We start from the raw sequence: 55226 nt of genomic DNA on the forward strand, positions 1-55226 counted from the left end.
CTGCGGCTGCAGGAAGTGGCGCTGGAAAACCGGCTGCCGCTGGTCAGCCTGAGCCAGTCGGGCGGCGCCAATCTGCAATATGCGCATGAAGTCTTCATCCCCGGCGGGCGCGGCTTTGCCAATCAGGCGCGGCTGTCGGCGCGTGGCATCCCGCAGGTGACGGTGGTGCATGGCTCGGCCACGGCGGGGGGCGCCTATCAGCCGGGCCTGTCGGATCACGTGATCATGGTGCGGGGTCAGGCGACGATGTATCTGGCCGGCCCGCCGCTGCTGAAGGCCGCGACCGGCGAGGTGGCAACCGATGAAGAGCTGGGCGGGGCTTTGATGCATACGCAGGTTTCGGGCGTCGGAGATTATCTGGCCGAGGACGATGCCGACGGCATCCGGTTGGCGCGCGACGTGATCGCGGCGCTTCCCTGGCCCGAAGACGCGCCAACCGTGGCTTTCGCGCCGCCGCTCTATCCCGCGGCGGATCTGGCCGCGCTGGTGCCCGCCGATGCCAAGCAGTCCTATGATTGCCGCGAGATCATCGCGCGGCTGGTGGATGGCTCGGACTTTCTCGACTTCAAGCCGGGTTACGATGCCGCGACAGTTTGCGGGCAGGCGCGGATCGAAGGGCACGCGGTGGGCATCATCGGCAACAATGGCCCGATCACCGCCGAGGGCGCAGCGAAGGCGGGGCAATTCATCCAGCTTTGCGATCAGGCGGGGATGCCCCTGCTGTTTTTGCACAACACGACCGGCTTTCTGGTCGGCACCGAGCCCGAGCGCGCGGGGATCATCAAGCATGGCTCGAAAATGATCCAGGCGGTGGCGAATGCGCGGGTGGCGAAGCTCTCGGTCGTGGTCGGGGGCAGCTATGGCGCGGGCAATTACGCGATGTGCGGGCGCGGCTTCGATCCGCGCTTCCTGTTCGCCTGGCCGAATGCGCGGACCTCGGTCATGGGACCGGCGCAGGCGGGCCAGGTGATGCGCATCGTGTCGGAAGCCAAGATGCGCCGCGCCGGTGCGGTTGATGACGCCAAGCTGGACGCGCTGGAACAGGGGACCACGGCGATGCTGGCCGAGGCGACGACGGCACTGGCCTCGTCCGCGCGGCTGGAAGACGACGGGATCATCGCGCCCGAGGCCACGCGCAACGTCCTGGCGCTGGTTCTGGGCGTGATCGCGGGCGAAGACGCGCGGGTAACGCGCGAGACCACGTTCGGGGTGGCGCGGCTATGAAGATCCTGATTGCCAACCGGGGCGAGATTGCCCTGCGGGTCATGCGCACCGCCCGCGCCCTGGGCTATGGCTGCGTGGCGATCCACACGCCGGACGAGCCCTCGGCGCCGCATGCGCGCGCGGCGGATCTGGCGCGGGTCGTGCCCTCGTATCTGGACGGGGCGGCGATCGTTGAGGCCGCGCGCGCAAGCGGCGCGGCGATGGTCCATCCGGGCTATGGCTACCTGTCCGAAAATGCAGACTTCGCGCGGGCCTGCGCAAAGGCCGGGCTGGTCTTCATCGGCCCCTCGCCCGAGGCGATCGCGCTGATGGGCGACAAGGGTCGCGCCAAGGAGGCCGCGCAGGCGGCTGGCGTCCCCTGCCTGCCCGGCGGCGACGCCAGCGATGCGGGTGCCATCGGCCTGCCGCTGATGGTCAAGGCGGCGATGGGCGGTGGCGGCAAAGGGATGCGGCTGGTCACGCGCGACGCCGATCTGTCTGAGGCGCTGGAACGCGCGGCGTCCGAAGCCGCCAAGAGCTTCGGCGACGGACGGCTGATCGTCGAGAAAGCGCTGCTCGACCCGCGCCATGTCGAGGTGCAGATCTTCGGCGATAGCCATGGCAACGTGGTGCATCTGGGCGAGCGCGACTGCTCGATCCAGCGCCGCCATCAGAAGGTGGTCGAGGAAGCGCCTTCGCCCGCCGTCGATGCCGATCTGCGCACACGGATGGGCGCGGCGGCCATCGCGCTCGCCCGCGCCTGCGATTATGTCGGTGCGGGGACGGTGGAATTCCTGCTGGAAGACGGCGAGTTTTGGTTTCTGGAAATGAACACCCGTCTGCAGGTCGAACATCCGGTGACCGAGGCGGTGACCGGGATCGACCTTGTCGACTGGCAGATCCGCGTCGCGCGGGGCGAGGCGCTGCCGCTTACGCAAGACGAGATCGCGCTAAACGGCCATGCCATCGAGGTCCGGCTCTATGCCGAGGACCCGGCGCAGGACTTTCTGCCGCAGACCGGGCGCGTGCTGCGCTGGCAACCCGGGCCGGGCCTGCGCTCGGACGATGCGCTGGCCGAGGGGATCGAGATCGGCGCGGGCTATGACCCGATGCTGGCCAAGCTCATCGCCCATGGCCCGGATCGTGAAACCGCGCGGATGCGGCTGGCCGAAGGGTTGGATCACACGGCGCTTCTGGGTCTTGGCAGCAACCTGTCCTTCCTGCGCGGCGTCGTCGGGCATCCGGTTTTTGTCGCAGGCGCCGCCACGACCGCCTTCCTGATCCGCGATGCCGCACCCGACGCCGTGTCGCTGCCCGATCCCGCGCTTCTGGCACTCGCCGTATTGGTGCTGGCGGGCGCCCCCGCGCCGCGTTTCGGCTTCACCACCGGCCCCGCCCCTGTCCTGACCCGGCGCTTCGAGATGGGGGGCAGCACTCATTCCGTTACCCTGACGCTCGACGGCGCGACAGCGCGTCTGCCCGATGGACGCGCCGTGACGCTCGAAACCCGCGAGCCGGGCCAGATCCGCGCGCGCATCGACGGCGTGGCGCGCGCCCTGCCCTGCGTCACCGCGGGCGCGACGGTTTATTTGGGCGACCTGATCCTGCGCGATGTCACTCTGGCCCCCGCCGAGACGCGCGAGACGGGCGGCGACGGACGCGTGCTGGCACCGATGGCGGGCAGCGTCACGGCCCTGTCGGTGGCCGAGGGCGACAGCGTGGCCCAAGGACAGACGCTTGCCGTGCTTGAAGCGATGAAGATGGAACATCCGCTGCGCGCCCCGGTTTCGGGCCGGATCGCGCGGCTGTCGCTGGCCCACGGGGCGCAGGTTCGCGCGCGCCAGCTTCTGATCGAAATCGACCCGCAGGAGGACCCATGATCGAACTGTGGCACAGCAAGGATTCGCGCTCGCTGCGCGTTCTCTGGACGCTGGAAGAGCTGGGGCTGGACTATCGGCTGCACACTCTGCCCTTCCCGCCGCGCCTGCACGACCCGGATTTCACGCAGATCAACCCGCTGGGCACCGTGCCCTATCTCACCGATGGCGAGACACGGATGACCGAATCCAGCGCCATCGTTCATTACCTGACGCGCGTTTACGGCGCGGGCATGCTGGATGTGGCGCCCGGTGATCCGGCCTATGGCGACTGGCTGAACTGGATGTACCACGCCGATGCCACGCTGACCTTCCCGCAGACGCTGGTGCTGCGCTACGGTCGGTTCGAGCCGGCCGAGCGGCGCCAGAAACAGGTGGTCGAGGATTACACGCAATGGTTCTTCTCGCGCCTGAAACTGGTGAACGCGCGGCTCGACGGGGCCGAGTATCTGTGCGCCGGGCGCTTCACCGCCGCCGATATCACGGTGGGCTACGCGCTCTATCTGGCGGATGTCATCGGGCTTGGCGCGCATCTGAAACCGCAGACGCGCGGCTGGCTTGAGCGGATCACCGCGCGCCCGGCTTTCGCGCGCGCCAATGCCCATGGCACAAGCTTCGCGGAGTAGCCCATGCAATTCGACCTGACCGACGAGCAGCGCACGATCTATGACGCCGCTTTCCGCTACGGCGAGGCCGAGCTGCATCCGCTTTTCGCGCGTATGGACGATGACGACTGGTACCCGCCGCAGCTGATGCGCAAGCTGGGCTCGGACGGCTATCTGGGCTTGACGGCGCCGGTTGAGCAGGGTGGCGCGGGGATGGACCTGCTGTCGGCGGGGCTGGTGGGCGAGGCCTTCGGTTACTGGAACACCAATGCCGCCTTCATCTGGGGGCCGCATGAAAATCTTTGTCTCAACAACCTGTTGCGCAACGGCACGCCCGAACAGATTGCCCGTTTCGCGCCCGGCCTGATCTCGGGCGAGACGATTGGCGCACTGGGCCTGACCGAACCGGGCGCGGGCTCGGACGCGCTGGGGTCGATGGCACTGAAGGCGGTGCGCGACGGCGACGATTACGTGCTCAACGGGCGCAAGATGTTCATCTCGAATGGGCCGGTTGCCGATGTCGTGCTGACCTATGCCAAGACCGACCCGGCCAAAGGTGCGCGCGGGATTTCGGCCTTCATGGTCGAAACGGACACGCCCGGATTCTCGGTTGCGCAGACGCTGACCAAGATGGGCTGGCGCGGCTGCCCCACGGGCGAATTGGTGTTCGACGACGTGCGCGTCCCGGCCGCGAACCTGCTGGGGGCCGAGAATGGCGGCGTCGGCATCGTCATGTCGGGCCTCGATATCGAGCGGGCGTTTCTCGGCCTGCCCTATATCGGCGCAGCGCAACGCTGTCTGGACCTGTCGCTGGATTACGCCGCGACGCGGCGGCAATTCGGCCGGGCGATCGGGACTTTCCAGATGATCCAGTCGCATCTGGCCGAGATGGCCGTCGCCATCGAGAGCGCTCGAAGCTACAACTATCAGGCCCTCGCCGCCTGTGATGCCATGAACCGCGGTGACGGTGGCCGCGGATCGATCCACCGGCTCTGCGCGGGGGCGGTGCTGCACGGGGCGGCGATGATCGCCAGGGTCACCGATCTCGCGGTGCAGATCCATGGCGGCTCGGGCTTCGTGTGGGAAACCGAGGTCAACCGCCACTACCGCAATGCTCGCATCGCGTCGCTTGGCGGTGGCACCACCGAGGTCCGCAAGATCATCATTGCCGAGGAACTGTTCCGCGCCCGCGGGCTGAAGCTGTCCTAAAGGCGAAACCCCACGGCAAAAATCACGGGCGACCAGAAGCGCCGGCGCCCTCTCCCGGTTATTCTGCCGCCGTGACGGCGCTATGATCCTCGGGCCGCAAGACCCGTGAATGACGGCACCAGAATGCCCCCGCTGCACGTGAAGGGTTGCCTTGCTTCCGGGGCCCGTCATCCATCGCAATGACCGACCCGTGACCGCGCGCGGCATTCTGCTTCACGCAGGAGCCGCAGCCAAAGCGATGAACCAGAGCCAATGGCATTGAAGGATGCGGGCCGCCTGCGCCTTGTCCGGTTCAACAAACCTCGGGTGCCCGGACGATGCCGCGTGCGACCCGCGGCGGGATCGCGCCGCCCTGGTCGACCGTGGTCCCCGGCGCGCCAACGCCACTGACCACGCTCGCTTGCGCGCGCTCTGTTCGCCCCGCTTCCTGGGTACCGGCAGGCCCGGCGCCCGTCTCTTCCTCCGCGCGCCGGATCGCGACGTCGTTCTGCTTGACCCAGTGCAGCGCGTCATCGGCGTCGCGCAGGCTGCTTTCCAACGCCATCGTCGCCGGAACATAGAGCACACAACCTATCAGCAGCGCGGGCTGATAGACCTGATCATCGGCGGTGACCGGCGGCATCGTCGCGACCGCGCGGTGGATCCGTTCGGCCAGCGCGCTCAGTGCGGGCTCGGTCAGGTTGGGCACCGCGATCATGAATTCATCCCCGCCCAACCGCGCCACATGCGCGCCGCGTGCCTGCTCGCCCGCCTTGCCAATCTCGCCTTCGATAACCGCTGCAACATCGCGCAGCAGGGCGTCACGTTCGCGGTGACCGAAACGGTAATCGGCGGTCTTGAACCGGTCGAGATCGCACAGCATCAGCCCCGCCACATCGGCCTTCAGCCCAGCCATCGCCACCTCGAACCCCTTGCGGTTGAGCAGCCCCGTCAACGCATCCTGCCGGCTCATCGTCTGGACGCGCCGCAACTCGCGCGCGATGAAGATGCCCAGAATGAAGGTGATCTGGAACATCCCCCAACCCAGCCCGCCGAACAGTAGGCCGATCAGCGCGGCCTCGTCGGCATCGGGCGCGAGCAGCGTGGCATAGATCCACCCCGCGCCCATCGGCAGAACCAGCGCGCCCCCGGCCATCAGCCGCAACGCCCGACCAGCGGGTCCCGGCAGGAACAGCGGTGAGAACAGGCTGCGGTCGCGCAGCCGCAGCGCCGCCGAAAGCGTCAGAATGAAACCACACAAGGTAGACCAGAGCGACAGATCGCCGTCCCACAACGCGCCCGCCATCGCCAGATCCACAACCGCAACATTGGTCATTGCCAGCAGCGCGGTGACGAACAGCGCCGAGACCAGCCGGTTCTGGCGCGCACTCAGCACCGCCAGCGCACAGGTGGCGATGAAGATCAGCGACTTGGTCGAGACATGGCCGTTCAAGCCCAGTTGCGACAGCTCGGCCGCCTGCAGGGCCGCATCGGCGGAACCGCCCAACAGCCCGGTGAAACGGTCTGCCAGCACCAGCCCGCTGCCCAACGTAATGGCCGCGGCGAGCGTGGTGCGCAGTACACGCGACGGCACGCGACCGGGATACGACAGGAAGGCCAGCGCGAGATAGGCCAGCGCGGTGGGCAGGGCCAGAGCCGGCCGGTCCGAGCCAGACCCCGCCATCAGGTTGGCCCCGAAGCCCAGCGTCACCAGCAGCATCACCACGATCGGTGCGCTGCGGGACAGACGGTCGCTGACACGTTGCGGCATGGCGATGCCCCCTTTTGACTGTGTCTCAGGGATAAAGACCACGGCTTAACAACCGATGAAGCTGTGGTAGCGAGCACCCGACCATTGTTCTTGATATTGAAACAATCCGGCCTGCGGCCCGCTCCCACGCTTTAGTAGCCGAACAAACATCCTCCTTGCGCCCCAATAGCCGGGCGGAACGCGCCGATCCGCCGCATTCGCGAAAAAAAGACGGGTGTGGGCGCTAACGTCTTCGTGCCGCCATTGTCGTGACCCATTCGCCCGCGTATCCCTTTGACCAACAGTCAATTCAGAGGGGACCCGCCATGCGCGCCACCAGAACCGTCCAGAAGATCCTCGCCAATTACGAAGGCGAAACCCCCGGCGTGAAGGCCAATCTGTGCCGCATGCTGATGCAGGGCAAACTGGGCGGCACGGGCAAGATGATCATCCTTCCCGTGGACCAGGGATTCGAGCACGGCCCGGCCCGCTCGTTCGCGCCCAACCCGGCGGGTTACGACCCGCATTATCACTACCAGCTGGCGATCGATGCCGGCCTCAACGCCTACGCCGCCCCGCTGGGCGCGCTGGAAGCGGGCGCCGACACGTTCGCGGGCCAGATCCCGACGATCCTGAAGGTCAACTCGTCCAACTCGGTGATGTCGGACACGGCGGGCAAGAACCAGGCCGTGACCGCTTCGGTCGATGACGCGCTGCGCATCGGCGCCTCGGCCATCGGCTTCACCATCTACCCCGGCTCGGACATGGCGCTCGACATGTTCGAAGAGATCGTCGAGATGCGCCGCGAGGCTGCGGCCAAGGGCGTGGCGACGGTGATCTGGTCCTATCCGCGCGGCGAAGGCATCACCAAAGAGGGCGAAACCGCGATCGACGTCGCCGCTTATGCCGCGCATATGGCAGCACTTCTGGGGGCGCATATCATCAAGATCAAGCTGTCGACCGACCACATCATGCAGCCCGAGGCCAAGAAGGTCTACGAGAAGGAAGGGATCGACATCTCGACCCTGCCCGCGCGCGTGAAGCATTGCGTGCAATCCTCGTTCAACGGGCGCCGGATCATCGTCTTCTCGGGCGGCGCCGCGAAGGGCACGGATGCGGTCTATGACGACGCCCGCGCGATCCGCGACGGCGGCGGCAACGGCTCGATCATCGGCCGCAACTCGTTCCAGCGCTCGCGTGAAGATGCGCTGGCGATGCTGGGCAAGCTGGTCGATATCTATCGCGGCAAAGCCTGAACGCGCGCCGGATTTCTGCAGATCGAGAGGGGGGCTTTCTGCCCCCCTTTTTGCCTGTCGGCAAATTCACCCCCCGAGGATATTTGGGGATTAAAGATGGGGCCTTAATGCCCCGTTAACCCTGCATCTTTGTTCTCTAAATATTCTCGGGGGAGTCCAGAGGGGGCAGACAGCCCCCTCTGGCCGAGTTCAATCAGAGGGCGCGCCAGCCGGGGGATCGAGCAGCGCGTCGATGAGGCGGGCGCTTTCGGCGGTGGCGCTTTGCAGCCGGCTGAGAAGCCTCTCGAGATCCTCGCTTCCGGTCTCGCGCAGAACGAGAGCGCAGGCGCCCTCGCCCAGCGCCTCGGGGTCGAGCACGCGGTCGGCCAGCAACCGTGTCGCGCCATGCAGGTGCCACAACAGCCGGTAGGCCGCGAGGATCGCGCTTTCCGCCGCGCCATCGATCAGGCCCGCGCGTTTCCCGGCGCTGAGCTGGGCTTCGATCCGGCGGGCGGGCGAGGCCGATTGCAGGGCCAGCGTCTGGGCCAGCAGCTCGATATCCTGCAGCCGCCCTGCCCCGTTCTTCGCGTCGAGCGCGCCCTCCGATGGCTTGGCCGATCTCAGCCGCGCGCGCATGGCGGAGACATCGGCGCGCAGCGTCTCGCCCTTTGCCTTCTCGGCCAGCAGGTCGCGGCGGAAGGCTTCGACCTCGTCGCCCAGCGGCACCGAGCCCGCAACACGCCGCGCGCGGGTCAGCGCCAGATGTTCCCAAGTCCAGGCCTCGCCCGACTGGTAGCTCTTGAAAGCGCTGAGCGCGGTCGCCACCGGACCCTGCCGCCCCGAGGGACGCAGGCGCATATCGACCTCGTAGAGCCGTCCCTGCGCCATCGGCGCCGACAGCGCCGTCACCATCGCCTGCGTCAGCCGCGCGAAATAGGCGCGCGCGCCCAAGGGCCGGGGCCCTTCCGAACTTTCCTGACCATCCGCGTCGTAGATCACGATCAGGTCGAGATCCGAAGTCGCGTTGAGCCGCCCGCTGCCCAGCGATCCCATCCCCAGCACGACCGCACCGCGTCCGGGTGCGGGGCCGTGCTTGCGGGCGAATTCGGCGCCGACCACCGGCCAGATCGCGGCCAAAACGGCATCGGCCAGATCGGCATATTGCTTGGCCGCTTCGAAGCTATCGATCAGGCCGCGCAAATGGTGAACACCGATGCGGAAATGCCAGTCCTTCATCCAGGCACGGGCGGAGTCGAGCCGGGCCTCGTAATCGGGTTCGCTATCGAGCCGCGCGATCAATCCCTGTGTCAGCTCGTCGCGTCCCGGCCATTCCGAGAAGAAGCGCCCGGCGATCACCGCCTCGAAGACCTCGGCATTGCGCGACAGGTACTGGCCCAGAGCAGGCGCGGTCGACAGGATATCGCCCAGAAGGTCGATAAGCGTCGGATTGGCTTCGAACAGCGAGAATAGCTGCACGCCCGCGGGCAGACCGGCAAGGAAGCGGTCGAAATTGACGATGGCATCGTCGGGCACGGGGGCCTTGAGCAGCCGGTTCAGGATCTCGGGTTCGAGCCGGGCGAAGATGTCCTGCGCGCGGTTCGACCGCAGCGCCGGATAGGCGCGCCAGCCCTGCACGATTCCGCGCTGCTGGTCGCTCAGCACCGGGCGCGGGGTGGATGCCTGCGGCGCGGCGCCGGTTTCGCCGGGTTGGAAGAAATCCTCGGTCAGATCGGTGACGGCTTCGAGCCGCGCGCGCAGATCCTTGCGGAAAGCGTCGGTATCGCCCTGCCCCGAGAACCGCGCGAGGCGGTCCCATTCCTCGGGTGTGCGCGGCAGGATCTGGGTCTGCGCGTCATGCACCATCTGCAGCCGGTGTTCGAGCTCGCGATGCGCGCGGTAGGCGTCGGTCAGTTGCGTGGTGACGGCTTCGGGCACCCAGCCCTTGTCCGCGAGCGCGGCCAGCGCGCCCACCGTGTCGCGGTGGCGCAACGCCGGGTCGCGACCGCCTGCAATCAACTGGCGGGTCTGGGTGAAGAACTCGATCTCGCGGATCCCGCCGCGTCCCAGCTTGAGGTTATGCGATTCCAGCGCGAGCGGCCCTGACAGGCCCTTATGCTCGCGGATCCGGCGGATCATATCATAGGCGTCCTCGATCGCCCAGAAATCCAGATGCCGGCGCCAGACGAACGGGCGCAGCACCTCCTGAAACTTCGCGCCGGCCTCCAGATCGCCCGCGCAGGGCCGCGCCTTGATCCAGGCCGCGCGCTCCCACGTCCGGCCAAGGCTTTCGTAATACCGCTCGGCCGCGTCCATCGAGATACAGACCGGGGTGACCGAGGCGTCGGGCCTGAGCCGCAAATCGGTGCGGAAGACATAGCCCTCGCCCGTGGGGTCGTTCAGCATCGCCGAGGCCTTGCGCGTGGCGCGGATGAAGGCCTGCCGCGCCTCGTGCCAGTCGTCGGGATCGAAGCGGCTTTCGTCAAACAGGCAGATCAGGTCGATATCGGACGAATAATTCAGCTCACCTGCGCCCATCTTGCCCATCGCGAAAGCCACCATGCCCGCGCCGTGTTCCTCGTCCCCCGGCTGCGCGCCGGGGATTTTCTTGCGGCGGATTTCCTCGGCCAGATGGGTGGCGAAAGCGCGGTGGACGGCGGCGTCCGCAAAGCGGGTGAGCGCGCCGGTCACCTCTTCCAGCGACCACAGGCCGCCCAGATCGGCAAGCGCCACCAGCAGCGCGACGCGCCGCTTGCCCAGCCTCAGCGCCGATCCTGTCTCGGCAGGTCCCTGCGGCTTGAGGGCGGCCATGATGCCCGCCATCGCCGCTTCGGGGCCCTGCGCGAGCGCGGCGCGCAGCCAGTCGGCGTCACGCTCGATCAGGCCCTTCAGGAACGGGCTGCAGCCCGCCGTGCCGCCCAAGAGATCGCGCAGTTCGGGGGCAAGGTCGGCAAAGGTCTGCGCAATATCCGCTGCCGCGTCGGGGTCGAAGGGCAGAGGCATGCGTGCGAGTCGGTTCGAAAAATCTCCCATCCGGTGATTTGCGCCGGGCCGGGCGGGAAGGTCAATGATCAGACCAGCGCCGCGCCTTCGCCATCGCCCTGCAGATCGCGCAGCGCCATGGGGGCCGAGGCGGTGACGATGAAGCCCTCGATCGCCGCGCCCCGGTCGTGGCGCAGCACCGCGCGCTCAAGCCGGATGGCGGTGAAACCCGCCGCCGCCAGCACGCCCTGCAGGTAATCCTGCGAATGGGCGAAGCGGCGGCTTTCGCGCAGCGTGAGCGGCGCCTCGCCCGCCTCGGCGCTGAAGGCCAGCACGCCGCCCGGCGCCAGCGAGCCCGCGCACCACGCGACGATGCGTTCCAGCGCACCCAGATAGACGAAGACATCGGCGGCAAGGATCAGGTCGTAGGGCGCGCCGATTTCCAGTGCGGACAGGTCGGCCTTTTGCAGCCGGTCGTAGAGCCCCTTGGCCTGCGCCTGCGCCAGCATCGCGCCCGACAGATCGCAGCCTTCCAGCCAGTCGACCGAGCCGCGCAGCACCTCGCCCGCAAGCCCGGTGCCGCAGCCCAGATCCATCGCCCGCCCGAAACGCCGCCCGGGATGCGCGCGTGTCAGCGCGTCGCGCAGAAGCCACGGCGCGCGGTAGCCCAGCTTGTCGACCAACGCGGTGTCGAAACGCTCGGCATACTGGTCGAACAGAGCCTCGACGAAGGCCTGCGGAATCGTCTCGACCATCGGCACCTTGCGCGCGAGGTCGCGTTTCAGCCCGGCGCCCAGCCGGTCGGCGGGATCGGCGGCGGTGGCGCGGTCCCATGCGGCGCAGGCCTCGTCCAAGCGGCCCTCGGCTTCCAGCCATTCGCCCAGCCGGAACCAACCCGCCGCCCAGAGCGGCGCGAGGTCCAGCGCCTGTGCCAGAAGCTCGGCCGCGCCGGCCCGGTCGCCGCCCGCTGCCAGTGCTTCGGCGAATTCGTACCGCCGATCCACGATCAGATCGCCCGAGGTTGACGCCCAAGCCGCCATGGTCTGCCATGTCCAAAAGGGGGAGCCGGGGGCATTGCCTGCCCCGCGCGGGACCCGGAAACACCGCCTGTCAGGCGCGGTGCAGCGCGCAGATAGGGCCGCGCCGCGCGCCGGTCAAGACGGGATGAAGCGGGGCCTTGCGATTACCGCCCAGCCTGCCACATTGACCGCAGCGAAGGAGCGGAACATGCGCAAATTTTTCAAGCGGCTGGGCTGGATTCTGGTGGCGATCGTCGTTGTGCTGGCTGCGGTGGGGCTATGGAAACGCGAAGAGGTCGCGCGTCTCTGGGCGGTAAATTCGCTGTTTGACGCCGACCGCATCGTCGAGAACTTCTCGCATATGGACACGCTGTTTCTGTCCGCTACGCTCGATGGCGGCACGCCCTCGGTATTGCCGCAGGGCCCCGAAGCGACGATGCCCGAGGGGCTCGAGGCGTGGATGACGCAACGCGCGGTGACCGGCATGGTGGTGCTGCATGACGGCGCCGTGGTGTTCGAGGACTACCGCCTTGGCACCGGGCGCGAGGATCTGCGCGTCTCGTGGTCGGTGGCGAAAAGCGCGCTGTCGCTGCTTCTGGGGACGTTGGTCGCCGATGGCACGATCCCCGATCTGGACGTCCCCGTCACCGATTACGCGCCCGAATTGCGCGGCTCGGCCTATGCGCGCGCGACGATCCGGCAGGTGCTGCAGATGCAGTCGGGCGTGGCCTTCGACGAGGATTATCTGGACTTCTGGTCCGACATCAACCGCATGGGCCGGGTGCTGGCCATGGGCGGCTCGATGGACGGCTTTACCATCGGCCAGACCGGGCGACGCGGACCGCCGGGCAGCGACTGGGCCTATGTTTCGCTCGACACGCATGTGATCGGCATGGTCATTCGCGGCGCCACCGGACGCTCGATCCCCGAATTGATGGATGAGCGCCTGCTGCGCCCGCTGGGGCTGGAGCGCGACGGCTATTACGTCACCGATGGCGACGGCGTGGCGTTCGTTCTGGGCGGGCTGAACCTGACCACCCGCGACTATGCGCGGCTGGGCCTTTTGGTCGCGCAGAACGGCGCGTGGCAGGGGCGTCAGCTGGTGCCCGCCGACTGGATCGCGGAAAGCACCGCGCCGGGCGCCTTCGAAGCCGAGCTGGGCACGGGCTACGGCTATCAATGGTGGTTGCCGCCCGAGGCCGAGCCGGGCGAGATCTGGGCGCGCGGCGTCTACGGACAGGAAATCTGGATCGACCGCCCGCGCGGCGTGGTGATCGCCGTCAATGCCGCCGACCGGGGTTTCTCCACGCGCGAGGTCACGCTTGAGAAGATCGCGCTGTTTCGTGCCATCGCCCGCGCGCTGTCGCCCGATCCGACCTGACAGGCCTCGCAAACCGGCCCGCTGACGACAACAAGGCCGCGTGAACAGCCGACACATCGGGGCTAATCCGTGTTAGGATTGCCTTACGCTCGAGAGACGCGATGCTCCGGATTATTCCGGTCAGACCGACACCCCATGAGCACGCTTGCTCTGTGCCCCTGCCACGAGCAAACGGACCCGCGAGACACCATACTCCATTCCTTGCCCCGAGGGCCAAAGCCTTGATGCCGACACCCAGACCTGCACGCCCCTTCCCAACCGCTGAAACCGGCCCCGACGGCAAGGTGACACCATGATCAAGGAAGCCTCTCTCAACGTCCTTGGCGGTGCGCTCGAAGAATGTTCGCGTGACCCGCTCACCGGTTTCTTTCGCTCGGGCTGCTGCGATACGGGGCCGCAGGATCATGGCCTGCACACCGTCTGCGCCGAGATGACCGCCGAATTCCTCGCGCTGTCGAAATATCTCGGCAACGACCTGTCGACGCCGCGCCCGGAATACGGTTTCGCCGGCCTCAAACCCGGCGACAGCTGGTGCCTGTGCGCCGGGCGGTTCCTGCAGGCGCATGAAGAAGGCGCCGCCCCGCGCCTCCGGCTGCGCGCGACGCATCTGCGCACGCTCGACATCGTGCCGCTTTCGGTGCTGCGTCTCTACGCCACCGACGAACCGCTGAGCTGAACGCCTGATGCGAAAACCGCGCGCAACCCTGAGGCTGCGCGCGGTCTCGCTTGCGGACAGGAAAGACTTGGGCGGATCAGTAACGCTCCATCCCCAATGCAACGGGCACGAGGCAATCGGACGAGCCGGTCTCGCCGGCGTGCTGGATCGCGACATAGGTATCACCCGAATCCACGAGGTCGCTGACATCGTGGACCACATGATCCCACAGCTGCGCATACGAGCCGCCAGCATCACCGTTCCAGTCGCCATCGGTACGCCGCGTTGACAGCGGGCCCGAGATATAGGTCCCGTTCACCTGCACGCTTTCATCTGCCACCGCAGAACTCAGTGTCAGGCCGGGATTGCCGTACTGACCGTCGGACTGAGCAAAATGCAGGATCGTCGAATAGCTGTTGCGCGCGGCCCAGGGCGAAGCGGCGTTCACGCTCAGCCCGTCGTAGCTGTAGAACATCTGCCCCGCCATCGGCCGGTCGTAGAGCGAGACATAGCGGTCGCCCGTGGTGATCACGAAGAGCGAGGCTCCGTTGATCGACGGATGGACGACGTTGCCCCAGGGCAGACTGCCATCCGTACGCCCAAAGGCCCATGCAGGTACCGTCAGACCATAGGTTCCGTTGCCGGTGATGATGTTCCGGCCGACCCAAGCGCGGTAAACGGTATTATAGGTACCGCCCCAGCACGGGGTCGAACCCTGCCCGACCTGCGTGCCGGTCACGCGGTAAAAGCCCGAGCGGTTGGGATAGAGCCGCTGAATATACAAGATCCGCTGGCCCGGTCCGGGAGTGCCCGAGGTGATGATGTTCCAGTACAGATAACCGTTGCGTACCGTGGCCCCGGACGGAATGCCCGAAATCTCGATTGCGCCATAGCCGCGATTGCGCAGCCCGACCCCGCCACTGTAGAGCGCCGAATCTGTCCAATACTGGATCCAGCGCATCCAGCCGACCTCGTAAACCGCGTTGGTCGACGTGTCGGGTATTGTTGTCGTGCCGTCCTGCGCCGCAGCCGGGGTGGCGGTCAGCCCGGCGGCAAGAAGTCCGGCCCCCAACACGCTGGCGCCGATCAATCTGACCCGCCTGAAATTCGCGGCGGCAAGGTGAAGGCTTTTGCGGAAAATGCTCATACCGATCTCCTTCTTTCAAAATGACATTGACCTAGCGTCACCCAAGCCACCGATTCGCAAAAGCCGTTACGAAAATGCCGAAGGAAATTATACTGAATGTTCGCGGTTTGATCTCAAATTGTGAACAATTATCGACGCATTTATTGCACAAGCGTAGCGTAATTCACGCCATCTGCCGGACAATGCGCATTCTAAAAGTGGTGGAGGAGGAACGAAAATCTCGTATAACGTGTGCGTGCGCGCTCTGTAGATCTTCGCGCCCTGTCGCGACAAGACGGCGCGCCGCGCCTTCGGGACCTTGCCAAGACGGTGGACGAAGCGCATGTCAGGCCCATGATAGAACCGCGCTTTCCGATTACGCCCGAACAGATCGACCTTGTCGTGACCGAGTTCTACGCGCTGGTGCGTCAACACCCAGGACTGGGTCCGGTCTTCGCGCGCCATGTCACCGATTGGCCCGCGCACGAGGCCAAGATCGCCGGGTTCTGGCGCAACGCGATCCTGTTCGAGCGCAGCTATGACGGCAACCCGATGCAGGTGCATGCCAAGGCGGGCGATGTGCGTCCCGGCATGTTCGATCCGTGGCTGGGGCTTTTCGACATGGTCCTGCACAAGCACCTGCCGCCCGAAACCGCGACCGCGTGGTCGGCGCTGGCCCACCGGATCGGGCGCAGCCTGCGGGCGGGGCTGGTCCCCAGCGCAACCAAGGGCGTGCCCAACCTGCGCGACGATACGGGCTTCGGCCCGCCGAGCCTGCGCTGAGGCGCGCTGCGTCTGAGACATGCCTCCCGTACCGTTGGTGGCGGCCAAAGCGCGCAGATGCGTTGCCAAGGCCGCCCGCCGATCCGGGAATGTGAAGCTTTAGGGCTTATGCCGCCGGGCTCAGTGTGACGCCCGGGATCATCACCGGGCGGCCATCGGAATTCTCGATCTCGAGATCTCGCACCATGCCCGAGGCGCGATCATAGGTCACGTCCAGCTCCATCCCGCCGCGGCGTGCTTCGACCTCGATATGCGTTTCGCTGGATTCCACCTGAACCGAATCCCAGCCGCCTGACTGGAACTGGTCACGCAGGTGATCGGGATCCAGCGCAGCGGCGGTCTGCGCCAGAACCGGGGCGGCACTCATGGCCGCGAAGGCCAGCGCGGCGGCGGGCAGAAAAGCGGCGATACGGGTCGTCATGTCGGTCTCCAATCTTGGGTCTTTGGCATTGTGTTCGCATCTGCGAATTCAACGCGAACGTGCCCCGACCGTTCCCCCGTCGCCACGCAAAAGGCGGCCCGATGGGCCGCCCTGCGCGTCGTTTCGCCGATCAGATTTTCGCTCAGACCTTCATCTCGACATCGAGATGCTTGGCCACCGTGAAGATGTCCTTGTCGCCCCGGCCCGAAAGGTTGATGACGATGATGTGGTCCTTGGGCAGGTCCGGCGCGATCTTCATCACATGCGCCAGCGCGTGCGAGCTTTCCAGCGCGGGAATGATCCCCTCGGTCCGGCAGCAGAACTGGAACGCATCCAGCGCCTCGTCATCGGTGATCGAGACGTATTTCGCCCGGCCGATATCGTGCAGCCAGCTATGCTCGGGCCCGATGCCGGGATAGTCGAGCCCGGCCGAGATCGAATGCCCCTCAAGGATCTGCCCGTCATCGTCCTGAAGCAAATAGGTGCGGTTGCCGTGCAGCACGCCGGGGCGCCCGCCGGTCAGCGAGGCGCAATGCTCCATCCGGTCGTCGACGCCATGGCCGCCAGCCTCGACGCCGATGATATCGACGGACTTGTCGTCGAGGAACGGATAGAAAAGCCCCATCGCGTTCGACCCGCCACCAACGGCGGCGATGATCGTGTCGGGCAGACGGCCCGCGCCTTCGTGCTCTTCAAGCTGCCAGCGGGTTTCGCGCCCGATGATCGACTGGAAATCGCGCACCATGGCCGGATAGGGATGCGGCCCCGCCACCGTGCCGATGCAATAAAACGTGTCGCGCACATTGGTCACCCAGTCGCGCAGCGCGTCGTTCATCGCGTCTTTCAGCGTGCCACGACCCGAGGTCACCGGCACCACTTCGGCGCCCAGAAGCTTCATGCGGAACACGTTGGGCGCCTGACGCTCGACATCGGTCGCGCCCATATAGACGATGCATTCCAGCCCGAACTTGGCACAGACGGTGGCCGTCGCCACGCCGTGCTGGCCCGCGCCGGTTTCGGCGATGATGCGCTTCTTGCCCATCCGCCGCGCCAGCAGGATCTGCCCCAGCACGTTGTTGATCTTGTGCGCGCCCGTGTGATTGAGCTCTTCGCGCTTGAGATACACTTTCGCGCCGCCCAGCTCTTCGGTCATGCGCTCGGCGTAATAAAGCGGCGAGGGGCGCCCGACATAGTGCTTCCACAGATCGTCCATCTCGGCCCAGAAATCCGAGTCGGTCTTGGCCCGCTCGTATTCCGCCTCGAGTTCCAGGATCAGCGGCATCAGCGTCTCGCTGACGAAGCGGCCACCGAAGATGCCGAAGCGGCCCGTCTCGTCGGGGCCGGTCATGAAGGAATTGATCAGGTCGTCTGGCATGGGGTCCCTCGTGTCTCGCTTCTGACTACTCTGTTCCGGTAGCCTGCTGCAATAAGGCAATGACATCGATATAGAGCGCGCGCGGCTCAAAACCCTCGTCGAGAATCTCCTGCCCGCGCGGATCCGAGGTCAGACGCGCAGCCTGCTGCTCGATCACGCGGCGCACACGGTCCAGCGGCGTCATGTTGTCGCTGTCGGTCAGCGCCAGATCCGCGCCCTCTTCCTGCAGGATGCGCAACAGCCCGATCTGGCCACGCCGGGCCACGCGGTGGCACAGCGTCTCCCAGCCTTCAAGCGTGTGCCAGCGCGTTTCGGGCGACAGGCCGTTCTGCAAAAGCCAGCGGAACACGTCGGGGCGCGGCGGCAGCATCGCCTGATCGGCCAGCCGGCGCATCTGAGGCTGAAGATCCACGCCCCCCGCCTGCAAGGCGGCCAGCGTGTCGGGGGTTTCGCACCGTGCATAGGCGTCGATCGGCTGGCTGCCCGCAGGCGGTGCCAGCATAGACGGGTCATCCGTCGGCGGTGCCTCGCGGTTGACATCGGCCCCGGCAGCGATCAGTTCGGCCACGCGCGTGGCCTGACATCCACCAATGGCCTGCCGGAGTTCGATATCCAGTTCGGCCGCGTCGGGCGGGGCCGACAGGCTGCGCCAGCTTCCGACCCCCAACAGAAAGACGAGCGCGACACCGCCGACCCACACGGATCCGCGATAGAACGGCGACGCGCGCCGGCTGTGTTGGGATGGCTCCTCTGGGGACGGTTCCATGCAGGCGAACCTAGCGCCTTGTCCCCGGCGTTCAAGGCGTCAGACGGTCGCCCTTTTTCGCGCGCACGCGCCGGGGTTGTGGCGCCCTGATCAAAGAAATCGAAAAAGCGAAATATTCCTCACATAGGCGTGAAACCTTTTGCGATCTCACGCGTTTGTCAGGAAAGCCCCGCCGCGGCGGTTTCCCGTCCGCAAGCTAAGCCGCCGCGGCGATAAGGGCTGATGATACGGAGATCCCCATGCCCCGCCTTATCGCCCCCCTCACCGCCTGCGCGCTTACCGTTGTGAGCTTCGCTGCACCGGCTTTCGGCAATCCCCCGGCCCCCTCGACCTCGGCCACGCAGCTTTCGGGCAGCGGGCAGGTCGGCATCGTATCGGCGGGATTGCAGGCGAGCGGTCTGATCGTCACCTTCGCGCTGCCCAACGAAAAGTCGGATCCGACCACCCGTCGCGACACGCGTATCGTCACGCCCGCCGATCTGGTCGACCGCGACGATCCCGCCCTGCCCTTCGGCAAGGTCATCGAACGCGAAAGCTGAACGAAGCGCCCTCAGCCCCGCGCGGCGCTGGCGAAACGGGCGATCAGGTCTGCCTGCTTGACGCCCGGTGCGCTTTCGACCCCCGACGACACATCGACTTGCTTCGCGCCGGTCAGCGCGATGGCTTCGGCCACGTTGGCGGGCGTCAGGCCACCGGCCAGCATCCACGGCACCGGCCAGCGCCGCCCGGCAATCAGACGCCAGTCAAAGGCCAACCCGTTACCGCCCGGAAGATGGGCGTTCTTGGGCGGCTTGGCATCGACCAGAAGCATGTCCGCCACCCGGCCATAGGTCGTCAGCGCGGCGAGGTCGGCTTCATCGGCCACGCCCACCGCTTTCATCACCGGCAGCCCGTGGCGCGCGCGCAGGGCCTGCACGCGCTCGGGGCTTTCCTTGCCGTGAAGCTGCAGAATGTCGAGCGGCACCTCGGCCAGTACCGCATCCAGAAACGCGTCGTCGGGATCGACGAACAGCCCGACCCGCGCCAGACCGGGGGGTACCGACAGCGCCAGCGGTCGGGCCTGCAGCGCGCTCAGGTTGCGGGGGGATTTGGGAAAGAAGACGAAACCGCCATAGCCCGCCTCGGCGGCGACCACGGCGTCGATATCCTGCGGGCGCGTCAGCCCGCAGATCTTGACCCTGACATCAGCCGGCATTGCCTGCTCACGCGTCCTTGTCGTCGAGAATCGCAAGCACCTGATCGCGCGAGCCATTGCCCGGCTTCGTCGTGGCAACCGCGCTGCCGGTGGTGACGGTGGCAGGCGTGCCCTGATCGGCGCGCAGGCGGTCCAGCTCGCGGCGGTTCTGCTTGGCTTCGACCCGGACCGAGCGTTCGCGCAGCCATTCCCAGATCAGACCCAGTACCAGCCCCAGCCCCGCCGCCAGTCCGACGATGATGAACAAAGGCAGGGTGATGGAATAGCCAAAGCCCAGAAACGCGGTCACGGTGTCCGGCCAAAGGGCCAGCGTCACGGGTTCGCGATTAGCCAGCGCGATGGTGACACAGAACAGCAGGACGATGGCAAGGAAGGCGTAGCGAAGGTATTTCATGATCTGGGTTGTCTACTCGTCGTTTGAGGTCTCAAGCCCGTTCAGCCGGTCGCGCAGAAGCTTGCCGGTCTTGAAGAAGGGAACGCATTTCTCTTCCACTTCAACCGTCTCACCCGTCCTCGGGTTCCGCCCCGTGCGCGCATCGCGCTGTTTGACCGAAAACGCACCGAAACCACGCAGCTCGACCCGCTCACCGCGCGACAGCGCTTCGATGATCTCGTCGAAGAAGGTGTTGACGATACGCTCGACGTCCCGCTGGTAGAGATGCGGGTTAGCCTCGGCAAGCTGTTGAATCAGTTCCGAACGGATCATTGCCCCCCCCGAGTGGCTTAAGTTCTGGCAGCTGTCGAGCATCTTCTGCGGATATGGCTTCGACGCTCTGACTATAGACCCTGTTTCAGGCCCGGCAACGAAAACTGCGCAATTTCGCATGTTTGCGCCGTCAATATCGGGGATTGCCTGCGAAACGCAACCCGAGAGCGGCGCGACAGCGACGAATCGGCGGCCTGCCGGCGCCACGTGCAAGCGAGCGCGGCGTCATCGGGTGAGTCGGGCATCGGGCCGGCACGCAGCGCGCGAATTCCCGCACGGCACGGCGTCGGCCATCCGACAAAGGGCCAGAGCAACCGGGCCAAAGAAAAAGCCCCGCTCTCGCGGGGCTTTTCCAAATCGTGACTGTTCGGGCTGTGCCGATCAGTTGTTGCCGCGAAGGGCGGCGCCGAGGATGTCGCCCAGCGACGCACCGGCATCCGACGAGCCGTATTGTTCCACGGCTTCCTTCTCTTCGGCGATCTCACGGGCCTTGATCGACAGACCCAGCTTGCGGGCTTTCGAATCGACCGAGGTGACGCGGACGTCGACCTTGTCGCCGGTGCCGAAGCGCTCAGGGCGCTGGTCGGCACGGTCGCGGGCCAGGTCCGAACGACGGATGAAGGACTTCATGCCGTTGTACTCGACCTCGATGCCGCCGTCTTCGATCGCGGTGACTTCGACCGTGATGATCGAGCCGCGCTTCACGCCGTCAATGGCTTCCGAGAAGGTGTCGGCGCCCAGAGCCTTGATCGACAGCGAGATACGCTCGCGCTCGACGTCGACTTCCAGCACCGCCGCCTGGACCATGTCGCCCTTGCGGTATTGCTGGATGGCTTCTTCGCCGCGCTGATCCCACGACAGATCCGACAGGTGGACCATGCCGTCGATATCGCCGTCGAGGCCGATGAACAGACCGAATTCGGTGATGTTCTTGACTTCGCCTTCGATGGTCGAACCGGCGGGATGCGATTCCGCGAAGACTTCCCACGGGTTGCGCTGGGTCTGCTTGAGGCCGAGCGAGACACGGCGCTTGGCCGAGTCGATCTCGAGCACCATGACTTCGACTTCCTGCGAGGTCGACACGATCTTGCCGGGGTGCACGTTCTTCTTGGTCCAGCTCATTTCCGAGACGTGGACCAGACCTTCGACACCGGGCTCCAGCTCGACGAACGCGCCGTAATCGGTGATGTTGGTCACGCGGCCCTTGTGGACCGAACCCAGCGGGTAGTTGGCTTCCACCGAATCCCACGGATCGGCCTGCAGCTGCTTGATGCCGAGGCTGATGCGGTGGGTTTCCTTGTTGATCTTGATGACCTGAACCTTGAGGTTCTGGCCGATCGACAGGACTTCCGACGGGTGGTTGATGCGGCGCCAGGCCATGTCGGTGACGTGCAGCAGGCCGTCAACGCCGCCCAGATCGACGAACGCACCGTATTCGGTGATGTTCTTGACGACGCCATCCAGAACCTGACCTTCGGCCAGCTTGCCGATGACCTCGGCGCGCTGTTCGGCGCGCGATTCTTCCAGAATGGCACGGCGCGAGACGACGATGTTGCCGCGACGGCGATCCATTTTCAGGATCTGGAACGGCTGCTTCAGACCCATCAGCGGGCCCGCGTCGCGCACGGGGCGCACGTCAACCTGCGAGCCGGGCAGGAACGCAACCGCGCCACCCAGATCGACGGTGAAGCCACCCTTGACGCGGCCGAAGATTGCGCCTTCGACACGCTCTTCTTTCTCGTAGGCTTTTTCCAGACGGTCCCACGCAGCTTCGCGGCGGGCCTTCTCGCGGCTCACCACGGCTTCGCCGCGGGCGTTCTCGACGCGCTCCAGATAAACCTCGACCTCGTCGCCGACGGCGACTTCGGGGGCTTCGCCGGGATTCGCGAATTCTTTCAGCTCGACGCGGCCTTCCATCTTGTAGCCGACATCGATGATGGCCTGGCCCGCCTCGATGGCGATGACCTTGCCTTTAACGACAGTCCCTTCATTCGGGGTGTCGATCTCGAGGCTCTCGTTAAGGAGGGCCTCAAATTCGTCCATAGCAGTGCTCATGCAGATCAGTTCCTTTGGGTTCTGTTTCACTGGCCAGACGGTTGGCTCCGCCGGTCTTTGACTGCCCGGGTCCAAAACCGAAACGGGCGCCACCGGGACGCCCGTTGCAACTCTGCCTCGGGATGGGGGCGGCTATAGCCGCGCGAAGCCTGTCTGGCAAGGGGAAACCCGGCTTTCGGGGTGATCGGCGGGCCGCCGCAAAAGGCCCTTCCCGCCATCCATCCCGGCGCCATGCGCAGGACCCTTTACAAGGCCCTGCCCCGCGCCGCGCCGTCCCTCAGATCCCGAAACAGATCCTGCGGTCGTGATCAGGCACCTATCAGGCCCCGATCAAGCCACACGGGTGACCAGCTCGTCCATCGGGCGGCGCACCTTTTTCATGTCGACCAGCCAGTCGCCCGACATGTCGCGGTAGCCCAGCGGCAACAGCGTCACCGAGCGCAGACCGCGTGCGCGCAGGCCGAGGATCTCGTCGACCTTGTCGGCATCGAAGCCTTCCATCGGCGTCGCGTCGACCGCCTCGAACGCGGCCGCCGTGATCGCCTGCGAGAAGGCGATATAAGCCTGCCGCGCGGCATGGTTGAAATTCTCTTCCGCCGTGCGCGGCAGATACATCGCCTTGAGACGATCATAATAGCCCGTCAGCGCCTCGCTGACCCCGCCCCGCTCAGCGCCGGTCTGCTCGACCACCGCGTCGATGCGCTCTTCGGTGTAGTTGTCCCATGCCGCGAAGACCAACAGATGCGAGCCATCGGTGATCTGCGCCTGATCGAACGCCGCGGCGCGAAGCTGCGCGCGGATTTCGGGATTGGTGACGACGATGATCTCGAACGGCTGCAGCCCGCTCGAAGTCGGCGCAAGCCGCGCGGCTTCGAGGATCCGCTCAAGCGCCTCGTCGGGGACGGCGCGGTTGGGGTCCATTTTCTTGGTCGCATAGCGCCAGTGGAGTTTTTCGATCAGCATTCCGGTCTCCTTTCCCCCGCCTTCGGGGGTGGTATTGTTTTGTGACCGGGTGAATATGTGATACTTGTATCCGGGAACAAGAAGGCACAGATCCGTCACCCGGTCACATCAAGGGAACCGGAACCAAAGGGGTACAGCCATGAAGGACGTCATCCATAACGGCACCACCTGCCAGCGGATCAACGATGTGCTGGCGCGCGTGGGCGACCGCTGGAGCATGCTGGTCGTCTACGCGCTGCGCGACGGGCCGGTGCGGTTCAACACCCTGAAGCGCGAATTGGGCATCTCGCAGCGGATGCTCAGCCTGACGCTGCGCAACCTTGAACGCGACGGGCTCGTTCTGCGCCACTACTACCCCGAGATCCCGCCCCGCGTGGAATACGAACTCACGCCGCTGGGCCACAGCCTGCGCGAGCCGGTGCGCGCGCTGACCGACTGGGCTCTGGCGCATCTCGACCATATCGACGCGGCGCGTGAAAGCTTCGATGCAGGCGCGGCGGCTGACACCGGCGCGTGACGCGCGGTCATCCGAAAACGGAAAGGCTAGGCAGAGTCCGCGCCAGTGCTAAGCTGCTGGCAGGGAGGACCAGCCATGACCATCATTCACAGCACGCATCCCGATGTGCCGCTGCGCAATATCAGCGTGACGGAATGCATCTTCGAAGGCGTCCCTGCGGACCGGATCGTCCTGATCGACGGCCCCAGCGGACGGCAGATGACCGGGCAGGAATTCATCACAGCGGTGAAACGGCTGGCGGGCGGTCTGACCGAAAGCGGCCATGCGCCGGGTGGGTGCGTGGCGATCATGGCGCCCAACATGCCCGAATTCTGCACCCTGTTCCATGCGGTAGCCTGGGCCGGCGGCACCGTCACCCCCGTCAACCCGACCTATACCGCGCATGAGCTGACCCATCAGCTCAACGATGCCGGCGCGACGCTGCTGATCACCGTCGCGCCCTTCCTCGACACGGCGCGCGAAGGGATCAAGGGCACGTCGGTGCAGGAGATCGTCGTCATCGGCCCGGACACCGAAGGCGCACGGGGCCTTGTCGCGCTGATGGGCGCGCCGCTTGAAACGCAGGCGCCAGTCGATCCGGAAACGCATGTCGTGGCGCTGCCCTATTCCTCGGGCACGACGGGGCTGCCCAAGGGGGTGATGCTGACGCATCGCAACCTCGTCACCAATATCGACCAGTCGCTCGCCATCGCGCCGCTTGAACCCGGCGAAACCACGATTGCCTTCCTGCCCTTCTTCCATATCTACGGGCTGCAAGTGCTGATGAATTTCTACCTGTGCCGGGGCGGTACGCTGGTCACCATGCCGCGCTTCGATCTGGAACTGTTCCTGACACTGGCCCAGCAACACCGCACGCCGCGCATGTGGATCGTGCCGCCCGTCGCGCTGGCGCTGGCCAAACACCCGCTGGTCGAAACGTTCGACCTGTCGCATGTCGTGCAGATCAACTCGGCCGCAGCCCCGCTCGGCGCCGATCTGGCCGAGGCGATGGGCGCAAGGATCGGCACGATGGCGACGCAGGGCTATGGCATGACCGAGCTCAGCCCGGTCAGCCATGTCTCGCCCAAGGGCAAGGGCCGCGCCGGGGCCTCGGGCGTGACGATCCCCAACACGCAATGCCGCATCGTCGATCCCGAAACGCTGCAGGACTGCGCGCAGGGGACGGATGGCGAATTGTGGGTGAAGGGGCCGCAGGTGATGAAGGGCTATCTCAACCGCCCCGACGCCACCGCCGACACTATCGTCGAGGGCGGCTGGCTCAGAACCGGCGACATCGCGCATTTCGATGCGGACGGATATCTCTATATCACCGACCGGCTGAAAGAGCTGATCAAGGTCAAGGGGTTTCAGGTCGCGCCCGCAGAACTCGAAGCGCTGCTGGTGACGCATCCCGCGATCACCGATGCGGCGGTGATCGGCGTGCCCGATGACGAGGCGGGCGAGGTGCCGATGGCGTTCATCACCGCGCAGACCCCACCCAGCCTTGCCGAGATTCAGGCCCATCTGGACGGCGAGGTCGCGCATTACAAGCAGATCCGCCGGCTGGAAGTGATCGACACGATCCCCAAATCCGCCTCGGGCAAGATCCTGCGCCGGGTGCTGAGGGACCGCATCGCCCGGGCGGGCTGACCCGGCACCATGGGCCGAAATGAGGGGGCTGTCTGCCCCCTCTTGGCCTGCGGCCAATTCACCCCCGAGGATATTTCGGGATCGAAGATGAGATCCGGCCGGTTTTCATTCTGCCGAAAATACTCATGGCCCGTCGGGGCCCCACTCTTCGTCAGAGGCGCGCGCGAGCGGGGCGGGTGGGTGGGAGCGACGCGCGCGCTCCTGCCCTGTCACAGCGCGCTGCCCTCGGGCGGATCGCAGGGCTGCGGCGCCGTGAAGGGGGCCGGGCCGAGCCCCTCGGCCCGGATCGCGGCGACGACGCTGGCGCGGTTTTCCAGCGCCCGGGCCATCGCCATCAGGCGGGAATAGCGCGCGGGCTCGAACCAGCGCGGGCCGGCGCCGTAGATCTGCGCCCAGCGCATCAGCGGCGCGAGATAGAGATCGAGCACCGAGACCTCTTTGCCGCCAAGCCAGTCGTGGCGTCCGCATTCCGCCTCGAGCAGCGCGAAATGATCCGTGAGGCGCGCCTTGATCCCCGCAAGCAGTGCCGCCTCGGCCCCCGGCGCGTATCGGTCGGGATAGAAGGCGATGCGCAGATCGGCGTGCAGCGTGTTCGAGGTGAAGAACAGCCATTTCAGGAAGGCCCCGCGCGCGGGATCGCCCGGCGCGGGCGCCAGCGCGCCGTGGCGCTCGGACAGCCACAACAGGATCGCCGCCGTTTCGCTGACGGGCCCGTCGGGCGTCTCGAGCACCGGGATCAGCCCTGCCGGATTGAGCGCGCGGTAGGCGGGGCTGTCCTGCGCGCGGGCACGGCGGTCGACAAGGGCCGTGCGATAAGGCTGTCCCAACTCTTCGAGCGCGAGGCGGATGATGAGCGAGGCGTTATCGGGGGCGTAATGCAGGATATAGGTCATTCGTCGTCGCGCCGGATGAGGCCGGTGACCGCAGCGGCGGCGAGCGCCGCGACGATCCAGCCGGCGATGGAGAGAAGCCATTGTCCCCAGAAGGCCGCCTGCCCCCAGCCGCCGCGCGCAGGCGAGGGCGCCCAGGCGCCGGTCTGGCCCACCTCGATGATCGGCACGACGGTGTCGAAGCCCCAGAGGACAGGGTTGAAGGTGGTCCAGTCGCGGCCCACTGTTTCGGACCATGTCAGCGCGGCATCGCGGGCGCCTTCGACGGCCTGCCAGCCCGGCGAGGTCAGGATAACATCGGAATTGGGCACCATGGCGCCGCTTGACCACGCCATCCGGGCAAGGAAAGCGGCCATCAGCCAGAGGCCCGCCAACCAGACGAGGCTGAGGAACGGGCGCCAGCCATAGCCGACCACGACCCGTTGCAACCCGTCCGAGACCCCCCGCAGATCGGCCCCGAGTCTACGCCAGCGCGCGCGCCATGTTCCGTCCAGTGCCCGATGCGCCCGGCGCCAGTCATGCAGCATGGTCAGCCGGCGTTGTTCGATCCTGACCCGGCGCGCCGCGCGCTCATGCCCCATCTCGCGCAGGACTTTGGCTAGCTGGCTGTAGGGTTGGGGATAAAAATCGTCGCTCCAAACTGTGCCGCGCCGGAGCCATTCAAGGCGGGATTCGGTGTCGGTAAAGGCGGCGGAGATACGCTGGTAGGTGAAACCGTCGAGGTTCACTCGACCTACAGGCCAAGAATCCATATCGTCCACCAGATCGCCGACCTGAGCTGACGCCAGATCAACCGCCCCCGAACTTATATCCACGCGGCGCCAGATAAAGCCTTCACCAACCCTTAGCCGCTGAGCCATTAGCGCCTTACCAGCCGCATTGCGGAACTCGCCTAGTTCACAAATTAGCTGCCCCCCGATCTCGGTGCCCGTGAGACTGACTTCTCCTCCGGCAGTGAAGCCCGCAGACAGAAACAAATCGCCTTCCAACCTCACGCCTTGGGCGTTCAGCGCGATACCACCGGGGTTGTGGAACATACCTTCTTCGCAATCCAGCTGCCCCCCGATCTCGGCGCCCGAGAGAGAGACTTGTCCCTCGGCGGTGAAGCCGTCAGACAGAAGCAAACTGCCTGATACCCTTACGCGCTGAGCGCTCAGCGCTATACCACCGGGGTTGCGGAAAGTGCCTTCTTCACAAGCCAACTGGCCCCCGATCTCGGCGCCCGAGAGACTGACTTCTCCTTCGCAGGTGAAGCCGCCCCGCAAGAACACATTGCCAGCCACTCGCACGCCCTGAGCGTTGAGACCGGGAAGAACGCTGTCCGTCAGATTTAGAGTTTCGAACCAAGTCTGCAGAGCTACGATGGGCTCTTGGAACCGGAAAAACGCCAGCATCGTCGGACCGTTCGCTTTGGCATAGCTCAGGTCCAGTTTTCCGGAAACATAGGCACCCAGCATCCGCACACCCTGTTCGTGCACGCGACACGCATCGCACCCTCCGAGGATCAGATAGCGCAGCACTTCGGCGCGGATGGTGCGGTCGGGGTCCGGGCGGTCAGGAAGCGTGCCATCGCCCAGCCAACAGCCCGACCCCGCCTTGCAGGCGTCGATCAGCGCCCGTTCCGGCTCGGTGGGGTTCAGCGCTTCGATCTCGCTCCAGATCCGTGCCATGCGCCCTCCCCGACATGCGGGACAACCTATACCTGTATGCCACCACCATCTGAATCCGGCGATTCATCGTCAACGGAAAAAACGCGGCGCGAAAAACTTACGGTCACACGGCACCTCCGCCCCTGTCCGCGCGCGGCCCGGCTTGCTATAAGCCTAGCGACCGGATCAGGAGCCTTGCCATGTCCCTCCAGCTCACCCCTATCGACCGCGCCAAATACGCCGCCGCCCGACGGGCCGTCGATCTCGTCGAGGACGGGATGAAGCTGGGGCTGGGGACCGGCTCGACCGCCGCTTGGATGGTAAGGGCACTGGCCGAGCGGGTGCGCGAGGACGGGTTGCGGCTGACCTGCGTGGCGACCTCGGCGCGGACCGGGCAGCTGGCGACCGAGCTGGGGCTGAAAGTGGTCACGCTGGACGAAGCGGGATGGCTGGACCTGACGATCGACGGCGCGGACGAGTTCGACACCGATCTGACGCTGATCAAGGGCGGCGGCGGGGCGCTGCTCATGGAGAAGATCGTCGCCACGGCGTCGGACCGGATGGTGGTGATCACGGATGCCTCGAAAGAGGTGAAGACGCTGGGCCATTTCCCCCTGCCCGTCGAGGTGATCCGCTTCGGCTGGCAGTCGAGCCGGATGCTGGCCGAGGAATTGCTGGGCGCGATGGACGTGATGGGCACGCAGGCCGTGCTGCGGATGAACGGCGAGACGCCCTTCGTGACCGAGGAGGGTAACTATATCCTCGATCTGTCGCTGGGGCGGATCGGCAATCCGCGGCAATTGTCGCTGGCGCTCAATCAGGTGCCCGGCGTGGTCGAGAACGGGCTGTTCATCGATATCTGCGACGCGGTGGTGATCGGCTTCGGCGACGGGCGGGTCGAGATGCGCGACATCGCCTCGGGCAGCGTGGAGCATGAGAAGATCGTGTTCGAAGACGAAGACAACATCTTTCGCGATATCTGAGACGGCGCGGGGTGCCCCGCGTGGCAGATGAGTATTTTCAGCAGAATGAAGGGGCGCAAGGTGGGCTTTCCCCGGGCGGGGCGGCTGCGCTTGTTCTCTGTGCGCGGCCCGCTTAGGTAAGGGCGACGCAGTTTCGCACGACTTCCCACGGAGACCCCGCCCCATGTCCGCCCCATCCTCCGCCCCATCGTCCGCTTTCGACTACGACCTGTTTGTCATCGGCGGAGGCTCGGGCGGGGTGCGCGCGGCGCGCATCGCCTCGAGCGAATACGGCGCCAAGGTCGCGATGGCCGAGGAATACCGCATGGGCGGCACCTGCGTGATCCGGGGCTGCGTTCCAAAGAAGCTCATGGTCTTCGCCGCCGGTCACGGTGCCACGATCGATGAGGCCGCGCTCTATGGCTGGCAGGTCACCAAGGGCGCCTTCGATTGGACGGCCTTTCGCCACAAGCTCGATGCCGAGCTGAACCGGCTGGAATCGATCTATACCCGCAATGCCGAGACCGCAGGCGTGACGATCTACCACCAGCGGGCCTCGGTCGCGGGCGCTCATGAGGTGCGGCTGGCCGATGGTCGGGTGGTGAGCGCCAAGCATATCCTGATCGCCGTGGGCGGCACGCCCTTCGTGCCCGAGCCCTATCGCGGACTGGGTGCGTGGACCTCGAACGACGTTTTCCTGTCCGACAGCCTGCCGCAATCGATCCTGATCCTCGGCGGCGGCTTCATCGCCTGCGAGATGGCGGGGATCTTCCAGGGCATGGGCTCGGCGGTGACGCAGATGTATCGCGGGCAGCAGATCCTGCGTGGCTTCGACGACGACCTGCAGGAGCATGTCGCGGTGGCGCTGGTGCAGCAGGGCGTCGCGCTTGAGGTGAATACCGATCTGGTATCGCTGGAGAAACTGCCCGACGGGCGGTTCCGCGCCTGCGACACGCAGGGCCGCAACCGGGTCTTCGACAAGGTGCTGTTCGCCACCGGGCGCGTGCCCAACACCGCCGGGCTGGGGCTTGAAGAAGCGGGCGTCACTTTGGGCAAGGGCGGCGCCGTCATGGTGGACGATTTCTCTCAGACCAACGTGCCGTCGATCTTCGCGGTGGGTGACGTGACCGACCGCATCCAGCTGACCCCGGTGGCGATCCGCGAGGGCCATGCCTTTGCCGACAGCGTGTTCGGCGGCAAGCCCGTCACGGTCGACCACACCAACGTAGCCAGCGCCGTCTTCACCCGACCCGAGGCCGGCACCGTCGGGCTGACCGAAGCGCAGGCACGCGAGAGCCACGATATCGAAATCTATCAGGCCAGTTTCCGGCCGATGCAGACCTCGTTCATCGGCGCCGAGACGAAGGCGCTGTTCAAGCTGGTCGTGGACAAGCCCAGCCGTCGCGTGCTGGGTTGTCATATCGTCGCACCCGGCGCGGGCGAGCTGATCCAGATCGCCGCCGTCGCGGTCAAGATGGGCGCCACCAAAGACGATTTCGACGCCACCATCGCGGTGCATCCGACGATGAGCGAGGAACTCGTGCTGATGCGCAAGCCCTCGCGGTAAGCGGCTTGGCTTGATACTATGCCCATCATCGCGGCAGGGAACGGGCGGCTTCGCCTTGAATCCCTGCCGAACGTGCCCAATTGAGGGCGTAAGACAGACCGATGACAGACCTGAACCAAGGAGAGGCCATGTCAGGCAACAGTGGAGGCCCCTGGGGCGGCAGCGGTGGAAACCGCGGCTCTTCGGGCGGGGGGAACCGCCCCAATGGTGGCGGTAATGGCCCCGAACGCCCGCAGATCCCCGAAATCGAGGATCTTGTGAAGAAGGGCCAGCAGCAACTCAAGGTGCTGATGGGCGGCCGTGGCGGCGGCGCGAACGGATCGGGCGGCGGGCGTGGCTCGGGCGGTCCGGGCTTTTCCGGACGCGGCGTTCTGATCGTGGTCGTCGTGCTGGCTGCCGTCTGGGCTTATGCGTCGTTCTATACGGTGCGTCCGGAAGAGCGCTCGGTCGAGCTGCTCTTCGGGCAGGAATTCTCGACCGGCGAGCCGGGCCTGAACTTCGCGCCGTGGCCCGCCGTCAGCTACGAGATCGTGCAAACCACGACCGAACGCGTGACCGAGGTCGGCGCCGGTCGTTCGGCACTCGATTCGGGCCTCATGCTGACCCGTGACGAGGCGATCGTGGATATCGAGTTCCAGGTCGTCTGGAACGTCGCCAATCCGTCGGACTACCTGTTCAACCTTGCCGATCCGTCGAACACCGTTCGTGCGGCGGCGGAATCGGCGATGCGCGATATTATCGCGCGCTCGGAACTCTCGCCCATTCTGAACCGGGATCGCGGCACGATCGCCGCCGAGCTTCGCCAGCAGGTGCAGGGGATCCTCGACGATTACGAATCCGGTGTGAGCGTCATTCGTATCAACTTCGACCGCGCCGACCCGCCGGCCGAGGTGATCGACAGCTTCCGCGAAGTGCAGGCCGCGCGTCAGGAACGCGACCGTCTGGAACGGCAGGCCGATGCCTATGCCAACCGCGTCCTTGCCGGCGCGCGTGGTGAAGCCGCTCAGGTGCTCGAAGAGGCCGAAGCCTATCGCGCACAGGTCGTGAACGAGGCCGAAGGTGAAGCCAGCCGCTTCCTTGCGGTCTGGGAAGAATACCAGAACGCCCCCGAGGTCACCCGGCAGCGGATGTATCTCGAATCGATGGAGCGCGTGCTCGGTGGGATGGATCTGACGATCCTCGATAACGTCACCGGCGAAAATGGCGGCTCGGGCGTCGTGCCTTACCTGCCGCTCGACAGCCTGCGTTCCGGCTCGTCCAGCTCGGATGGCACGACCAGCCGTTCGGTCCAATCCAATCAGGGGAGCAACTGATGAAACGCATCACGCTACTGATCCCCGCCCTGATCATCGCCGCCGCCGTGGCCCTGTCGTCGATGTTCATCGTCGACGAGCGGGAAAACGTACTGGTTCTGCAATTCGGTCAGGTCAAGCAGGTCCGCACCGAACCGGGGCTGTATTTCCGCTTCCCCTTCATTCAGGAAGTCGTGCGTTACGATGCGCGGATCCTCGGCCTGCAGTCGCAGCCCCTGGAAATCACGCCGCTGGATGACCGCCGCCTTGTCGTCGACGCCTTCGTGCGCTGGCGCATAAGCGACGTGCAGCAATTCCGCCAAGCGGTCGGCACCGAGGGCATCCGTGCCGCACAGGGCCGGATCGAGCGGATCCTGAACGCCGCGATCCGGGAAATTCTGGGTTCGGTGCCGTCGGGCGCCGTGCTGTCGGAAGACCGGACCGGCCTGATGGAGCTCATTCAGGATCTCGCCAGCCGCGAGGCGCGTTCGCTGGGCGTCGACGTGATCGACGTTCGCCTGACGCGTACCGACCTGCCCGAGCAGAACCTCTCGGCTACGTTCGCGCGGATGCGCGCCGAACGGGAGCGGGAAGCGGCGGATGAAATCGCCCGGGGTAACGAAGCCGCGCAGCGTGTCCGGGCGCAAGCCGACCGGACGGTGGTCGAACTCGTCTCGACCGCGCGTCGTGACAGCGAGATCATTCGCGGTGAGGCCGATGCCCAGCGGAACCGGATCTATGCCCAGGCCTTTGGTCAGGACCCCGAGTTCTTCGCCTTCTCGCGGTCGCTCACCTCGTACGAGCGCGCTCTGACCGGCGACAATGCGGCCATGGTGCTGAGCCCCGACAGCGATTTCTTCCGCTTCCTGCGCGAGATCGACCCGACGGGCAACGCCGCCGCAAGCCAGGTCACCGCGACGGCCGCGACCGAAGAGGCCGCAGCTGCCGAAGCGGCGGAGCAGAACGCCCCCGCCGAAGAGACGGCAACCGACGCGACCCCGGCCGAAACGGTCGACCCCGCGCCGGTCGAGACGCCGGACATCACCGCCGAGACCCCGAGCGAAGAGCCTGCGGTCACGGCGCCCGAGGACAGCCCCGAAGACGAACCCGTCCCGGCCAACTGATCCCCTGACAGACCCGACGCGCCCCCGCCTTGCCGGGGGCGCGCTTTTTTCCGGCGGACACTTTTCATGACCTCTTCCCCCAGCAACGCCCCGATCCTTGAACCCGGGGAGAAGACCCTTGCCGAATTCCGCCCCGACCGGGGCAAGTACTGGCGCGACCACGGCGTGATGGCCGTGATCCTGATGGCGCTGGCGGGGATCGGCCTGTGGATCATCGACAGCCCCTACCCCGCCATCGGCTCGCTGGGCGCGATCCTCGCGGTGGGCGTGCGTGCGACCTATCTGGCCAGCGAAACTCTGTCGCTGCGCTGGGTGCTGACGGACCGCCGGGTGATCCTGCCGGGCGGCCAGCGCGCCGTGATGCTGGGCGAGATTGCCAAGGTTCGCCCCCTTCTGGGCGACGTGCAGATCGTCACAAGCGGTGGCGACAAGCATCTGCTCAAGCATCTGGCCAACGGCCCGGCGGTTGTGCAACGCATCCTCGAAGCGCGCGACAAACGGGCAAAACGCCGCGCGGATTAACGCCACGCGATTGGTTTACGGGACTCTCACCTTTTTCGGATCAGCTTGTCTGACACGCTTGTCCGGAACCCCCGTATGCCCCTGCCTGCTTACGCTCTGATCATCGTTTCCCTTGGCCTGCTTCTGGGACTCGCTTTGCTCTTGCCGGGCCTTGAGCCGGTGCGCCGCGCCTTCCTGACCCCGGCGCCCGACCCCGCCCTCGCCCCCGGCGAATGCGTGATTGCCGACCTGCGCCCCGATGCCCGCGTGCTGATCCTGCTGGGCGCGCTGCTGATCGCAGGCACCATCGGCGCCGCGCTCACCGAAGAGATCCTGCTGGGTGCGCCCCGCGATATCGCGCTGCTGACGCTTCTGCCCTTCTCGACCGCTCTGGCGATCCACCTTGCCTGCCAGACGCGCTGCCATTGGCGGCTGACCGATCGCCGGGTGATCACCGCGCTGGGGGCAAGCCTGCCGCTTGGCGAGATCGGGCGCATCACGGTCGGACCGATGCTGGTACGCCTCGACGGGCATGGCACGCAGTCGCTGCGCCTGACCGGGCTGGCCGATGCCCATGGCGCGGCACAACTGATCCGCGACAGCCTGCCCGCCCATGCCATGACCACGCCCGCCCGCGCGCTTCGGCAGTAGCGTCAGCCGCCGCGCGACGTTATACACCGCCCGAACGCCCCGGCAGCGGCGCCGTCTCGGCGGCCTGCAGGGCGGGACCACAGGCGCAAAGAAGGCGGCGGCATGATCTTGCACTTCACCAATGCCCGGCTGATCGACCCCGAGGCCGGAACCGACCAGACCGGGACGCTCACCGTCGAAGACGGTCGCATCGCCGCTATCGACCAGGCCGCGCCCGCCGGGGCCACGCTGATCGACGCGCGCGGCAAATGTCTGGCCCCCGGCATCGTCGATTGGGGCGTCCATGTCGGCGAACCGGGCGGGCGCCACAAGGAGAGCTTTCGCTCGGCCGGACGCGCGGCGGCGGCGGGCGGCGTGACCACCTTCATCACCCGCCCCGACACGACGCCCCCCACCGACACGCCCGAAGCGCTGGATTTCCTGCGCCGCCGGGCCGATGCCGAAACGCAGGTCAAGGTGCACCACATGGCGACCCTGACGCGTGGGCGCGAAGGGCGCGAGATGGCCGAGATCGGCTTTCTGCAGGATGCAGGTGCGGTGGCCTTCAGCGACGGCGAGAAGGTCACGCGCGACACCAAGGTCTTTTCGCGCTGTCTGACCTATGCCCGCAGCCTCGGGGCGCTGGTCGTGGCGCATACGCAAGATCCGGGCCTGAGCAGCGGCGCCGCCGTCACCTCGGGCAAATTCGCCTCGCTGCGCGGGCTGCCCGGCGTCTCGCCGATGGCCGAGCGCATGGCCTTCGACCGCGACATGGCGCTGATCGAGATGACCGGCGCGCGCTATCACGCTGAACAGATCACCTGCGCGCGCACCCTGCCCGCGCTGGAACGCGCCAAGGCCAACGGGCTGGATGTCACCGCCGGGATCTCGATCCACCACCTGACGCTGAACGAATTCGACGTGGGCGATTACCGCAGCTTCTTCAAGCTCTCGCCCCCGCTGAGATCCGAGGACGACCGCCTCGCCGCGATCGAGGCCGTGGCGAAAGGCACGATCGACGTGATCTGCTCGCTGCACACGCCGCAGGACGAGGAATCGAAACGCCTGCCCTTCGAAGAGGCCGCGCCCGGCGCGGTGGGTCTGGAAACGCTGCTGCCCGCGGCGCTGCGGCTCTACCACAACGGTCAGCTTACCCTGCCGCAACTCTGGCGCGCGATGGCGCTGAACCCGGCGAAACGGCTGGGTCTCGATGCCGGGCGGCTGAGCGCGGGCGCCCCCGCCGATCTGGTCCTGTTCGACGCCGATGCGCCCTTCGTTCTGGACCGCTTCACGCTGCGCTCGAAATCCAAGAACTCGCCCTTCGACGGCGCCCGGCTGCAGGGCAAGGTGCTGGGCACCTGGGTCGATGGCGAGCCGGTTTACCAGCGCGAGGTCGCCTGATGCTTCTGCCCGACCTCACCACCGCCCCGCTGTTTCTCGCCCTGATCGGCATCGGCGCCTATCTGCTGGGCTCGATCCCCTTCGGTATCGTCATCACCCGCGCGCTGGGACTTGGCGATCTGCGCAAGATCGGCTCGGGCAATATCGGCGCGACGAATGTGCTGCGGACCGGCAACAAGGGCGCAGCGCTGGCGACCCTGATCCTGGACGCGGGCAAGGGCGGCATCGCCGTGCTGATCGCCCGCGCGCTGGCGGGCGAGGACGCAGCCCAGCTGGCCGGTTTCGCGGCGTTCCTCGGCCATCTCTACCCGGTCTGGCTGGGCTTCAAGGGCGGCAAGGGCGTGGCCACGTTCCTCGGCACGCTACTGGCTTTGTCCTGGCCCATCGGCCTGATGTGCTGCGCAACATGGCTCGTGGTCGTGGCGCTCACGCGGGTATCGTCGGCCTCGGCGCTGGTCGCCTCGCTCGCCGCCGCGCCCTATCTGTGGTTTGTCGGCCCGCGCAGCATGATCGTGCTGGCGCTGGCACTGGCCGCGCTGGTCTGGATCCGGCATGCGGGGAATATCGGGCGTATCCTGAACGGCACAGAGCCCCGCGTCGGGCGCTGAGCCCAGAGGTGCGGAAGGGGGCTGTCTGCCCCCTCTTGGCCTGCGGCCAATTCACCCCCGAGGATATTTTCGGATTAAAGATGACGGGCGCTGCACCGGCATGACGCCACAAATGCCTGACATTCAGGCCAGTGACATCAAAATCGGATAAGTGACATCAAACCAAGCGGCCCGCGCGAAAAGCAGCGGGCCGGGGTTGGAAAAGTGTCATTCGCCGCCACGCCGCACGGGTTTCTTGCGGAACCGGCGCGGTTTCTGGCCGCGCTCGTCTGCAAGCGCCTCGGCCAGCGCGGGATGAGGACGCGCCTTGCGGGGACGGGCGGGTTTCGCCGCATCGCCGGGCGCTTTCGCGGCGCCGGGTTTGGACTTGGCGGCCCCCCCCTGTTTCGGCTTCTGGCCCTGCGGTCGGCCGCCCCGTCCCTGCCCGGCCGCAGCACGGGCCTTGGTGCGGGCCTCTTCAGCCATGCGCTCGGGCCAAGGGTCGCCGCCGATCACCTCGATCGGCTGCTTGGTCAGCTTCTCGATCGCGCGCAGATCGGCCATCTCGGCCGGCGCGCAGAAGGCCACCGCGCGTCCCTCGCGCCCAGCGCGCGCGGTGCGGCCGATGCGGTGGACGTAGTTCTCAGGCACGTTGGGCAGGTCGAAATTGTAGACATGCATGACCTGCGGGATATCGAGGCCGCGCGCCGCAACATCGGTTGCCACCAGCACCTTGGTTTCGCCCGCGCGGAAGGCCGCGAGCGTGCGCTCGCGCTGGCCCTGGCTTTTGTTGCCGTGAATCGCGCCGACCGAGAACCCCCATTTGTCGAGGAGCCGCGACAGCTTTTCAGAGCCATGCTTGGTGCGCCCGAACACGAGCGCCAGCTCATCGGGATGCTTGGCCAGATATTCCTGCAAAAGCGCCGCCTTGTCGCCCTGCGCCACATAATGCACCGCCTGTTCGACGCGGTCGGCGGTCTTGCCTGGCGGCGAGACCTGAACGCGGACGGGCCGGTCGAGATAGGTATCGGCGATTTCCGACATGTCCTTGGGCATCGTCGCCGAGAACAGCATCGTCTGGCGCTCTTTGGGCAGGTGCCGGGCGATCTGCCGCAGCGCGTGGATGAAGCCAAGGTCCAGCATCTGGTCGGCTTCGTCGAGCACCAGCATCTGCACCTTACCCAGCGATACCGCCTTGCGCTCGAGCAGGTCGATCAGCCGCCCCGGCGTCGCCACCAGCACGTCGCAGCCCCGCACCAGCCGGTCGGTCTGCCGGTTGATCGAGGCGCCACCGACGACGGTGACGATCGATGTGGGCAGTCCTTGCGCCAGTTCGGTCAGCGAGGCGGCAATCTGCTGCACCAGCTCGCGCGTGGGTGCCAGGATCAGCGTGCGCGCGGATTTCGGCGCGGGTTTGCCCTGCCCCTGCAGCCGGTGCAGGATCGGCAGGCCGAAAGCCAGCGTCTTGCCGGTCCCGGTCTGGGCCAGGCCCATCAGATCGCGCCCTTCCAGAAGCGGTGGAATCGCCCGTGCCTGAATTGGCGTGGGTTCGGTCTTGCCGGTCCGCTCAAGCGCCGACAGCAGCGTCGGGGCGAGGTCCAGCATCGAGAAATCGGTCATTCAAGTCCTTTCGGAGCCGGCATTCAGACCGGCGAAAACGCGGAAAAGATCCGGGAGGGCGCGCAGCACGACCGCAACGGGGTCACGCGCAGCCTACACGCCTGCCAGATGGTCCCGCAGTGGCGCGAAGTCAAGCATTCCGTGCTTCAGCCCCGCCCGGATGGGCGTGAAACGGCAACAGAACCCTTGATTTGCTGACGATTCGTGTCATCCTCGGGGTGTGACAACAGACTTCCTGCGTCCGCCCGCCTGCTCAGGCAGCCCGCACGATCCGAAGGCCTGGCTGCACGGCCCGATGACAATCCTGTCGCGGGAAACTGAGAGGATGGATACAGATATGGCCACTGGCACTGTCAAATGGTTCAACACGACGAAAGGGTACGGCTTCATTGCACCCGACGGGGGCGGCAAGGACGTCTTCGTCCACATCTCGGCCGTCGAACGCGCCGGGCTGACCGGCCTTCAGGACAACCAGAAGATCAGCTTCGAATTGCAATCGGGCCGCGACGGGCGCTCGTCGGCATCGGATCTCAAGCTGCTCTGATCTGGAACCGATCCGGTACGACCGGCCCTTGCCGGGCCGCCTCGGGATAGACCCGACGCCAGCCCGCAGACGCCACCTGCCCCGACCCGCCGCCCTTCGCGGCGGGTTTATGTTTTCCAGCGCTCACAGGACGGCGCCCCGGCCCTGAAGCGCGCGGGCTCACACCGTTCCGAGCGCCGTGCGCACGGCGGGCGTCCAACCCAGATACCATGTGCCCTCGGCGCGGATCACCGGGCGCTTCATCAGCGCCGGGTTTTCGGCCAGAAGCTGCGCCGGCGGCAGCGCCCGCGCCGCGTCGTCAAGCCCGCGCCATGTGGTCGATGCGCGGTTTACCAGCTTGTCACCGAACTCGCCCAGCAAGAGCGCGATCTCGGCATCGGTCAGCGGCGTCTCGCGGATGTCGCGGAATTCGGCCTCGGGCAGCGCCTTGCGCGCCTTGCGGCAGGTATCGCAGGTCTTCAGGCCCCAGATGGCGATGGTCATGGCGGCGTCCTTTCCGGTGGTGTCGCGCGAGAGGTAGCCGAAACAACGGGGGCTGTCTGCCCCCTCTTGGCCTGCGGCCAATTCACCCCCGAGGATATTTGACGATCAAAGATGCAGGATTAACAAGACCTTTCGCACATCTTTGATCCATAAATATCCTCGGGGGGATCCAAGGGGGGCAGACAGCCCCCCTGGCCCCGGCCTGCCAAACCCGGGCCGTCGGATCAATTGCGCCTGCGCGGCGCATGGCGGCAGAGCGGACCGGCGGCGAGATCATCGAGGATCGGGCAATCCGGGCGGCCGTCGCCCGCGCAGCTTTCGACCAGCCCGGCGACGGTGGCGCGCATTTCCTGCAATTCGGCGATGCGGGCGTCGATCCGGTCGAGATGTTCCGCCGCCAGCCGTTTCACATCTTCCGACGCGCGCGAGGCGTCGTCGTAGAGGCTAACAAGCGCGCGGCAATCCTCGATCGAGAAGCCCAGCCCGCGCGCGCGGTTGAGAAAGGCGAGACGGTGGATCTCGGCTTCGGAAAAGCTGCGATAGCCGTTGGAATCGCGTTGCGGGGCGATCAGGCCGATATCTTCGTAATACCGGATGGTCTTGGCGGGCAGGCCCGATGCCGTTGCCGCCTGCCCGATATTCAGACCGTTCGTCGTGCTACTCATCAGACAGCTGCCTCCAGCCTTGGGCGCAGAGCCTTGAGGCGCAGCGCGTTGGTGAGAACAAAGAGCGAGGACAGCGCCATAGCGCCCGCGCCCAGCATCGGCGACAGGGTCAGGCCGAAAGCCGGGTACAGTGCCCCCGCCGCAACCGGAATGAGCGCGGAGTTATAGGCGAAGGCCCAGAACAGGTTCTGGCGGATATTGCGCATCACCGCGCGCGACAGGTGCAGCGCGTTCACCACGCCGCGCAGGTCGCCCGACATCAGCACCACTTCCGCGGCTTCGACGGCGACATCGGTGCCGGTGCCGATGGCAAGCCCGACATCTGCTGCCGCGAGCGCCGGGGCGTCGTTGATCCCGTCGCCCACGAACGCCACTTTCGCGCCGCCCTGCCGCAGGGCATCCAGCGCCGCGACCTTGCCGTCGGGCAGGATTTCGGCCTCGACCCGGTCGATACCCAGAGCGCCCGCGATAGCCTTCGCGGTGGGCCCCGCATCGCCGGTGATCATCGCCGTGCCGATCCCCATCGCGTGCAGCGCATCGATGGCCGGTCTGGTCGTGGGTTTGACCCTGTCGGCAACCAGAAACAGCGCGAGCAGCCGACCGTCGGCGGCAAGAAACAGCGGCGTCTGCCCCTGGCCCGCCTGCGTTTCTGCGAGCGCAGCCAGATCGCCGGTGGCGATCCCCTCGCGTGCCATCAACCGGGCGGCGCCCAGCAACACCGCGCGATCGCCTGCCTGAGCCTGCAGCCCGAAACCCGGGATCGCCGCGACGCCGTTGGCGGGTGTCACGCTCAGGCCGCGCGCCTCGGCGGCGCGCAGGATGGCGCCCGCGATCGGGTGTTCCGAACCGCTCTCGGCCGCGGCGGCGAGCGCCAGCGCGTCGGCCTCATCCACCCCCGGCGCGGTGTGGATGGCGACGAGGTCGGGGCGCCCCTCGGTCAGGGTGCCGGTTTTGTCGAAGGCCACGACATCGACATCGTGCAGCGCCTGCAACGCGTCGCCGCGCCGGAACAGCACGCCCAGTTCGGCGCCGCGCCCGGTGCCCACCATGATCGAGGTGGGCGTCGCCAGCCCCATCGCGCAGGGACAGGCGATGATCAGCACGGCCACGGCGGCGACTACGGCCTCGCCCAGCCCCGGGCCCCAGATCATCCACGCAGCGAAAGTCAGCGCCGCGATGCCCATAACCACCGGCACGAAAACCCGCGTCACCCGGTCGACGGCGGCCTGGATCGGGAGCTTTGCGCCCTGTGCCTCTTCGACCATGCGGATGATCCGCGCAAGCATCGTGTCGCCACCCACCCGCTCGGCGCGGTAGGTCAGCGCCGCCTGCCCGTTGACCGTGCCCGCCGTCAGCGGCGCACCATCCGATTTCTCGACCGGTACGGGCTCGCCCGTGAGCATGCTTTCATCGAGCCACGAATGCCCCGAGATGACGGTGCCGTCGACCGCCACCCGCTCACCGGGGCGCAGATGCAGCAGGTCGCCGGGCCGGATCTCTGCAATCGGCCGGTCCACGGTCACGCCGTCGCGTTCGACCCGCGCGGTGCGGGGCTGCAGGCCCACAAGCTTGGCGATGGCCGCGCCGGTCCGGCCCTTGGCGCGCGCTTCCAGATAGCGGCCCAGCAGGATCAGCGTGACGATGACGGCGGCGGCCTCGAAATAGACCGCGCGCGAGGCTTCGGGCAACAGCGACGGTGCGAAGGTGGCGATGGTCGAATAGCCCCAAGCCGCGCTCGCGCCCATCACCACCAACGAATTCATGTCGGGCGCGCCGTGCAGCAGCGCCGGAACGCCCGCGCGGAAGAAGCGCCAGCCCGGCCCGAACAGCACCAGAGTGGTCAGCACGAACTGGCCCAGCCACAGCGCTTGCTGCCCCACAAGCCCGTGCAGCCAGTGGTGGAAGGGCGGATAGAGATGCCCGCCCATCTCGGCCACGAAGACCGGCAGTGTCAGCAGCGCCGCAAGCAGCACGGCGCGGGCCAGCTGGTGTATCGCTTCTTCTTTATGCGCCGCCAGATCCTCGCGGCTGGTTTCGGTGGCGATGCGGGCCTCGTACCCGGCCGCGCGCACCGCCTCGACCATGCGCTCGGGCAGGCCCGCCAGCGCGTAATGGCGCACCATCGCGGTTTCATCGGCAAGGTTGACGCTGGCCTGCGTGACCCCCGGCAGCGCCTGAAGGACACGCTCGACCCGGCCCACGCAGCTGGCGCAGGTCATGCCCGTGATGGCCAGCCGTGTGACATCCTCGGCGGCGGTGAAGCCCAAAGCGGTGAGTCGTTCAGCCAGCTTGGCGGGTTCGGCGGCGCCATCCACCGCGACCATGCCGGTCATCAGGTTGGCGCGCACGCCGCTCACGCCCTCTTCGCGCGCGAGCATGCGCTCGACGCGGCCGGTACAGGCGGCGCAGGTCATGCCCTCGACGCGCAGCGTCTGGGTCTGAAGCGGGTTTGGGGCGGTTAACTGGGTCGGGCTCATCGGGACCTCCAATCTCGGTCCTTAGGCATATGATGCTTCCAGCTAGTGGAAGGTCAAGGGCCAGTCCGACAGAAGAAGCCCGAAAAGTCAGATCGCCGCATGCGCCTGCGCACGTGCCCAGTCGAGCAGCGCCTCGGGCCGGGGCGGAAGGGCGTCGGCCATGCCCTGCGCGAAGGCCTCAAAACCCGGCATGTTCAGGGGCTTGACACCCAATAACACTGGGATACCGCGCGCCAGCGCGTCACCGATCAGGGCGCGAAATCCGCGCCCCTCGATCTCGGCCTTGCCGAATTTGTTGAGGATCAGCAGACGCGGCGTTTGCGCCAGAGTCTGCTCGACAAGCGCCACGGCGGTTTCCAGCCCCTCGGGGTCCAGCCGGCAGCCCGAGGATTCGGCTCCCAGATTCTGGCTGATACGGATCACCTCGGGGCGGCCCAGCACGCGCAGGTCCATGTCGCAATCTTTGCGCCCCGGGCGGTCGGTATTCAGCTGCACCACGCCCGCCAGCGCCCAGCCCTCGGCCCCCAGCGTGTCGGCGGTCTGGGCCAGCAGGCGGTCGGTCTGACCGCGCTCGGTTCCGGAAACATAAGCGAGCGATGACATAGGCGCCTCTTGTTAAGGGACGATACCCTGATAGCCTGCACGCGTCACAGGGGAAAGGGAGAGGATGGTCGCAGCGGTAATCCTTGCAGGCGGACAGGCCAACCGTATGGGCGGCGGCGACAAACCGCTTCTGATGCTCAGCGGGCAGAGCCTGCTGGCACGCGTCATCGCCCGCATCGCGCCGCAGGTCGCGGCGCTGGCGCTCAACGCCAATGGCGACCCGGCGCGGTTTGCGGAATTCCGCCTGCCGGTCCTTCCCGACAGCCTGCCCGATCAGCCCGGCCCGTTGGCGGGGATCCTTGCCGGCCTCGACTGGGCGGCGGCGCAGGGCCATACGCAGCTTCTGAGCGTGCCGGGCGATACGCCCTTCCTGCCCGATGACCTCGTCACAAGGCTAAGCGCAGCCCCCGCCGCCATCGCGGCCAGCGGCGGCCGGGCGCATCCGGTGGTCGGCCTCTGGCCCACGGAGGCGCGCCACGCCCTGCGCGCGCAGCTTGCGCAGGACGAACGCCGGGCGATGCGCTTCGCGGCTTCGCAGAACGCGGTCGAGATCGCCTTCGACGCCACGCCCGATCCGTTCTTCAACGTCAACACCCCGGCGGATCTGCGTCAGGCCGAGATATGGACGTGACACCCGCGCCATGAAACCCGCGCCATGAAACCTGACCGCATCGCGATTCTGGACTGGTCCGCCGCGAACAGGCCCCGGACGGGCAAGGATTCGATCTGGCTGGGGCACGAGGATGGCCGCGCGCAGAACCTGCCCACCCGGCAGGCCGCGTTCGAGGCCTGCGCCGCGCTGATCGACGACACGCTGGCACAGGGCAAGACGCTGCTGATCGGCGCCGATTTCCCCTTTGCCTATCCGGTGGGGTTCGCCCGCGCGCTGACCGGGCGCGACGATCCTCTGGCGATCTGGGACTGGCTGGTGCGCCACCTGCAGGACGGGCCCGACAACCGCTCGAACCGCTTCGCGCTGGGGGATGCGATCAATGCGCGGCTTCCCGGCACTGGCCCGTTCTGGTTCAACGCCACGCGCGAGCCTCTCGCCCATCTGCCGCGCAAGGGCCGCGCCCGTGACGGCCATGGCTTTGCCGAACACCGGCTCTGCGACGGGCAAGCCAAGGGGGCGCAGTCGCCCTGGAAACTCGGCGGCGCGGGATCGGTCGGCTCGCAGGCGCTGACCGGCATTCCCATGCTCGAACGGTTGCGCGTGGCTTTTCCCGACCGCATCGCCGTCTGGCCGTTCGAGCCGCTCACCAAGCCCGTGATTCTGGCCGAGGTTTTTCCCTCGCTGCTGGCCGCCGAGGTGGCCGAGCGCATGGCGCCGGGCCGGGTCAAGGATCAGGTGCAGGTCACGGCTCTGGCCCGCGCCCTTTCAGCGCTGCCCTCGCTGTCGCCCTTGTTGGAAACCCCCGACGAGGCGCGCATTGCCGAAGAGGGCTGGATCCTCGGCCTCGGCCACGAACCTGCCCTGCGCGAGGCACTCAGGCGGGTCTGGCCTCGCCCCGGCGGATGATATGCGCCAGCGTGTCGCCCATCTCGTCGCAGCCCAGATAGGTATGGCCTTCCTGCGTGCAGAAATGCGGCATGTCGATGACCGAGGCCCGGTCCGTCGCCACCACGCGCAAAACCGCCCCCGGCGCCATCGACATCAGCCGCTTGCGCGCCTTGAGCACCGGCAGCGGGCACAAAAGCCCCTGCGCATCGAGTTCGTCATCCCAATCCATGCCGCGCCTTTAGCGCGCGCGCTCAGCGCTGTCGAGCGCGACGTTTGGTCGGCACGCGCGACAGGAAACCGGGCGGGCGTTTCGACACCCAGGCGATGAACGTGGCCAGCCTCGGATGCGCGCGCAGGGCCTCGATATTGGCATAGTCCCGCGCCAGTTCGGCCTCGCTCAGCGTGGCGTGGATTTCTTTGTGACAGACATGGTGCAGCAACACCGTGGGCCCGTTCCGGCCGCCCTTCAGCTTCGGGATCAGATGGTGCAGCGATTGAGGCACATCCTCGGGGATCGGTCGCCCACACAGGGGGCAGATCGGCGGCCCGGTCATGCCCGTCAGCGCATCCGGTAGACGCGCAGAAGCGACAGCAACACCCGGCCGTCCGCGCCCAGCTTCACCCCGCCCGCAATGCGCGAGGCCCCGTCGCGCGCCGGATCGACCGGCAGCCCGCCCTTTGCCAGCACGCCCGGCAGATCCCAGCCGATCCCGTCGCATGACAGCGTCGCCCCGCGCCCGGCCAGCCCGCGCAGATCGCCCACATGCGCGATCAGGGTCTGCGCGGCGGGCGCGATCTTGGAATGGCCGATATGCACGCCCTCGGCCCAGCGCGCCTTGAAGGGTTTGCGAAACAGCCCCGGCGCCGCACCCAGATCCGACAGATCCGCCCGCTCTTCGTCATGCAACAAAAACGGCCCGTTCCAGTCGAGCGACAGCGACACCGCGCCGTCGGTCATAACCAGATGCGCGATCTCACAGATTTCACCGTCGTAATGCGCCTGAACCGGCGCCCGCGTGCCGCGCGCCAGAAGCCGCGCCCGTGCGGCGCGCGCGGCTTCCTCCTCCGGATCGGGCCTGCCCCTGCGTTGCTCCATCCGGTCCCTCGGTATCAGGTCAGCGCGTACATCTGCGGCAGATGGACCAGCACCCGGCCATCCGTTCCCAACCGCATCGCGCCGACATCGCGCGCGGCGATCCGGGGCATCATCGGCGGCGTGCCGGGCCGCAACGCGCCGGGCAGATCCCAGCTAACATCCTCGGCACCCAGCGTGACCCCGCGCCCGCTCAGCGCCGACAGGTCCACGACCCGCGCCATCAACAACCCGACCTGCGCGATCATGCTGACGGATGCCAGCGGCTGCGCCTCGACCCAGCGGGTCCGGAACGGTGTGCGGAAGACCCCGCCGACCCCCGGAACGCCCGACAGATCGACCCGGTCCTCGGGATAGAGCAGCCCGCCCGAGGGCCAGTTCAGCACCAGCGCCGAGGCGCCGTCAGTGACCAGCATCTGCGTCAGAAGCGCGGTCTCGCCGCCCTCGCGCACCCGGACGGGATTGCGCTCGCCGATCCGCTCCCGAAGATTACCCTGGGCCTGCAGCGCGCCCGCGCCCAGCCCGATACCCGCGCCCGTCAGCGCGGTGATGAAAGTGCGACGATCCATGTCTGCCTCGCGATTGCTTTGCGCCATCCTAACACGCTCCGCATGGCTGCGCAGGTCAAGCCCGCGTTAACCGCAGATCCCGCGCCGCTCGACCCCGTCCCACGGCAGATAGACGGGAATATCGGGCAAGTCGCCCGGCGCCATCGCCTGCGCCAGAAGCCCGCGCAGCCGCGCGGTCCGCGCCCCCTCGGGATCGAGCGCCTGACAACAGACATATTCCTCGACCAGACTCGCCTGCTGCTCGTAGCCGTAATCCAGAAACCGCGTCTCGGCCCCGACCTGCGGTTCGGCATCGAACAGATACGGATCCTCCAGCGCCACATGCTCGCGCCCCACCCGCAACAACGAATAGCCGGTGCGTGCGCGGTTCTGATGCTGCCAGACATGCGTCAGCTCGTGGGCGAGGAACATCGCCGCGCCCAGCGACAGACCGTCGCCGTCTTCGCGCCGCGCATAATCCTCGCGCCACAGATCGGGGCGGATCTGCATCCGGTTGCCCAGCACCACCCCCGCGCCGCGCGCTTCTGAGACCGGCCCCTCGACCGGCGGCAGGATGCGTTCGCGGCAGGTGGTGCGGGGCCGGACCGGGAAGCTGTGACTGCGCAGCCCTACCAGCCCATTCTCGACCACCCGCACCGGCGCCGGGTCCAGCCCCGCACCGAAAAGCCGGGCCGCCAGATCGGCCTCGTGCACCGTCAGCGGACGACCGCAGGCGGCAAGCAGGACACAGAAAAGCAAAAGCGCGCGCATACCTTTATCCGAGGCCGCGCGCCGCTTACCGTCAAGCCTTTTCGCGCGCCCTGAAGGGTTCGTGAAGCCGCGCGCAAGCAAAAGACGCGGCCTCCCGCCGGAAGACCGCGCCCAGTCATCTTTAATCCGGAAATATCCTCGGGGGGTGAGGCGCATCCGCGCCGAGGGGGGCAGACAGCCCCCCTTCGCCGCTCAGCCCTTCAGCGCGGCGATATCGGCGGGGGTGCCGACAGCGGCCAGCGTGGCGCTGCGCTCGATGCGCTTGATCATGCCCGACAGCGCCTTGCCCGCGCCCACTTCCCAGAACGTGTCGACGCCCTGCGCCAGCATCCAGACAACCGATTCCCGCCAGCGGACCGAGCCGGTCACCTGCTCGATCAGCAGCGCACGGATCGTGTCGGGATCGCTCACCGCATCGGCGCGGACATTGGCCACCAGCGGCACCGCAGGCGCGGCGATGCTCACACCTGCCAGCGCCTCGGCCATCGCGTCGGCGGCGGGCTGCATCAGCGCGCAGTGGAACGGGGCCGAGACCGGCAGCATCACCGCGCGTTTCGCGCCACGCGCCTTGGCCAGCTCCACCGCGCGTTCGACGGCGGCCTTGTGGCCCGAGACGACGACCTGCGCGGGATCGTTGTCATTGGCGGCCTGACAGATCTCGCCCTGCGCGGCTTCCGAGGCGACCTCGGTCGCGGTGGCGAAGTCGAGCCCCAGCAGCGCGGCCATGGCGCCGATGCCCACCGGCACCGCCGATTGCATCGCCTCGCCCCGGATCCGCAGCAGCCGCGCGGTATCGGCGACGCTCAGCGCGCCCGCCGCGGCGAGCGCCGAATATTCGCCAAGGCTGTGGCCCGCGACATAGGCCGAGTCGGTGACCGCGAAGCCCTCGGCTTCGAGCGCGCGCATCGCGGCAAGCGAGGTCGCCATCAGCGCGGGCTGAGCATTGGCGGTGAGCGTCAGCTCGGCCGCGTCCCCTTCCCAGATCAGCAACGACAGCGACTGACCCAGCGCGTCGTCGACCTCGTCGAACACCGCTTTCGCCGCCGGATAGGCCGCAGCCAGATCCTTGCCCATACCGATGGACTGCGCCCCTTGGCCCGGAAAGACGAGGGCTTTGCTCATTGGAAACCTCCCTTAAACGCTTGGGCCATCGCATAACGATGCCAAGGCGCCAGCGCAACGCTGCGTTGGACGGCAGGGGGCGGCGGTTACTCTGCCGGTTCGCCCTGCGGCAGCCGCGTGGCAGCATTCGTCGCCTGTCCCGCGAGGTAATCGCGCGTCAGCGGTACCGCCTGCTGATCGCGCGCGATCTGCAGCTGGAACACGCCCTGCCCGTACCAGCGGAAGCTCTGCTCGCTCGCCACCAGATAGAACCGCCACATCCGCACGAACCGCTCGTCATAGAGCGCCGCCGCCTCGTCGCGCCGGGCCATGAAGCGATCGTGCCAGTTGCGCAGCGTATAGGCATAATGCATCCGCCAGACCTCGACATCCGTGGGCACCAGATCGAGCTTCTCGACCGGTTCCATGATTTCCGAGAGCGCCGGAATATGACCGCCGGGGAAGATGTACTTGGTGATCCACGGATTGCTTGCACCGGGGGGCGTGAAGCGGCCAATCGTATGGATCAGCGCCACGCCGTCGGGCTTGAGCAGGTCGCGCACCTTGGCAAAATACGTGGTGTAATGGGCCGCGCCGACATGTTCGAACATGCCCACCGAGACGATGCGGTCGAACTGCCCGGTCACCGCGCGGTAATCCATCAGCTCGAAGCGCACGCGGTCCTCAAGACCGGCCTCGCGCGCGCGGGCGCGCGCGATTTTGAGCTGTTCCTCGGACAATGTGACGCCCAGCACCTCGGCGCCGTGATCGCGCGCCAGCGTCAGCGCCATGCCGCCCCAGCCACAGCCGATATCCAGCACCTTCATGCCCGGCTTAAGCAGCAGTTTGGCCGCGATATGCGCCTTTTTCTGGCGTTGTGCCACGTCCAGACTGTCATCAGGCGACAGAAAATAGCCGCAGGAATACTGCCGGTCTTCGTCGAGGAACAGATCGTACAGCGCCCCCGACAGGTCGTAGTGATGGGCGACATTCTCTTTCGACTTGGCTATCGGATTGCGCCGGATCGCCGTCGTCAGCGCCGAGCGCACGGCGCCCTGCAGCCGGTTCAGCGCCGAATCCGCCCCCGCCGAGATGTTGCGCATCGCCAGTTCCAGAAGCCCGTGCAGGTCGTCGCCGTCGATGACCAGCGTCTGGTCCATATAGGCTTCGCCCAGCGTTAGATGCGGGTTGAGAGCCAGCGAGCGCAGCGTCGCTTCATCCTTGATGGTAACGGTGACATCGGGCGCCCCGTCGCCCCCCGGCCCGTAGCGATAGCTCAGCCCGTCGGGCAGGCGCAGGGTCAGCGCGCCGATCCGCACCAACGACTTCAGATAGGTATCGAGCATACGTGTCCACATGATGGACCCCCACAATCCGTCCATGATCGCTGTTGAATGCTATGGTTAATATTTAACCCGTAAAGCTTATCGGTCAAGAGACTCGCACAGCCCAGCCGGACACTGTTCCGGGCCCTGTTCCGGGGCCCGTTCTCATGCCCTTGGCCGATCGCGTCCGGGGTTGCGTCGGACGGCAATCCGGCTATAAGGCCCCATCCTGCTGCATCCACGATTCCGGCGCAGACTCTCGTGGGCGGGCCGCGGCAGGGTATCACATGCCCGCCTTATGAAATGCGCCCTGATAGAAATGGAGCACGCATGCCTCTCTACGAGCATGTCATGATCGCGCGTCAGGATCTGTCCAACGCGCAGGCGGAAGGCCTGATCGAGCATTTCTCGACCGTGGTCTCCGACAACGGCGGCAGCATCGTCGGCACCGAATACTGGGGTGTCAAAACGATGGCCTACAAGATCAACAAGAACCGCAAGGGCCACTACATGTACCTGCGCACCGACGCCCCGTCGGCCGCGATTCAGGAGATGGAGCGTCTGGCCCGCCTGCACGACGACGTCATGCGTGTCCTGTCGATCAAGGTCGACAAGCACGAAGACGGCCCCACCGCGCAGATGCAGAAGCGTGACGACCGCGGTGACCGCGGCGACCGTCGCCGTTGATTCAGGTCAGACAGGAGTAACACCCCATGGCCACCAAGCCGTTCTTCCGCCGCCGCAAGGTTTGCCCGTTCTCGGGCGATAACGCGCCCGCGATCGATTACAAGGACACCCGTCTTCTGCAGCGCTACATCTCTGAGCGCGGCAAGATCGTCCCCGCCCGCATCACCGCCGTTTCGGCGAAGAAGCAGCGTGAACTGGCCCGCGCCATCAAGCGCGCGCGCTTTCTCGCCCTGCTGCCCTACGCCGTGAAGTGAGGATCCCACCATGCAAGTGATTCTGCTCGAACGTGTGGCCAAGCTGGGCCAGATGGGCGACGTCGTGAAGGTTCGCGACGGTTTCGCCCGGAACTTCCTGCTGCCGCAGGGCAAGGCTCTTCGCGCCACCGAAGCCAACAAGGTTGCTTTCGAGGACCAGAAAGCGCAGCTCGAAGCGCGCAACCTGGAAACCAAGAAGGAAGCCGAAGCGCTGGCCGCGAAACTGGATGGCACGACCTACGTCATCATCCGCTCGGCCTCGGACAGCGGCGCGCTCTACGGTTCGGTCACCCCGCGTGACGCCGCCGATGCCGCGACCGCCGAAGGCTTCTCGATCGACCGCCGTCAGGTCATTCTGACCGCGCCGATCAAGAACCTCGGCCTGCACACGCTGACCGTGGCGCTGCACCCGGAAGTCAACGCCGAGATCACCGTCAACGTCGCCCGCTCGCCCGAAGAGGCCGAGCTGCAGGCGTCGGGCAAGTCGATCCAGGAACTCGCCGCCGAGGAAGAAGCCGAGGCCGAATTCGAGATCCAGGAACTGTTCGACGAAATCGGTGCCGCTTCGGACGAAGACGAAGACGCCTGATCCGGGCCGTGCCGCGTGTCGGGCCGCCCTGGCCCGGCATAAGGCCGCTCAAAAACTCAGCGAAGGGCGCACGGTGTTACACCTGTGCGCCCTTTTGCATGTTAAAGACTTGCCGGATCGCGCTTGCGCCCCTATTTCTTTTGTACAAATCGCAATCCTTGCATCCAAAACTCACCGGAGTTGCGTGAATGAGCACCGCTTCAAACGCAAACACGCTCGAAAACTCGAATACGTCGGAGATCATGAGCGTCAATCCGACCGACATGCCCGCAGGCACCGACTGCGCGCTGCGTCCGGTCGACGACATGGTCGAACAGGCGCAGGCCGCCGCCGCCTTTCTCAAGGCACTGGCGCATGAAGGGCGGCTGCTGATCCTGTGCTATCTCTCCTCGGGCGAGAAATCGGTGACCGAGCTTGAGCAGCTTCTGGGCTCGCGGCAGGCCGCCGTCAGCCAGCAACTGGCACGGCTCCGGCTGGAAGGTCTGGTGACCTGCCGCCGCGAGGGCAAGACGATCTATTACACGCTGGGCGATCCGCGCGCGGCCCGCACGATCGGGCTGATGTACGACATGTTCTGCGGCGCCGACCCGATGCCCGCGCCCGAGATTTCGCCCGCCCCCGACGAGGGCTGAACGCCCCCTGAACAATCCCCCGGGTCCCCGCCGACCGAACCCCGCCACGCGCGCATCGCCGCGTCGCGGGGTTTCGTCGTCCTGCCCGATCAATGCAGAATCCTGTCACGCTTTCCCTTGCCTAAGTCGCGCGGGGGCGCAAAGCTTGCGCCATGTTCCACCGCATCCCGGCTGAACCGGGGGCCAACAGGGAGTCCGTGACCCAGATGTCCGACCGCAGATCCGCTTTCCGCATGCTCGCCGCCGCCACGCTCGCCGCGCTGGCGCTAGCCCACCCCGCCATGGCGCAGGACACGACCGGCACGACCGACGACCCGCGCCTCGTCAATCCGGGCATGCTGACGGTCGGAACCTCGGACCCGGTCTATCCGCCGTGGATGATGAACGACTCGCCCGAAAGCGGCGAAGGCTTCGAGAACGCGCTGGTCTACGCGCTGGCCGAGCAGATGGGCTTCGAGCACGATCAGGTGCAATGGGTCCGCATGACTTTCGAACAGATCATCGCACCCGGCGACAAACCCTTCGATTTCGCCATCAATCAGGTCTCGGTGACGCCCGCGCGGGCCGAGGTGGTGGGCTTCAGCCAAGTTTATTACCAATCCGACAAGGCGGTGATTGCGCTGCCCGGCTCGCCGGTGATCGGTGCCGAAAGCTTCGCCGATCTGCGGCAGGCGCGCTGGGGCGCGGCAATCGGCACCACCGATCTGGCCTATCTGGAAAACGTAATGGGGGTCGAAGACGTGATGGTCTATGACGATCAGGTCGGCGTATTCCAGGCGATGCAGGCGGGCCAGATCGACGCCACCGTCGCCGCCATCCCCACCGCGCTGTTCGCCACCGCCGTGCAGATCCCCGAAGCCTCGATCACCGCGATCCTGCCGCCCGATGGCGGCGACGAAGGCCATGGCCTGCTGTTCGAACAGGGCAGCCCGCTGATCCCGTGGGTCGATGCGGCGCTGTCGGAAGTGATCGCGTCGGGCACCGTCGACGAACTGGTCCAGACATGGCTGCTGGCCGATCCCGACCTGCCGATGATCTCCGAATAAGCACGAAGCAGAGACCGGATGATCCCCGAACAACCGACGACACCCCCGCCGCTACCCCGGCGGCGGGGCTTCGACTGGCGCCGCGCGCTGCTGCCGGGGATGATCAGCGCGGGCAGCATCCTTGCCGTCTTTGGCGGGCTGGCCTGGCTCATCGCGCAAAACGAGAACTGGCCGCGCATCCAGCGGCAATTCTTCTCGGTCGATCACATGCTGGCCGCCCTGCCCCGCGTCGCGCATGGCTTCCTGACCAACCTTCAGGTCTGGCTGATCGCCATGGCCTGCATCGCGGTCTGGGCGCTGGTTCTCGCCGTCATACGCTCGCTGCGGGGGCCATGGTTCGCACCCTTCCGCTTGATGGTGATGCTGTATGTCGACCTGTTCCGGGGATTGCCCGCGCTCTTGCTGGTGATCCTGTTCGGCTTCGGCATCCCGGCCCTGCGCATCGCCGGCCTGCCCAATTCCGGCCTGTTCTGGGGCGGTGTGGCGATGGTGCTGAGCTATTCGGCCTATGTGTGCGAAATCTACCGCTCGGGCATCGACGCGGTGCATGAGGGCCAGCGCTCGGCCGCGCGCGCGCTGGGTCTGAACGAAGGACAGGTGATGCTGTACGCGATCCTGCCGCAGGCCCTGCGCAACGCCGTGCCATCCCTGATGAATATCGTCGTCGCGCTGCAAAAGGACGTGGCGCTGCTCAGCGTGATCGGCGTGCGCGACGCTGTGCGCGAGGCGCAGATCTATACCGCCAGCACGTTCAACTACTCGTCTCTGGTGGTGGCCGCGCTGCTGTTTCTGCTGGCCACCATCCCGATGGCCCGGCTGGCCGACTGGATCACCCATCGCGACCGCAAGCGCCGCCTGCAGATGGCCGAGGAAACATGATCGAGATCCGCGAGCTGACCAAGTATTTCGGGCCGCATCTGGTGCTCGACCGCGTCACTCTCGACGTGGCCCGGCACGAGGTTGTCTGCCTGATCGGCGCCTCGGGGTCGGGGAAATCCACGCTTCTGCGCTGCATCAACCGGCTGATCGACCCCGATTGGGGCGAGATCCGCATTGACGGTCGCCCCGTCACCGATCCCAGCTGGGGCCGGACCGGGCTGCAACAGCGCGTCGGCATCGTCTTTCAGAGCTACAACCTGTTCCCGCATATGCGGGTGATCGACAACATCACCCTCGCGCCGCGCAAGGTGCTGCGCCTGCCCCGCGCGCAGGCCGAGGAACAGGCGATCGAGACGCTGGCGCTTTTCGGCATGGAACGCTTCGCGCGCGCCTATCCCGAACAGCTTTCGGGTGGCCAGCAACAGCGCGTGGCGCTGGCCCGCGCGCTGGCCGGTCAACCGGACGTGCTGTTGCTCGACGAGGTGACGGCGGCGCTGGACCCCGAACTGGTGGGCGAGGTGATGGATGCGATCCGGGGCCTGAAAGCGCGCGGGCTGACGATGGTGATCGTTACCCACGAAATGGGCTTCGCGCGCGATCTGGCGGACCGGGTGTGTTTCCTCGATGGCGGCCGGATCGTCGAAGAGGCCCCGCCCGCCCAGTTATTCAACGCGCCCGAACATCCGCGCACGCGACAATTTCTGGAGCGGCTGCTGGAGGCCGGGCGGCTTTAAAGGGGGCTGCCGCCCCCCGGTGCCCCCCGCTTCAAGGAGGGTTTTCCACCCTCCTTGAAAATCCTCCCGAGGATATTTGCAGATTAAAGATGGGCGGATCAGGCGCGATCCATGCGCGACCACAGGCGCGGCGCCATCGGGCCGATCCCGTCCTCGATCGCAGCCATCGCGCCGACGACCAGATCCTCGCGCCAGCGCCGCCCGACGATCTGCACACCGATAGGTTGCGCGCCGGTCTCCAACCCTGCCAGCCGGGCCGGAACGTTGCCCGCGGGCAAGCCAAGGAAATTCATCGAGGTCGACCAGATCGCCGACCCCAGCACCTCGGCCACGCCTTCGGGCCCCTGGGTATCGCGGCCCGGCGCAAAGAAGGGCTGCGGCAGGAAGGGGGTCAGCACCAGCGGATACTCTTCGAGCAAGAGCGACCAGCGACGCGCCAGCCCGGTGCGCGCGGCGACGGCCTGCAGGTATTCCTCGGGCTCATAGGGCGGGAAGGCCGCGAAATACTCGGCGAAGATACTCTTGATCGTATCCGAGCCCAACCGCTGAATATCGGGGCCGAGCATCGCCTCGGTCTCGGTCATCAGAGCGCGGAACGCGGTCTCGGCAAGCTGGCGCAGGCCCGGCGGGGTGATCTCTTCGACCGCGTAGCCCGCATCGATCAGCGCCTCGCGGGCATCGTCGAGCGCCGCTTCGACCTCGGGGTGGAGGGGGAAATCGAGCGTCTCCTTGGTGAAGCCCACCTTGATCTTGCCCTCGATCTGCGCGCCCTTCCACGGCAGCGGCACATGCCATGGATCGCGCGCATCGGGACGGATCATCACCGGCATCGCCAGCGCCAGATCGCGCGCCGAGCGGGTGATCAGCCCCTGCACCGACATCGCCTGTGCAAGCATCCCGCGCTCGGCCTTCTGGCCCGGATTCCACGCGGCCACGCGGCCCAGACCCGGCTTTACCGTCACCGCACCGTTCGCCGCCGCCGGATAGCGCAGCGAGCCCGCGATATCGTTGCCATGCGCCAGCGCGCCGATCCCCGCCATGACCGAGGCCCCCGCCCCGCCCGACGAGCCGCCCGCCGACAGATGCGCGCCCCACGGGTTGTGGGTGCGCCCGAACAGCGGATTGTCAGTATCGACCCGGAAGGAGAATTCCGGCGTGTTGGTGCGGCCGATCACCACCGCGCCGGCTTCCTGCAGCGCGCGCACAAGCGGCGCGTCTTCGGCCGCGACCGCGTCTTTCAGCCCCGGCAGCCCGTTCGACGTCGCCTGCCCCGCCTGATCGACATTGATCTTGATGGTCACCGGCACACCGTGCAGCGGCCCCTTGGGCGCGTCCGAGGCATCGAGCGCGCGCGCGCGCTTCAGCGCGGCCTCGGACAAGTCCACGACCACCGCGTTCAGCGCCGGGTTGACCGCCTGCATCCGTTCGATGGCCGCGCCCACCGCCTCTTCGGCGCCGACCTCGCCTGCGCGCGTCAGCGCCGACAGCTCGGTTGCCGTCAATTGCCAGAGAGGGGTATCGGTCATGCGGTGCTCCATCGCGGTGAGCGCGCAGGTTAGGACCGCCGCCCCCTGCCGCGCAACCGGCAATCGGGCTTTCATTCTGCCACAAATACTCATCCGCGACGCCCGCGAGGTAGTGCG

At 66.7% G+C, this 55226-nt stretch carries 56 protein-coding genes (1 of these 56 cut by a window edge); 29 read left to right on the forward strand and 27 right to left on the reverse strand.

Features of this window, described 5'->3' with window-relative positions; translation table 11 throughout:
• The 4 genes in view from JI664_RS01670 to JI664_RS01685 are tightly spaced (at most 3 nt apart) and all read left to right on the forward strand, a layout consistent with a single transcriptional unit that may run on beyond the window.
• Positions 1-1224 carry the 3' portion of an acyl-CoA carboxylase subunit beta gene (locus JI664_RS01670; RefSeq protein WP_207012097.1) on the forward strand. Its footprint begins 318 nt before the window's first position, so 1224 of the gene's 1542 nt are visible here — the last part of the coding sequence; its start codon lies beyond the left edge, outside the window; it ends in the stop codon at positions 1222-1224.
• Positions 1221-3083 carry a biotin carboxylase N-terminal domain-containing protein gene (locus JI664_RS01675; protein WP_207011961.1) on the forward strand — a complete coding sequence of 621 codons (1863 nt, stop codon included), beginning with the start codon at positions 1221-1223 and terminating at the stop codon, positions 3081-3083. Before JI664_RS01670 ends, JI664_RS01675 begins: the two co-directional genes overlap by 4 nt.
• The gene (locus tag JI664_RS01680) at positions 3080-3706 is read left to right on the forward strand and encodes a glutathione S-transferase family protein (protein WP_207011962.1); all 627 of its coding nucleotides are present in this window, start codon (positions 3080-3082) and stop codon (positions 3704-3706) included. Before JI664_RS01675 ends, JI664_RS01680 begins: the two co-directional genes overlap by 4 nt.
• 3 nt (positions 3707-3709) lie before the next feature.
• Positions 3710-4894 (forward strand): acyl-CoA dehydrogenase family protein, encoded by a 1185-nt coding sequence (locus JI664_RS01685; RefSeq protein ID WP_207011963.1) that lies wholly within the window; start codon positions 3710-3712, stop codon positions 4892-4894.
• 292 nt (positions 4895-5186) lie between these two features.
• Here JI664_RS01685 and JI664_RS01690 read toward each other — a convergent pair whose 3' ends face one another.
• On the reverse strand, positions 5187-6644 hold the full coding sequence (locus JI664_RS01690; RefSeq protein WP_207011964.1) for a GGDEF domain-containing protein: 1458 nt from the start codon (positions 6642-6644) through the stop codon (positions 5187-5189).
• A 305-nt stretch (positions 6645-6949) separates the two neighbouring features.
• On the opposite strand from JI664_RS01690, the gene JI664_RS01695 reads away from it, so the two are divergent.
• Entirely contained in the window at positions 6950-7879 is a 930-nt protein-coding gene (locus JI664_RS01695) for a class I fructose-bisphosphate aldolase (RefSeq protein ID WP_207011965.1), read from the forward strand.
• Between the two features lie 189 nt (positions 7880-8068).
• Here JI664_RS01695 and JI664_RS01700 read toward each other — a convergent pair whose 3' ends face one another.
• Positions 8069-10858: a bifunctional [glutamine synthetase] adenylyltransferase/[glutamine synthetase]-adenylyl-L-tyrosine phosphorylase gene (locus JI664_RS01700; RefSeq protein ID WP_286173753.1), complete on the reverse strand. Its 2790-nt coding sequence runs from the start codon at positions 10856-10858 to the stop codon at positions 8069-8071.
• Positions 10859-10926: 68 nt separating this feature from the next.
• A complete protein-coding gene (locus tag JI664_RS01705) occupies positions 10927-11877 on the reverse strand; it encodes a class I SAM-dependent DNA methyltransferase (protein ID WP_207011967.1) in 951 nt (316 codons plus the stop codon).
• A 187-nt stretch (positions 11878-12064) separates the two neighbouring features.
• On the opposite strand from JI664_RS01705, the gene JI664_RS01710 reads away from it, so the two are divergent.
• Together JI664_RS01710 and JI664_RS01715 are read left to right on the forward strand one after the other, a co-directional pair.
• Positions 12065-13237: a serine hydrolase domain-containing protein gene (locus JI664_RS01710; RefSeq protein WP_207011968.1), complete on the forward strand. Its 1173-nt coding sequence runs from the start codon at positions 12065-12067 to the stop codon at positions 13235-13237.
• Between the two features lie 292 nt (positions 13238-13529).
• The gene (locus JI664_RS01715) at positions 13530-13913 is read left to right on the forward strand and encodes a DUF2237 family protein (protein WP_211201594.1); all 384 of its coding nucleotides are present in this window, start codon (positions 13530-13532) and stop codon (positions 13911-13913) included.
• 76 nt (positions 13914-13989) lie between these two features.
• Here the strand turns inward: JI664_RS01715 and JI664_RS01720 are convergent, their stop codons facing one another.
• On the reverse strand, positions 13990-15039 hold the full coding sequence (locus JI664_RS01720; protein ID WP_207011969.1) for a hypothetical protein: 1050 nt from the start codon (positions 15037-15039) through the stop codon (positions 13990-13992).
• 333 nt (positions 15040-15372) lie between these two features.
• Here JI664_RS01720 and JI664_RS01725 point away from each other — a divergent pair, with 333 nt between their 5' ends.
• Positions 15373-15801 (forward strand): group III truncated hemoglobin, encoded by a 429-nt coding sequence (locus tag JI664_RS01725; RefSeq protein ID WP_207011970.1) that lies wholly within the window; start codon positions 15373-15375, stop codon positions 15799-15801.
• Between the two features lie 106 nt (positions 15802-15907).
• Here JI664_RS01725 and JI664_RS01730 read toward each other — a convergent pair whose 3' ends face one another.
• The 3 genes from JI664_RS01730 to JI664_RS01740 all read right to left on the reverse strand — a co-directional run bounded on the left by JI664_RS01730 (position 15908) and on the right by JI664_RS01740 (position 18363).
• Positions 15908-16222: a hypothetical protein gene (locus JI664_RS01730; protein WP_207011971.1), complete on the reverse strand. Its 315-nt coding sequence runs from the start codon at positions 16220-16222 to the stop codon at positions 15908-15910.
• A gap of 142 nt (positions 16223-16364) precedes the next feature.
• Positions 16365-17597 carry a tryptophan synthase subunit beta gene (gene trpB / locus JI664_RS01735; RefSeq protein WP_207011972.1) on the reverse strand — a complete coding sequence of 411 codons (1233 nt, stop codon included), beginning with the start codon at positions 17595-17597 and terminating at the stop codon, positions 16365-16367.
• A gap of 25 nt (positions 17598-17622) precedes the next feature.
• On the reverse strand, positions 17623-18363 hold the full coding sequence (locus tag JI664_RS01740) for an ankyrin repeat domain-containing protein (protein ID WP_207011973.1): 741 nt from the start codon (positions 18361-18363) through the stop codon (positions 17623-17625).
• Between the two features lie 239 nt (positions 18364-18602).
• On the opposite strand from JI664_RS01740, the gene JI664_RS01745 reads away from it, so the two are divergent.
• Positions 18603-18902: a hypothetical protein gene (locus JI664_RS01745; RefSeq protein ID WP_207011974.1), complete on the forward strand. Its 300-nt coding sequence runs from the start codon at positions 18603-18605 to the stop codon at positions 18900-18902.
• Positions 18903-18913: 11 nt separating this feature from the next.
• Here JI664_RS01745 and JI664_RS01750 read toward each other — a convergent pair whose 3' ends face one another.
• From JI664_RS01750 to JI664_RS01770, 5 genes are all read right to left on the reverse strand, one after another.
• Entirely contained in the window at positions 18914-19558 is a 645-nt protein-coding gene (locus JI664_RS01750; RefSeq protein ID WP_207011975.1) for a phosphoribosylanthranilate isomerase, read from the reverse strand.
• Positions 19559-19565: 7 nt separating this feature from the next.
• Complete coding sequence (locus JI664_RS01755; protein WP_207011976.1) at positions 19566-19952, reverse strand: lipopolysaccharide assembly protein LapA domain-containing protein; 387 nt, start codon at positions 19950-19952, stop codon at positions 19566-19568.
• Positions 19953-19964: 12 nt separating this feature from the next.
• Positions 19965-20264: an integration host factor subunit beta gene (gene ihfB / locus JI664_RS01760; RefSeq protein ID WP_109533342.1), complete on the reverse strand. Its 300-nt coding sequence runs from the start codon at positions 20262-20264 to the stop codon at positions 19965-19967.
• A 381-nt stretch (positions 20265-20645) separates the two neighbouring features.
• On the reverse strand, positions 20646-22319 hold the full coding sequence (rpsA, locus tag JI664_RS01765; protein WP_286173754.1) for a 30S ribosomal protein S1: 1674 nt from the start codon (positions 22317-22319) through the stop codon (positions 20646-20648).
• A 330-nt stretch (positions 22320-22649) separates the two neighbouring features.
• Positions 22650-23282 carry an NAD(P)H-dependent oxidoreductase gene (locus JI664_RS01770; RefSeq protein ID WP_207011977.1) on the reverse strand — a complete coding sequence of 211 codons (633 nt, stop codon included), beginning with the start codon at positions 23280-23282 and terminating at the stop codon, positions 22650-22652.
• A gap of 139 nt (positions 23283-23421) precedes the next feature.
• Between JI664_RS01770 and JI664_RS01775 the strand changes: the two genes are divergently transcribed.
• Both JI664_RS01775 and JI664_RS01780 read left to right on the forward strand, forming a co-directional pair.
• Positions 23422-23799, forward strand: coding sequence for a winged helix-turn-helix transcriptional regulator (locus JI664_RS01775; RefSeq protein ID WP_207011978.1), 378 nt, complete (start codon positions 23422-23424; stop codon positions 23797-23799).
• Positions 23800-23874: 75 nt separating this feature from the next.
• Entirely contained in the window at positions 23875-25428 is a 1554-nt protein-coding gene (locus JI664_RS01780; RefSeq protein ID WP_207011979.1) for an AMP-binding protein, read from the forward strand.
• 209 nt (positions 25429-25637) lie between these two features.
• On the opposite strand, the gene JI664_RS01785 is transcribed toward JI664_RS01780, so the two are convergent.
• Positions 25638-26321, reverse strand: coding sequence for a glutathione S-transferase family protein (locus JI664_RS01785; protein ID WP_207011980.1), 684 nt, complete (start codon positions 26319-26321; stop codon positions 25638-25640).
• Entirely contained in the window at positions 26318-27988 is a 1671-nt protein-coding gene (locus JI664_RS01790; protein WP_207011981.1) for a hypothetical protein, read from the reverse strand. The genes JI664_RS01785 and JI664_RS01790 overlap by 4 nt, the downstream gene beginning before the upstream one ends.
• A gap of 179 nt (positions 27989-28167) precedes the next feature.
• Here JI664_RS01790 and rpiA point away from each other — a divergent pair, with 179 nt between their 5' ends.
• The 8 genes from rpiA (at position 28168) to plsY (ending at position 36052) form a co-directional block, all read left to right on the forward strand.
• Complete coding sequence (gene rpiA / locus JI664_RS01795) at positions 28168-28950, forward strand: ribose-5-phosphate isomerase RpiA (RefSeq protein ID WP_207011982.1); 783 nt, start codon at positions 28168-28170, stop codon at positions 28948-28950.
• A 163-nt stretch (positions 28951-29113) separates the two neighbouring features.
• On the forward strand, positions 29114-30496 hold the full coding sequence (gene gorA, locus JI664_RS01800) for a glutathione-disulfide reductase (protein ID WP_207011983.1): 1383 nt from the start codon (positions 29114-29116) through the stop codon (positions 30494-30496).
• 128 nt (positions 30497-30624) lie between these two features.
• Positions 30625-31809: an FtsH protease activity modulator HflK gene (gene hflK, locus JI664_RS01805; RefSeq protein ID WP_207011984.1), complete on the forward strand. Its 1185-nt coding sequence runs from the start codon at positions 30625-30627 to the stop codon at positions 31807-31809.
• Entirely contained in the window at positions 31809-32912 is a 1104-nt protein-coding gene (gene hflC, locus JI664_RS01810; RefSeq protein WP_207011985.1) for a protease modulator HflC, read from the forward strand. The genes hflK and hflC overlap by 1 nt, the downstream gene beginning before the upstream one ends.
• A 66-nt stretch (positions 32913-32978) precedes the next feature.
• The gene (locus JI664_RS01815) at positions 32979-33434 is read left to right on the forward strand and encodes a hypothetical protein (RefSeq protein WP_207011986.1); all 456 of its coding nucleotides are present in this window, start codon (positions 32979-32981) and stop codon (positions 33432-33434) included.
• A gap of 75 nt (positions 33435-33509) precedes the next feature.
• Positions 33510-34064 (forward strand): hypothetical protein, encoded by a 555-nt coding sequence (locus tag JI664_RS01820; RefSeq protein ID WP_207011987.1) that lies wholly within the window; start codon positions 33510-33512, stop codon positions 34062-34064.
• Between the two features lie 102 nt (positions 34065-34166).
• The gene (gene pyrC / locus JI664_RS01825) at positions 34167-35444 is read left to right on the forward strand and encodes a dihydroorotase (RefSeq protein WP_207011988.1); all 1278 of its coding nucleotides are present in this window, start codon (positions 34167-34169) and stop codon (positions 35442-35444) included.
• A 5-nt stretch (positions 35445-35449) separates the two neighbouring features.
• Positions 35450-36052 (forward strand): glycerol-3-phosphate 1-O-acyltransferase PlsY, encoded by a 603-nt coding sequence (plsY, locus tag JI664_RS01830; protein WP_414707705.1) that lies wholly within the window; start codon positions 35450-35452, stop codon positions 36050-36052.
• 207 nt (positions 36053-36259) lie between these two features.
• Here the strand turns inward: plsY and JI664_RS01835 are convergent, their stop codons facing one another.
• Positions 36260-37651, reverse strand: coding sequence for a DEAD/DEAH box helicase (locus tag JI664_RS01835; RefSeq protein WP_207011990.1), 1392 nt, complete (start codon positions 37649-37651; stop codon positions 36260-36262).
• Between the two features lie 337 nt (positions 37652-37988).
• On the opposite strand from JI664_RS01835, the gene JI664_RS01840 reads away from it, so the two are divergent.
• The gene (locus JI664_RS01840; RefSeq protein ID WP_109533594.1) at positions 37989-38195 is read left to right on the forward strand and encodes a cold-shock protein; all 207 of its coding nucleotides are present in this window, start codon (positions 37989-37991) and stop codon (positions 38193-38195) included.
• Between the two features lie 159 nt (positions 38196-38354).
• Here the strand turns inward: JI664_RS01840 and JI664_RS01845 are convergent, their stop codons facing one another.
• The 4 genes from JI664_RS01845 to JI664_RS01860 all read right to left on the reverse strand — a co-directional run bounded on the left by JI664_RS01845 (position 38355) and on the right by JI664_RS01860 (position 42423).
• On the reverse strand, positions 38355-38678 hold the full coding sequence (locus JI664_RS01845; RefSeq protein ID WP_211201595.1) for an arsenate reductase family protein: 324 nt from the start codon (positions 38676-38678) through the stop codon (positions 38355-38357).
• A 224-nt stretch (positions 38679-38902) separates the two neighbouring features.
• A complete protein-coding gene (gene cueR, locus JI664_RS01850) occupies positions 38903-39322 on the reverse strand; it encodes a Cu(I)-responsive transcriptional regulator (RefSeq protein WP_207012101.1) in 420 nt (139 codons plus the stop codon).
• Positions 39323-39342: 20 nt separating this feature from the next.
• Complete coding sequence (locus JI664_RS01855) at positions 39343-41820, reverse strand: heavy metal translocating P-type ATPase (protein ID WP_207011991.1); 2478 nt, start codon at positions 41818-41820, stop codon at positions 39343-39345.
• 87 nt (positions 41821-41907) lie between these two features.
• Complete coding sequence (locus JI664_RS01860; RefSeq protein ID WP_207011992.1) at positions 41908-42423, reverse strand: DUF2478 domain-containing protein; 516 nt, start codon at positions 42421-42423, stop codon at positions 41908-41910.
• A gap of 64 nt (positions 42424-42487) precedes the next feature.
• Here JI664_RS01860 and mobA point away from each other — a divergent pair, with 64 nt between their 5' ends.
• Positions 42488-43054: a molybdenum cofactor guanylyltransferase MobA gene (mobA, locus tag JI664_RS01865; protein WP_207011993.1), complete on the forward strand. Its 567-nt coding sequence runs from the start codon at positions 42488-42490 to the stop codon at positions 43052-43054.
• A gap of 24 nt (positions 43055-43078) precedes the next feature.
• The gene (locus tag JI664_RS01870) at positions 43079-43942 is read left to right on the forward strand and encodes a molybdopterin guanine dinucleotide synthesis (RefSeq protein ID WP_207011994.1); all 864 of its coding nucleotides are present in this window, start codon (positions 43079-43081) and stop codon (positions 43940-43942) included.
• Here the strand turns inward: JI664_RS01870 and JI664_RS01875 are convergent.
• The 7 genes from JI664_RS01875 to JI664_RS01905 form a co-directional block, all read right to left on the reverse strand.
• On the reverse strand, positions 43911-44153 hold the full coding sequence (locus tag JI664_RS01875; protein WP_207011995.1) for a sulfurtransferase TusA family protein: 243 nt from the start codon (positions 44151-44153) through the stop codon (positions 43911-43913). The genes JI664_RS01870 and JI664_RS01875 overlap by 32 nt on opposite strands.
• 22 nt (positions 44154-44175) lie before the next feature.
• Positions 44176-44478 carry an HNH endonuclease gene (locus tag JI664_RS01880; RefSeq protein WP_207011996.1) on the reverse strand — a complete coding sequence of 101 codons (303 nt, stop codon included), beginning with the start codon at positions 44476-44478 and terminating at the stop codon, positions 44176-44178.
• A 5-nt stretch (positions 44479-44483) separates the two neighbouring features.
• Entirely contained in the window at positions 44484-45020 is a 537-nt protein-coding gene (locus tag JI664_RS01885) for a hypothetical protein (protein WP_207011997.1), read from the reverse strand.
• Positions 45021-45034: 14 nt separating this feature from the next.
• Positions 45035-45586: a hypothetical protein gene (locus tag JI664_RS01890; protein ID WP_207011998.1), complete on the reverse strand. Its 552-nt coding sequence runs from the start codon at positions 45584-45586 to the stop codon at positions 45035-45037.
• A 66-nt stretch (positions 45587-45652) separates the two neighbouring features.
• Positions 45653-46336 carry a hypothetical protein gene (locus JI664_RS01895; RefSeq protein WP_207011999.1) on the reverse strand — a complete coding sequence of 228 codons (684 nt, stop codon included), beginning with the start codon at positions 46334-46336 and terminating at the stop codon, positions 45653-45655.
• Positions 46337-46528: 192 nt separating this feature from the next.
• A complete protein-coding gene (gene fabD, locus JI664_RS01900) occupies positions 46529-47458 on the reverse strand; it encodes an ACP S-malonyltransferase (RefSeq protein ID WP_207012000.1) in 930 nt (309 codons plus the stop codon).
• Between the two features lie 86 nt (positions 47459-47544).
• Entirely contained in the window at positions 47545-48795 is a 1251-nt protein-coding gene (locus JI664_RS01905) for a class I SAM-dependent methyltransferase (RefSeq protein WP_207012001.1), read from the reverse strand.
• Positions 48796-49092: 297 nt separating this feature from the next.
• Here JI664_RS01905 and rpsF point away from each other — a divergent pair, with 297 nt between their 5' ends.
• From rpsF to JI664_RS01940, 7 genes are all read left to right on the forward strand, one after another.
• Positions 49093-49449 (forward strand): 30S ribosomal protein S6, encoded by a 357-nt coding sequence (rpsF, locus tag JI664_RS01910; protein ID WP_207012002.1) that lies wholly within the window; start codon positions 49093-49095, stop codon positions 49447-49449.
• Positions 49450-49475: 26 nt separating this feature from the next.
• A complete protein-coding gene (rpsR, locus tag JI664_RS01915; RefSeq protein ID WP_207012003.1) occupies positions 49476-49703 on the forward strand; it encodes a 30S ribosomal protein S18 in 228 nt (75 codons plus the stop codon).
• A gap of 10 nt (positions 49704-49713) precedes the next feature.
• A complete protein-coding gene (gene rplI, locus JI664_RS01920) occupies positions 49714-50292 on the forward strand; it encodes a 50S ribosomal protein L9 (protein WP_207012004.1) in 579 nt (192 codons plus the stop codon).
• Positions 50293-50555: 263 nt separating this feature from the next.
• Positions 50556-50924 carry an ArsR/SmtB family transcription factor gene (locus JI664_RS01925; RefSeq protein ID WP_286173784.1) on the forward strand — a complete coding sequence of 123 codons (369 nt, stop codon included), beginning with the start codon at positions 50556-50558 and terminating at the stop codon, positions 50922-50924.
• A 206-nt stretch (positions 50925-51130) separates the two neighbouring features.
• The gene (locus JI664_RS01930) at positions 51131-51970 is read left to right on the forward strand and encodes a substrate-binding periplasmic protein (protein WP_286173759.1); all 840 of its coding nucleotides are present in this window, start codon (positions 51131-51133) and stop codon (positions 51968-51970) included.
• 18 nt (positions 51971-51988) lie between these two features.
• The gene (locus JI664_RS01935; protein WP_207012006.1) at positions 51989-52849 is read left to right on the forward strand and encodes an amino acid ABC transporter permease; all 861 of its coding nucleotides are present in this window, start codon (positions 51989-51991) and stop codon (positions 52847-52849) included.
• Complete coding sequence (locus JI664_RS01940) at positions 52846-53583, forward strand: amino acid ABC transporter ATP-binding protein (RefSeq protein WP_207012007.1); 738 nt, start codon at positions 52846-52848, stop codon at positions 53581-53583. Before JI664_RS01935 ends, JI664_RS01940 begins: the two co-directional genes overlap by 4 nt.
• Positions 53584-53681: 98 nt before the next feature.
• Here JI664_RS01940 and JI664_RS01945 read toward each other — a convergent pair whose 3' ends face one another.
• Entirely contained in the window at positions 53682-55109 is a 1428-nt protein-coding gene (locus JI664_RS01945; RefSeq protein WP_207012008.1) for an amidase family protein, read from the reverse strand.
• Between the last annotated feature and the right edge of the window lie 117 nt (positions 55110-55226).

The sequence above is a fragment of the Rhodobacter sp. NTK016B genome (genome assembly GCF_017303295.1).
Taxonomy (GTDB): domain Bacteria; phylum Pseudomonadota; class Alphaproteobacteria; order Rhodobacterales; family Rhodobacteraceae; genus Pararhodobacter.

Excerpts from the sequence above, each read along its gene's own strand:
- JI664_RS01675 (WP_207011961.1), top strand. The coding sequence starts at position 1,221 with ATGAAGATCCTGATTGCCAACCGGGGCGAGATTGCCCTGCGGGTCATG.
- JI664_RS01680 (WP_207011962.1), top strand. The coding sequence starts at position 3,080 with ATGATCGAACTGTGGCACAGCAAGGATTCGCGCTCGCTGCGCGTTCTC.
- JI664_RS01685 (WP_207011963.1), top strand. The coding sequence starts at position 3,710 with ATGCAATTCGACCTGACCGACGAGCAGCGCACGATCTATGACGCCGCT.
- JI664_RS01690 (WP_207011964.1), bottom strand. The coding sequence starts at position 6,644 with ATGCCGCAACGTGTCAGCGACCGTCTGTCCCGCAGCGCACCGATCGTG.
- JI664_RS01695 (WP_207011965.1), top strand. The coding sequence starts at position 6,950 with ATGCGCGCCACCAGAACCGTCCAGAAGATCCTCGCCAATTACGAAGGC.
- JI664_RS01700 (WP_286173753.1), bottom strand. The coding sequence starts at position 10,858 with ATGCCTCTGCCCTTCGACCCCGACGCGGCAGCGGATATTGCGCAGACC.
- JI664_RS01705 (WP_207011967.1), bottom strand. The coding sequence starts at position 11,877 with ATGGCGGCTTGGGCGTCAACCTCGGGCGATCTGATCGTGGATCGGCGG.
- JI664_RS01710 (WP_207011968.1), top strand. The coding sequence starts at position 12,065 with ATGCGCAAATTTTTCAAGCGGCTGGGCTGGATTCTGGTGGCGATCGTC.
- JI664_RS01715 (WP_211201594.1), top strand. The coding sequence starts at position 13,530 with ATGATCAAGGAAGCCTCTCTCAACGTCCTTGGCGGTGCGCTCGAAGAA.
- JI664_RS01720 (WP_207011969.1), bottom strand. The coding sequence starts at position 15,039 with ATGAGCATTTTCCGCAAAAGCCTTCACCTTGCCGCCGCGAATTTCAGG.
- JI664_RS01725 (WP_207011970.1), top strand. The coding sequence starts at position 15,373 with ATGATAGAACCGCGCTTTCCGATTACGCCCGAACAGATCGACCTTGTC.
- JI664_RS01730 (WP_207011971.1), bottom strand. The coding sequence starts at position 16,222 with ATGACGACCCGTATCGCCGCTTTTCTGCCCGCCGCCGCGCTGGCCTTC.
- trpB (WP_207011972.1), bottom strand. The coding sequence starts at position 17,597 with ATGCCAGACGACCTGATCAATTCCTTCATGACCGGCCCCGACGAGACG.
- JI664_RS01740 (WP_207011973.1), bottom strand. The coding sequence starts at position 18,363 with ATGGAACCGTCCCCAGAGGAGCCATCCCAACACAGCCGGCGCGCGTCG.
- JI664_RS01745 (WP_207011974.1), top strand. The coding sequence starts at position 18,603 with ATGCCCCGCCTTATCGCCCCCCTCACCGCCTGCGCGCTTACCGTTGTG.
- JI664_RS01750 (WP_207011975.1), bottom strand. The coding sequence starts at position 19,558 with ATGCCGGCTGATGTCAGGGTCAAGATCTGCGGGCTGACGCGCCCGCAG.
- JI664_RS01755 (WP_207011976.1), bottom strand. The coding sequence starts at position 19,952 with ATGAAATACCTTCGCTACGCCTTCCTTGCCATCGTCCTGCTGTTCTGT.
- ihfB (WP_109533342.1), bottom strand. The coding sequence starts at position 20,264 with ATGATCCGTTCGGAACTGATTCAACAGCTTGCCGAGGCTAACCCGCAT.
- rpsA (WP_286173754.1), bottom strand. The coding sequence starts at position 22,319 with ATGAGCACTGCTATGGACGAATTTGAGGCCCTCCTTAACGAGAGCCTC.
- JI664_RS01770 (WP_207011977.1), bottom strand. The coding sequence starts at position 23,282 with ATGCTGATCGAAAAACTCCACTGGCGCTATGCGACCAAGAAAATGGAC.
- JI664_RS01775 (WP_207011978.1), top strand. The coding sequence starts at position 23,422 with ATGAAGGACGTCATCCATAACGGCACCACCTGCCAGCGGATCAACGAT.
- JI664_RS01780 (WP_207011979.1), top strand. The coding sequence starts at position 23,875 with ATGACCATCATTCACAGCACGCATCCCGATGTGCCGCTGCGCAATATC.
- JI664_RS01785 (WP_207011980.1), bottom strand. The coding sequence starts at position 26,321 with ATGACCTATATCCTGCATTACGCCCCCGATAACGCCTCGCTCATCATC.
- JI664_RS01790 (WP_207011981.1), bottom strand. The coding sequence starts at position 27,988 with ATGGCACGGATCTGGAGCGAGATCGAAGCGCTGAACCCCACCGAGCCG.
- rpiA (WP_207011982.1), top strand. The coding sequence starts at position 28,168 with ATGTCCCTCCAGCTCACCCCTATCGACCGCGCCAAATACGCCGCCGCC.
- gorA (WP_207011983.1), top strand. The coding sequence starts at position 29,114 with ATGTCCGCCCCATCCTCCGCCCCATCGTCCGCTTTCGACTACGACCTG.
- hflK (WP_207011984.1), top strand. The coding sequence starts at position 30,625 with ATGTCAGGCAACAGTGGAGGCCCCTGGGGCGGCAGCGGTGGAAACCGC.
- hflC (WP_207011985.1), top strand. The coding sequence starts at position 31,809 with ATGAAACGCATCACGCTACTGATCCCCGCCCTGATCATCGCCGCCGCC.
- JI664_RS01815 (WP_207011986.1), top strand. The coding sequence starts at position 32,979 with ATGACCTCTTCCCCCAGCAACGCCCCGATCCTTGAACCCGGGGAGAAG.
- JI664_RS01820 (WP_207011987.1), top strand. The coding sequence starts at position 33,510 with ATGCCCCTGCCTGCTTACGCTCTGATCATCGTTTCCCTTGGCCTGCTT.
- pyrC (WP_207011988.1), top strand. The coding sequence starts at position 34,167 with ATGATCTTGCACTTCACCAATGCCCGGCTGATCGACCCCGAGGCCGGA.
- JI664_RS01835 (WP_207011990.1), bottom strand. The coding sequence starts at position 37,651 with ATGACCGATTTCTCGATGCTGGACCTCGCCCCGACGCTGCTGTCGGCG.
- JI664_RS01840 (WP_109533594.1), top strand. The coding sequence starts at position 37,989 with ATGGCCACTGGCACTGTCAAATGGTTCAACACGACGAAAGGGTACGGC.
- JI664_RS01845 (WP_211201595.1), bottom strand. The coding sequence starts at position 38,678 with ATGACCATCGCCATCTGGGGCCTGAAGACCTGCGATACCTGCCGCAAG.
- JI664_RS01855 (WP_207011991.1), bottom strand. The coding sequence starts at position 41,820 with ATGAGCCCGACCCAGTTAACCGCCCCAAACCCGCTTCAGACCCAGACG.
- JI664_RS01860 (WP_207011992.1), bottom strand. The coding sequence starts at position 42,423 with ATGTCATCGCTCGCTTATGTTTCCGGAACCGAGCGCGGTCAGACCGAC.
- mobA (WP_207011993.1), top strand. The coding sequence starts at position 42,488 with ATGGTCGCAGCGGTAATCCTTGCAGGCGGACAGGCCAACCGTATGGGC.
- JI664_RS01870 (WP_207011994.1), top strand. The coding sequence starts at position 43,079 with ATGAAACCTGACCGCATCGCGATTCTGGACTGGTCCGCCGCGAACAGG.
- JI664_RS01875 (WP_207011995.1), bottom strand. The coding sequence starts at position 44,153 with ATGGATTGGGATGACGAACTCGATGCGCAGGGGCTTTTGTGCCCGCTG.
- JI664_RS01880 (WP_207011996.1), bottom strand. The coding sequence starts at position 44,478 with ATGACCGGGCCGCCGATCTGCCCCCTGTGTGGGCGACCGATCCCCGAG.
- JI664_RS01885 (WP_207011997.1), bottom strand. The coding sequence starts at position 45,020 with ATGGAGCAACGCAGGGGCAGGCCCGATCCGGAGGAGGAAGCCGCGCGC.
- JI664_RS01890 (WP_207011998.1), bottom strand. The coding sequence starts at position 45,586 with ATGGATCGTCGCACTTTCATCACCGCGCTGACGGGCGCGGGTATCGGG.
- JI664_RS01895 (WP_207011999.1), bottom strand. The coding sequence starts at position 46,336 with ATGCGCGCGCTTTTGCTTTTCTGTGTCCTGCTTGCCGCCTGCGGTCGT.
- fabD (WP_207012000.1), bottom strand. The coding sequence starts at position 47,458 with ATGAGCAAAGCCCTCGTCTTTCCGGGCCAAGGGGCGCAGTCCATCGGT.
- JI664_RS01905 (WP_207012001.1), bottom strand. The coding sequence starts at position 48,795 with ATGTGGACACGTATGCTCGATACCTATCTGAAGTCGTTGGTGCGGATC.
- rpsF (WP_207012002.1), top strand. The coding sequence starts at position 49,093 with ATGCCTCTCTACGAGCATGTCATGATCGCGCGTCAGGATCTGTCCAAC.
- rpsR (WP_207012003.1), top strand. The coding sequence starts at position 49,476 with ATGGCCACCAAGCCGTTCTTCCGCCGCCGCAAGGTTTGCCCGTTCTCG.
- rplI (WP_207012004.1), top strand. The coding sequence starts at position 49,714 with ATGCAAGTGATTCTGCTCGAACGTGTGGCCAAGCTGGGCCAGATGGGC.
- JI664_RS01925 (WP_286173784.1), top strand. The coding sequence starts at position 50,556 with ATGCCCGCAGGCACCGACTGCGCGCTGCGTCCGGTCGACGACATGGTC.
- JI664_RS01930 (WP_286173759.1), top strand. The coding sequence starts at position 51,131 with ATGTCCGACCGCAGATCCGCTTTCCGCATGCTCGCCGCCGCCACGCTC.
- JI664_RS01935 (WP_207012006.1), top strand. The coding sequence starts at position 51,989 with ATGATCCCCGAACAACCGACGACACCCCCGCCGCTACCCCGGCGGCGG.
- JI664_RS01940 (WP_207012007.1), top strand. The coding sequence starts at position 52,846 with ATGATCGAGATCCGCGAGCTGACCAAGTATTTCGGGCCGCATCTGGTG.
- JI664_RS01945 (WP_207012008.1), bottom strand. The coding sequence starts at position 55,109 with ATGACCGATACCCCTCTCTGGCAATTGACGGCAACCGAGCTGTCGGCG.